Source organism: Streptomyces sp. NPDC020731 (assembly GCF_044334705.1).
Taxonomy (GTDB): domain Bacteria; phylum Actinomycetota; class Actinomycetes; order Streptomycetales; family Streptomycetaceae; genus Streptomyces.
Genome location: NZ_JBIRTN010000005.1, coordinates 1 through 57,671, shown reverse-complemented (window position 1 = coordinate 57,671; position 57,671 = coordinate 1). Strand labels below are relative to the sequence as shown.

At 72.3% G+C, this 57,671-nt stretch carries 45 protein-coding genes and 3 pseudogenes (1 of these 48 running past the window's edge); 21 read left to right on the top strand and 27 right to left on the bottom strand.

Annotation, left to right across the window (positions count from 1 at the left end):
* Positions 1-186, top strand: partial view of a PhzF family phenazine biosynthesis isomerase gene (locus ACH4VX_RS09120; RefSeq protein ID WP_398366719.1) — the end only. It extends 690 nt beyond the left edge of the window; only the last 186 of its 876 coding nucleotides appear in the window; its start codon lies off the left edge, out of view; it ends in the stop codon at positions 184-186.
* 285 nt (positions 187-471) lie between these two features.
* Here the strand turns inward: ACH4VX_RS09120 and ACH4VX_RS09115 are convergent, their stop codons facing one another.
* Positions 472-1,323, bottom strand: coding sequence for a phytanoyl-CoA dioxygenase family protein (locus tag ACH4VX_RS09115; RefSeq protein ID WP_398366718.1), 852 nt, complete (start codon positions 1,321-1,323; stop codon positions 472-474).
* Between the two features lie 116 nt (positions 1,324-1,439).
* Between ACH4VX_RS09115 and ACH4VX_RS09110 the strand changes: the two genes are divergently transcribed.
* A complete protein-coding gene (locus tag ACH4VX_RS09110) occupies positions 1,440-2,474 on the top strand; it encodes a LacI family DNA-binding transcriptional regulator (RefSeq protein ID WP_398366717.1) in 1,035 nt (344 codons plus the stop codon).
* A gap of 18 nt (positions 2,475-2,492) precedes the next feature.
* Here the strand turns inward: ACH4VX_RS09110 and ACH4VX_RS09105 are convergent, their stop codons facing one another.
* The 4 genes and pseudogenes from ACH4VX_RS09105 to ACH4VX_RS09090 form a co-directional block, all read right to left on the bottom strand.
* Positions 2,493-3,977: a M6 family metalloprotease domain-containing protein gene (locus ACH4VX_RS09105; protein WP_398366716.1), complete on the bottom strand. Its 1,485-nt coding sequence runs from the start codon at positions 3,975-3,977 to the stop codon at positions 2,493-2,495.
* A 314-nt stretch (positions 3,978-4,291) separates the two neighbouring features.
* A complete protein-coding gene (locus ACH4VX_RS09100; RefSeq protein WP_398366715.1) occupies positions 4,292-4,459 on the bottom strand; it encodes a hypothetical protein in 168 nt (55 codons plus the stop codon).
* Between the two features lie 976 nt (positions 4,460-5,435).
* Positions 5,436-5,678, bottom strand: coding sequence for a hypothetical protein (locus ACH4VX_RS09095; protein WP_398366714.1), 243 nt, complete (start codon positions 5,676-5,678; stop codon positions 5,436-5,438).
* Between the two features lie 147 nt (positions 5,679-5,825).
* Positions 5,826-6,053: pseudogene (locus tag ACH4VX_RS09090) on the bottom strand (sodium-independent anion transporter); the annotation flags it as partial.
* A gap of 103 nt (positions 6,054-6,156) precedes the next feature.
* Here ACH4VX_RS09090 and ACH4VX_RS09085 point away from each other — a divergent pair.
* On the top strand, positions 6,157-8,049 hold the full coding sequence (locus ACH4VX_RS09085; protein WP_398366713.1) for an SMI1/KNR4 family protein: 1,893 nt from the start codon (positions 6,157-6,159) through the stop codon (positions 8,047-8,049).
* Between the two features lie 171 nt (positions 8,050-8,220).
* Here ACH4VX_RS09085 and ACH4VX_RS09080 read toward each other — a convergent pair whose 3' ends face one another.
* Positions 8,221-8,985, bottom strand: a complete 765-nt coding sequence (locus tag ACH4VX_RS09080) for an SDR family oxidoreductase (RefSeq protein ID WP_398366712.1) — start codon at positions 8,983-8,985, stop codon at positions 8,221-8,223.
* Positions 8,986-9,086: 101 nt separating this feature from the next.
* Here ACH4VX_RS09080 and ACH4VX_RS09075 point away from each other — a divergent pair, with 101 nt between their 5' ends.
* Positions 9,087-9,935, top strand: a complete 849-nt coding sequence (locus ACH4VX_RS09075) for a helix-turn-helix transcriptional regulator (RefSeq protein ID WP_398366711.1) — start codon at positions 9,087-9,089, stop codon at positions 9,933-9,935.
* Positions 9,936-9,946: 11 nt separating this feature from the next.
* On the opposite strand, the gene ACH4VX_RS09070 is transcribed toward ACH4VX_RS09075, so the two are convergent.
* The gene (locus ACH4VX_RS09070) at positions 9,947-10,159 is read right to left on the bottom strand and encodes a hypothetical protein (protein ID WP_398366710.1); all 213 of its coding nucleotides are present in this window, start codon (positions 10,157-10,159) and stop codon (positions 9,947-9,949) included.
* Between the two features lie 1,466 nt (positions 10,160-11,625).
* On the opposite strand from ACH4VX_RS09070, the gene ACH4VX_RS09065 reads away from it, so the two are divergent.
* The 3 genes from ACH4VX_RS09065 (at position 11,626) to ACH4VX_RS09055 (ending at position 14,426) form a co-directional block, all read left to right on the top strand.
* Complete coding sequence (locus tag ACH4VX_RS09065) at positions 11,626-12,834, top strand: DUF2235 domain-containing protein (RefSeq protein WP_398366709.1); 1,209 nt, start codon at positions 11,626-11,628, stop codon at positions 12,832-12,834.
* Positions 12,835-12,896: 62 nt separating this feature from the next.
* Positions 12,897-13,397 (top strand): GNAT family N-acetyltransferase, encoded by a 501-nt coding sequence (locus ACH4VX_RS09060; RefSeq protein WP_398366708.1) that lies wholly within the window; start codon positions 12,897-12,899, stop codon positions 13,395-13,397.
* A 258-nt stretch (positions 13,398-13,655) separates the two neighbouring features.
* Complete coding sequence (locus ACH4VX_RS09055) at positions 13,656-14,426, top strand: GNAT family N-acetyltransferase (RefSeq protein WP_398366987.1); 771 nt, start codon at positions 13,656-13,658, stop codon at positions 14,424-14,426.
* A 23-nt stretch (positions 14,427-14,449) separates the two neighbouring features.
* Here the strand turns inward: ACH4VX_RS09055 and ACH4VX_RS09050 are convergent, their stop codons facing one another.
* The 7 genes from ACH4VX_RS09050 to ACH4VX_RS09020 form a co-directional block, all read right to left on the bottom strand.
* A complete protein-coding gene (locus tag ACH4VX_RS09050) occupies positions 14,450-14,725 on the bottom strand; it encodes a MarR family winged helix-turn-helix transcriptional regulator (RefSeq protein WP_398366707.1) in 276 nt (91 codons plus the stop codon).
* 9 nt (positions 14,726-14,734) lie between these two features.
* Positions 14,735-15,334 (bottom strand): hypothetical protein, encoded by a 600-nt coding sequence (locus ACH4VX_RS09045; RefSeq protein ID WP_398366706.1) that lies wholly within the window; start codon positions 15,332-15,334, stop codon positions 14,735-14,737.
* Positions 15,335-15,344: 10 nt separating this feature from the next.
* On the bottom strand, positions 15,345-15,614 hold the full coding sequence (locus tag ACH4VX_RS09040) for a hypothetical protein (protein ID WP_398366705.1): 270 nt from the start codon (positions 15,612-15,614) through the stop codon (positions 15,345-15,347).
* A 102-nt stretch (positions 15,615-15,716) separates the two neighbouring features.
* A complete protein-coding gene (locus ACH4VX_RS09035) occupies positions 15,717-17,474 on the bottom strand; it encodes a lectin (RefSeq protein WP_398366704.1) in 1,758 nt (585 codons plus the stop codon).
* Positions 17,475-17,491: 17 nt separating this feature from the next.
* The gene (locus ACH4VX_RS09030; RefSeq protein WP_398366703.1) at positions 17,492-20,350 is read right to left on the bottom strand and encodes a lectin; all 2,859 of its coding nucleotides are present in this window, start codon (positions 20,348-20,350) and stop codon (positions 17,492-17,494) included.
* 382 nt (positions 20,351-20,732) lie between these two features.
* On the bottom strand, positions 20,733-21,548 hold the full coding sequence (locus ACH4VX_RS09025) for a class I SAM-dependent methyltransferase (protein ID WP_398366702.1): 816 nt from the start codon (positions 21,546-21,548) through the stop codon (positions 20,733-20,735).
* Between the two features lie 153 nt (positions 21,549-21,701).
* On the bottom strand, positions 21,702-23,405 hold the full coding sequence (locus ACH4VX_RS09020) for a SpoIIE family protein phosphatase (protein WP_398366701.1): 1,704 nt from the start codon (positions 23,403-23,405) through the stop codon (positions 21,702-21,704).
* A 59-nt stretch (positions 23,406-23,464) separates the two neighbouring features.
* Between ACH4VX_RS09020 and ACH4VX_RS09015 the strand changes: the two genes are divergently transcribed.
* The gene (locus ACH4VX_RS09015) at positions 23,465-24,013 is read left to right on the top strand and encodes a VOC family protein (protein WP_398366700.1); all 549 of its coding nucleotides are present in this window, start codon (positions 23,465-23,467) and stop codon (positions 24,011-24,013) included.
* A 57-nt stretch (positions 24,014-24,070) separates the two neighbouring features.
* Here the strand turns inward: ACH4VX_RS09015 and ACH4VX_RS09010 are convergent, their stop codons facing one another.
* From ACH4VX_RS09010 to ACH4VX_RS09000, 3 genes are all read right to left on the bottom strand, one after another.
* Positions 24,071-24,556: a hypothetical protein gene (locus ACH4VX_RS09010; protein ID WP_398366699.1), complete on the bottom strand. Its 486-nt coding sequence runs from the start codon at positions 24,554-24,556 to the stop codon at positions 24,071-24,073.
* A gap of 118 nt (positions 24,557-24,674) precedes the next feature.
* Positions 24,675-25,328, bottom strand: coding sequence for a peptidoglycan-binding protein (locus ACH4VX_RS09005; protein WP_398366698.1), 654 nt, complete (start codon positions 25,326-25,328; stop codon positions 24,675-24,677).
* Positions 25,329-25,664: 336 nt separating this feature from the next.
* A complete protein-coding gene (locus ACH4VX_RS09000; RefSeq protein ID WP_398366697.1) occupies positions 25,665-26,534 on the bottom strand; it encodes a peptidoglycan-binding protein in 870 nt (289 codons plus the stop codon).
* 707 nt (positions 26,535-27,241) lie between these two features.
* Between ACH4VX_RS09000 and ACH4VX_RS08995 the strand changes: the two genes are divergently transcribed.
* Positions 27,242-28,339 (top strand): hypothetical protein, encoded by a 1,098-nt coding sequence (locus ACH4VX_RS08995; RefSeq protein WP_398366696.1) that lies wholly within the window; start codon positions 27,242-27,244, stop codon positions 28,337-28,339.
* A gap of 5 nt (positions 28,340-28,344) precedes the next feature.
* Here ACH4VX_RS08995 and ACH4VX_RS08990 read toward each other — a convergent pair whose 3' ends face one another.
* Positions 28,345-29,565, bottom strand: a complete 1,221-nt coding sequence (locus ACH4VX_RS08990; RefSeq protein WP_398366695.1) for a hypothetical protein — start codon at positions 29,563-29,565, stop codon at positions 28,345-28,347.
* Positions 29,566-30,047: 482 nt separating this feature from the next.
* Here ACH4VX_RS08990 and ACH4VX_RS08985 point away from each other — a divergent pair, with 482 nt between their 5' ends.
* The 4 genes from ACH4VX_RS08985 to ACH4VX_RS08970 all read left to right on the top strand — a co-directional run bounded on the left by ACH4VX_RS08985 (position 30,048) and on the right by ACH4VX_RS08970 (position 34,949).
* Positions 30,048-30,884 (top strand): hypothetical protein, encoded by an 837-nt coding sequence (locus ACH4VX_RS08985; RefSeq protein ID WP_398366694.1) that lies wholly within the window; start codon positions 30,048-30,050, stop codon positions 30,882-30,884.
* On the top strand, positions 30,859-30,993 hold the full coding sequence (locus ACH4VX_RS08980; protein ID WP_398366693.1) for a hypothetical protein: 135 nt from the start codon (positions 30,859-30,861) through the stop codon (positions 30,991-30,993). Before ACH4VX_RS08985 ends, ACH4VX_RS08980 begins: the two co-directional genes overlap by 26 nt.
* 352 nt (positions 30,994-31,345) lie before the next feature.
* Complete coding sequence (locus ACH4VX_RS08975) at positions 31,346-33,382, top strand: DUF4139 domain-containing protein (protein WP_398366692.1); 2,037 nt, start codon at positions 31,346-31,348, stop codon at positions 33,380-33,382.
* Between the two features lie 7 nt (positions 33,383-33,389).
* Positions 33,390-34,949 (top strand): DUF4139 domain-containing protein, encoded by a 1,560-nt coding sequence (locus ACH4VX_RS08970; protein ID WP_398366691.1) that lies wholly within the window; start codon positions 33,390-33,392, stop codon positions 34,947-34,949.
* Here the strand turns inward: ACH4VX_RS08970 and ACH4VX_RS08965 are convergent.
* Together ACH4VX_RS08965 and ACH4VX_RS08960 are read right to left on the bottom strand one after the other, a co-directional pair.
* Positions 34,936-35,250 (bottom strand): annotated as a pseudogene (locus ACH4VX_RS08965) (hypothetical protein); the annotation flags it as partial. The gene ACH4VX_RS08970 and the pseudogene ACH4VX_RS08965 sit on opposite strands and share 14 nt — an antisense overlap.
* A 102-nt stretch (positions 35,251-35,352) precedes the next feature.
* A complete protein-coding gene (locus ACH4VX_RS08960; RefSeq protein WP_398366986.1) occupies positions 35,353-36,789 on the bottom strand; it encodes an MFS transporter in 1,437 nt (478 codons plus the stop codon).
* 318 nt (positions 36,790-37,107) lie between these two features.
* Here ACH4VX_RS08960 and ACH4VX_RS08955 point away from each other — a divergent pair, with 318 nt between their 5' ends.
* From ACH4VX_RS08955 to ACH4VX_RS08940, 4 genes are all read left to right on the top strand, one after another.
* On the top strand, positions 37,108-37,989 hold the full coding sequence (locus ACH4VX_RS08955; RefSeq protein ID WP_398366690.1) for a hypothetical protein: 882 nt from the start codon (positions 37,108-37,110) through the stop codon (positions 37,987-37,989).
* Positions 37,990-38,133: 144 nt separating this feature from the next.
* Positions 38,134-39,105, top strand: coding sequence for a lipase family alpha/beta hydrolase (locus tag ACH4VX_RS08950; RefSeq protein ID WP_398366689.1), 972 nt, complete (start codon positions 38,134-38,136; stop codon positions 39,103-39,105).
* Between the two features lie 138 nt (positions 39,106-39,243).
* Positions 39,244-40,131 (top strand): diiron oxygenase, encoded by an 888-nt coding sequence (locus tag ACH4VX_RS08945; RefSeq protein WP_398366688.1) that lies wholly within the window; start codon positions 39,244-39,246, stop codon positions 40,129-40,131.
* A 46-nt stretch (positions 40,132-40,177) separates the two neighbouring features.
* Complete coding sequence (locus ACH4VX_RS08940; protein WP_398366687.1) at positions 40,178-41,713, top strand: FAD-dependent oxidoreductase; 1,536 nt, start codon at positions 40,178-40,180, stop codon at positions 41,711-41,713.
* 24 nt (positions 41,714-41,737) lie between these two features.
* Here the strand turns inward: ACH4VX_RS08940 and ACH4VX_RS08935 are convergent.
* Positions 41,738-42,195, bottom strand: a pseudogene (locus ACH4VX_RS08935) (GlxA family transcriptional regulator); the annotation flags it as partial.
* Positions 42,196-42,200: 5 nt separating this feature from the next.
* Between ACH4VX_RS08935 and ACH4VX_RS08930 the strand changes: the two are divergent.
* The 3 genes from ACH4VX_RS08930 to ACH4VX_RS08920 all read left to right on the top strand — a co-directional run bounded on the left by ACH4VX_RS08930 (position 42,201) and on the right by ACH4VX_RS08920 (position 44,391).
* A complete protein-coding gene (locus tag ACH4VX_RS08930) occupies positions 42,201-42,389 on the top strand; it encodes a zinc-binding dehydrogenase (protein WP_398366686.1) in 189 nt (62 codons plus the stop codon).
* 172 nt (positions 42,390-42,561) lie between these two features.
* On the top strand, positions 42,562-43,653 hold the full coding sequence (locus ACH4VX_RS08925) for a DUF475 domain-containing protein (protein WP_398366685.1): 1,092 nt from the start codon (positions 42,562-42,564) through the stop codon (positions 43,651-43,653).
* A 228-nt stretch (positions 43,654-43,881) separates the two neighbouring features.
* Positions 43,882-44,391 (top strand): hypothetical protein, encoded by a 510-nt coding sequence (locus ACH4VX_RS08920; RefSeq protein ID WP_398366684.1) that lies wholly within the window; start codon positions 43,882-43,884, stop codon positions 44,389-44,391.
* A gap of 4 nt (positions 44,392-44,395) precedes the next feature.
* Here the strand turns inward: ACH4VX_RS08920 and ACH4VX_RS08915 are convergent, their stop codons facing one another.
* The 6 genes from ACH4VX_RS08915 to ACH4VX_RS08890 are packed head-to-tail and all read right to left on the bottom strand — an operon-like array spanning position 44,396 to position 57,063.
* Positions 44,396-44,674: a hypothetical protein gene (locus ACH4VX_RS08915; protein ID WP_398366683.1), complete on the bottom strand. Its 279-nt coding sequence runs from the start codon at positions 44,672-44,674 to the stop codon at positions 44,396-44,398.
* A 6-nt stretch (positions 44,675-44,680) separates the two neighbouring features.
* On the bottom strand, positions 44,681-46,417 hold the full coding sequence (locus ACH4VX_RS08910; protein WP_398366682.1) for a hypothetical protein: 1,737 nt from the start codon (positions 46,415-46,417) through the stop codon (positions 44,681-44,683).
* On the bottom strand, positions 46,414-49,950 hold the full coding sequence (locus ACH4VX_RS08905) for a DUF5682 family protein (protein WP_398366681.1): 3,537 nt from the start codon (positions 49,948-49,950) through the stop codon (positions 46,414-46,416). The genes ACH4VX_RS08910 and ACH4VX_RS08905 overlap by 4 nt, the downstream gene beginning before the upstream one ends.
* Positions 49,951-49,955: 5 nt before the next feature.
* Positions 49,956-51,125: an AAA family ATPase gene (locus tag ACH4VX_RS08900; RefSeq protein WP_398366680.1), complete on the bottom strand. Its 1,170-nt coding sequence runs from the start codon at positions 51,123-51,125 to the stop codon at positions 49,956-49,958.
* Between the two features lie 35 nt (positions 51,126-51,160).
* Complete coding sequence (locus ACH4VX_RS08895) at positions 51,161-56,212, bottom strand: hypothetical protein (RefSeq protein WP_398366679.1); 5,052 nt, start codon at positions 56,210-56,212, stop codon at positions 51,161-51,163.
* A complete protein-coding gene (locus tag ACH4VX_RS08890) occupies positions 56,209-57,063 on the bottom strand; it encodes a DUF4132 domain-containing protein (protein WP_398366678.1) in 855 nt (284 codons plus the stop codon). Before ACH4VX_RS08890 ends, ACH4VX_RS08895 begins: the two co-directional genes overlap by 4 nt.
* Positions 57,064-57,369: 306 nt before the next feature.
* Here ACH4VX_RS08890 and ACH4VX_RS08885 point away from each other — a divergent pair, with 306 nt between their 5' ends.
* Positions 57,370-57,582: a hypothetical protein gene (locus ACH4VX_RS08885; protein WP_398366677.1), complete on the top strand. Its 213-nt coding sequence runs from the start codon at positions 57,370-57,372 to the stop codon at positions 57,580-57,582.
* Positions 57,583-57,671 lie beyond the last annotated feature (89 nt).

Here is a 57,671-nt window from a genome sequence, read left to right as displayed (position 1 = left end):
CCGGCGACCGGCGCGGCCGCGGCCGCGTTCGGGGCGTACGCCCGTGAGCTCGGCCTTGTGTCCGAGGACGCCGTCCTCACCCTGCACCAGGGCGAGGACCTGGGCCGCCCGGGCCGGCTCACGGTGACGCTGCGCGCGGGCGACCCGCGCGTCCGGGTCGGCGGCGCGGGAGCTCGCATCGGCTGAGAGGCCGTTCTCTCGCGGCGTTGTCGTTGCGATGATGCGTCAGCCGTCAGAAACGGGTGGGACATCCGCGGTCGTCCGGCCTGCGCGCGAGGCGGACGGTGCCGGTGAGGCAGCGTCCGCATTGCACGGGTCGAGCTCCACCGGACGTTGCACACACCTCCTGACCACGTGGATGACCGGGCAGCACTCCCAGGAGGTCGCGCCCCCGGCCCGCACAGAGACTCACGACGGGCAAGGGCCGGGGTGGACGTCGTCCGGCGCCGGCGCGGCGCGCCGTCCGGCCGCTCAGGCCTCGCCCATGACCAGGCCCTCGATGGTGTGCTTCTGTGTCACCGGCTCCAGGACGTCGACGACCGGGCAGTCCAGGTGGCGTCGGACCCGTTCGGGCAGAGCCTCCCGGTAGGCCCGGGTCACGGCGGTGTCGTGCCGGTCGCCGTTCGTGGCCTCGGGCCCGTCCACGCCCAGAACCAGTACGGGGCGGGACCTGGACGAGTGGTTCCTGGTGCCGCGGTGAATGGTCAGCGCGGTGCGCGCGGAGATGTCGCCGCGCTGCGGGTACTTGCGCACGGCTCGCTCCTCGTAGCGCGGACGGTGGGACCGGGGCGGAAACATCCCGTGCTCGAACTCCGGGCTGTCGTCCCACTGGGTACCCGGCGCGATCTCGAAGGGGCCCATGCCCTCCTCCGTGTCGACGGCGGTCACGTTGAACGCCAGCGAGGTCAGCCGCCGCTCGGCGCGGGTCTCCTCCGGCATGGGGAAGTCCCGGTGCCAGGGCTGGTCGACCGCGCCTTCCAACGGCACGTCGAAGCCCAGCTCGACGATGCGGTAGTCGGGCCCGAGGACCGCAGTGCAGACGGAGCGGACCCAGGGGTGGTCGACGAGATCGACGAAGCCGCGCAGCTGTTCGGGGTGTATCTCCACGTAGTAGCGGTGCGGTCCACGGCCGACCGCGCCGCCCGGCCGCTTCCGCGCGTCCTGGAAGGCCGCCTCGATGTCCTCGCGCATCCGGTCGGCCCATTCGGGGGTGAACGCACCCTTGCGGGCGGTGATGCCGTCCGAGTAGAGGGCCTCCACGTCGGCCGTCACATCGACGTCGAGACCGGCCGGCGCGATGCCGGGGTAGGCGTACGGGCTCATGCGTACCTCCTCGCAGCAGAACTGTCCCGGTCATGTTGCATCGTTGATTTCAACGTGGCAATACCTTCCTGGCCGGCTCTTGGATGGCGTGGGGCGCCGCATGCCACGATGTGCGGGTGAGCAGCAGCCTGAAAGACGTGGCCGCCCGCGCGGGAGTCTCCGCGCGCACGGTGTCGAACGTGGTCAACGGTTCCGCCCGGGTGTCGACGCAGACCCGTCGGCGGGTACAGGAGGCGATCGACGAGCTGGGGTACCGCCCCAACCTCGCCGCCCGGAGTCTGCGGGCCGGCCGTACCGGCATCATCGGCCTCGCGATCCCGGAGCTGCGCTCCCCCTACTTCGCCGAGCTCGCGGGTCTGCTCGTGGACGAGGCGCGCCACCGGTCGTGGACCGTGATCATCGATCAGACGCGGGGCGACGCGGAGGCGGAACGGCGTCTGCTGACCGGCGACGGGGGCAGGGTGATGGACGGACTCGTCATCAGCCCCTGGGCCCTGGCGGCACAGGATCTGACCGCGATCGCTCGTCCGCTGCCCGTCGTACTGCTCGGCGAGCGCAGTCCCCAGGGCATGGCCGACCGGGTCGCCGTGGACAATGTGGCCGCCGCGGACGAGGCCACCACTCACCTGCTGTCACGGGGACGCCGCCGCATCGCCGCGATCGGCCTTCAGCCGCATCTGGAGAACGGTACGGCGGAACAGCGCGCCGGAGGCTACCGCAGGGCGCTGCGACGTGCCGGAGTCGCACCCCGAACCGACTGGGAGCGCGCCGTGACCGCGCTGCACCGAAGTGACGGCGCCCGGGCCATGGCGGAACTGCTGGACGGCGACGCCGTCCCCGACGCGGTGTTCGCGTTCAGTGACGAACTGGCCCTGGGTGCCCTCCACACGGCACATGCCCGAGGGCTCCGGGTGCCGGAGGACATGGCGATCGTCGGGTTCGACGACATCGAGGACGGCCGGTTCAGCCGTCCTGCCCTCACCACCGTCTCCCCCGACAAGCGACAGATCGCCGCCCGCGCCCTGCAGTGCCTCGCCGACCGCATCTACAGCCCCCACAACGAGGTGCCCGCCCACGATCTGACGATCCCGCACCGGCTGGTCGTACGCGGGAGCACCGTCCCCGCAGCGGACACACCTGCTGCTCGGTGATGAGCGGGAACGCGTCCCTCAGTCCATCCGGACGTCGATCGCCATCGTCTCGTCGCCCGGGCTCCCCTCGACCTCGACGGTGACCCCGGACCACCGTCCGTCCGGCAGGTTGAGCGGCGGGTTCGTCGTTTCTCCGACGGCCGTGTTCCCGAGGGACGGATACAGGTCGTCGGAGTCTCCGCGGTTGCCCCGGCCGAAGATCGCTCCGAGGTCCCGTTTGCCGTCGGCCTGCAGCAGTTCGATGGCGAGGGCGTCCTCGTCGTTGACGTCCCGGACGGCTTCGTCGACGACGCAGACCGCGATGCCCGAGTCGGGCAGGAACGCGTCCTGTCCGCGGCGGCGCCGGTACTCGACGAGGATGTACTGCCGCTCCGTCATCGTCTCCGCGTTCTGGATGAACACGAGGTCACCGCTTTCCGCGGAGGGCCGCAGCACCAGGTCCTTGGCGCTCGCGGTGACGCGCTGCGGGGCCGTCCAGCCGTGGAACATGCGCAGCATGCCGTTGGGGAACGTCGGTGTGAGCCCGGTGTTGCCCCAGGAACCCGAGGCCATCAGGCAGTAGTTGCCGAGCCCGTTGGACATGGTCGCTTCCAACTGACCGGTATCGTAGTAGTCCGCCCAGCGTGCCGCGAGGTGGCCCCACTCGTGGGCGCACACGCCCATCGCACAGTTCTCGGGCACGGTGAGGAAGGTCTCCACCGTCAGACCGGGCGCGACCTCCACGCCGTTCGGCACACCCCACTTGAGGCTCCACAGATCGTCCCGGTCGAGCGTCTGCTCGGCACCGAGGCCCGCGTGCACGATGAACAGGGCGGTGACCGCGTGTTCGTCCAGTGCGTCGAAGGGTGTGAAGTCGACGCCCTCCTGCAGGGCGATCCGTACCGCGTCCCGGGCCAGGCCCTGGGCGTTACGCGGGAAACCGTCCTCGGTGAGGCCGGAGTTGCCGTCGGCGTAGAACGACAGCGGCTGCGGCATCCGGAACCAGCCCTGGACCTCGCCCTGGACGTCGATGCCGGTGTCGCCGAACGGGTCGAAACCGCTCACCGTGCGGTAGTAGTCGCGCATGCTGCCCGTCGGCAGGGACGCCGTGCTGAACAGCAACTCGCGGAAATGGCCGGGGCGACGGTTCGGGTCGTGCGGCCGGTCGGGGAAGTCGACCAGGAGTACGAGTGTGTTGACCACGCCCTTCAGGCGCCTGGCAGGCCGGGTGATGAGCTGGCGGGCGGCGCTCGGGCCCACACGGGCCGCACCGTCGTCGAGTCCCACACGCCTGGCGCCGCGCCGGGCGGAGCGCCAGGTGTAGTAGTAGTCCTCGAAGGCGGTGGTGCCCGGCAGCCGGCCCGAGGTGGTGAGGTCGAGGTAGCGGGCGTAGAGCTGGGCCAGGGCGTCGGGCGCCAACGGCACCGGGCAGGGCCCCGGGCAGGCCACGGCCGGGCTCATCGGCGGAGTGCGGGAGTTCTTCATCGTGCCCACTCCCTGGGCTAGGACGATCGCGAAGGTCATCGCAAGGCCGTGCGAGACGCAGGGCTTCCTTGCGCGGGGCGTGTCCGAGCGCCCTTCTTCGTACTACACACATCCAGCGTCCCTCCGACTCCGGGCCCCGTCAAATGCAGGCGGCAAGAACGGACTTGGCTGTTGATGCTTCAACCCGTGCGCGGCGGGGGCCCTCCGCTCCCGCTCACGCCGTCAAGGTGCGTCCGACGCGGCCGAGGACTGCGAAGATCATTACGCGACGGCGATCACCGCCCGCGGCAGAGCGGCGGCGGACAGGACAGCGCGGGCCCGGCGACACGTGTGCCGGACCCGCGCGGACCGGGTCAGCGCCGGCGGGACCAGCCGGCCCCGATTCCCGCCACGTGCAGGGCCAGGGCGGTCAGCCCCAGCAGCATGACGTTCACCGAAGAGAACACGTCGTTGGTGCTGATCTCCGCCGCGTTGATCAGAAACGCGATGAAGAAAAGCACCGCCGCGACCATACCGAGCATGAACGAGCTCCTCTCATAAGGATGAAGCCCGTATGCCCGGACATCGCGCTCACAGACACGTGAGGGCCGGGCCGGTACCTCCACCTTCGGACGAGACCCGCGTCATCACGTCATGACGCAGGGAGATCCGCCGGAGTGGCGCATGCTCGTCCCGGCGAGCCGACAGCCCGCCGCTCGCGGCCGAGCGCACAGTCGATCACTGGAGGACGGGAGCCTGCGGACCGGACAGGAGAGCGCGCGTGACCACACCACGGATCGACTACCAGGCATTGTTCACCGTGACCCCCAGCCCTTATCCGGTGCTGGACCCCGACTTGACGGTCGTCGTGGTCAATGAGGCCTGCCTGCGGGTCACGGGCCGGACCGGGGACGAGTCGGCCGGCCGACACCCGGCTCACCCGCCTCGGTGTGGCCGACGGCGGACGCGACGACATCGCCTTGATCATCGTTCGTCTGTGAATCCGCCTCGGACCGATCGGCCTCTCGCGCGTCGGGTCGGCGATCCGGAGCAGGTGATCCGCGGCAACCCGGCGCAGAGGGCGGGGTGTTCGACGGTTTCACGCTGACGCGCCGGGCGGGGAACCGGGCTGGGCTCCGCCTGCGGCACGGCGGCGACGATACGCCCGTACTGCTCCTCCACGGCCGTCCGCGGCGACCGACGGGGCCACGGAGAGTCCTCGAGACCCCGGACCGACCAGGAGCACCGTCCGTACTCCGAGCGCGCCATGGCCGAGGAGACACCCGAGGAACTCGTCACCGCGCTCCGCGAGTTCTGGCGGACCGCGGAAGAAGGGTCGGCCCGAGCCCGTCCTCACCCGAGGGGTTCGGCAGGGCGTGCGGCCGCCCGCTCAGGAGATCCGGTGGCTGGACGCGCACGGCCCGGCACGAATCCGGACGTAGCGGTGGGTCCGGAGCCCAGGACTGCGGGCCGGTTCCCTCCTCGTCCACGGCCCGCCCGGGTCCTGCCGTCGGTCCGCTAGGACTGCTCGAGCCGCGCGTTCGCCGCGTCTGCGGCCCGGTCCGCCGGACGGCGCGCCCCGGCTTCCCAGAGGCACCAGGTCGACCACAGCAGCAGGACGAGGAAGACGGCGAGCAGGCCCAGCAGCACCACCGTCTGCCGCGCCGACCCGTTCTCCTGAATCAGGGTCAGCGCCAGGCAGAGAGCCCAGGCGACCGCACCGCCCGCATACACGGCTCTGAGCTGTCGCAACTGACTCATCGATTCCATCGTCGCCCTCCTGAACCGTCCCGTCACGCGTCACCCTGCCGGTACCCACGTCACGCGGCTTCACCGCACACGATCGTGGTCGATCTCCCGGCCCGCTTCCGTGGGGGTCCGGGTCGGACGCCCTTGCCCGGATGTGAGCGCGTACGGGGTGATCGTCGTCAGAGTGTCCAGGGTGGACGGCACGTCCGGCAGACCGGGAACGGGCGGGGAGGAGGGCAGAGCTCCCTTGTCACCGACGGTCGGCACGACGATCACGGCCGTGACCGTGATGACGGTCAGGATGACGATGGAGACCGACGGCGCCGGGATCACGGTGGTGACCTCGGGGAACAGCACCACCAGCGCCAGGCCGGCGATGATCAGCGGGGCTCAGGAGACACCGCCTTCGGCTGAGAGATCCCGACACCCGCCCTGTCGGACGGCTCCTGACTCCGGCGGCACTGTCAGTGGCGGGTGACAGCATCGGGGCATGACGAAGAACTCACCCTTCGATTGGCGGTCCTTCCTGCTCAAGTGGAGCGGGGAGTGGGCGGATTCCCTGCCGGACGGCGAGGCGCGGGGCGAAGAGGACGAAGCCGCCCGGCAGGCACGGTGGCTGGGGTTCCCGCCCGCGTCCGAGGAGCTGATCGCGGCCCTGGAGGAGCGCCTCGGCCGGCGGATGCCTCCCTCGTACCGGGAGTTCCTCGGGGTCAGCGACGGGTGGCGGCACGCGGGCGGGTTCGTTTCGCTGCTGGCGGGGACCGCGGACGCGCACTGGCACGACGACGAGTCGGGACTCGCGGTCATGTTCGAGGAGTACCTGGACGAGGACGCCGGGCCCGAGGAGCGGCAGGAGGTGGACATCTGGCGGCGCGGGCTGCAGCTCGACGTCGAGTCCGATGCCACCTACGTCCTGATGGATCCCGAGGACGTGGACGAGGACGGCGAGTGGGCCGTGTACACGTGGGCGAGCTGGCGGGCCGATTCGCCCGAGCGCCACGCGAGCTTCCTCGAGTTCATGCGGGACATGCACCGGGAGTTCCACAGCCTGCGGGCTCGGCCGAACGACGGGGAGCCGGAGTTCGTCAACGACACGACGCGGAAGCTGGACGCCCTGGTGGAGGAGGCCCGGCTGGAGGCGCTGCGCGGTGGCTGGGAGCGGGCCGGGAAGGCACTGGACGAGGCCAAGGCGTACGGCAGACCGCGGGCCGCCGGGCTGGGCGACCAGATACGCCGGCTGCTCGGGCAGACCTCCATGGTGTACTTCGACGGCCTGGTGACGGACCCCCGGTACGCGCCCGAGCTGCTGCCACCGCTGGTCGCCGAGCACGCGGCGCACTCGTACCGGGACGACTCCACGCTGAAGTTCCACCTGCGAGGCGCCGACGAGGATCTGGTGTCACTGGCCCACGCGACGCTGGAGCGGGTGCGCGGCGGCACGTACCGGTACACGGCGGCCGGGCCGTTCGGGGAGGCGGTCGGGCGGGCTCGGGAGCTGGCGCGGTGGGGGGACACCGACGGGGCATGGCGGACCCTGATGGACGCCCTGCCCCTGTGGGAACCGCTGGGACCTGACCTCCTGGCGCCGCTGGGGTGGGTGGCCGACCCCCTGCTCGGGCCGCTGCTGACCCCGGAGCGGGGCCGCGAGCTGCTGTCCGCTCCGAGGGGCGGGCAGCAGGGCGAGGCACCGGGGCCGGCGGCCGGGCTCGACCCGGGCGGCCTGGCCTGGCTCGCGGAGCCCGACCCCGGCGACAACCGTACGTCCTACCGGTTCGTCCTGGTGGAGGGGGTGGAGCCGGAGGAGCTGCCGGCGCGTCTGGCGGACGGGGACGACGCGGTGCTGAACGAACCCATGACCCTCCGGGACGCCCGGCGCAGGCTGCTGCACAACCGGAGGGAGTTCTCGTCCTACGACGACAGGGCTCTCATGGCGGTCGGCCGGGCCGGCCCCGGCTGGAGCTTCGCCTTCGACGGCGACCCCGCCGCTTTCGGCCGGCAGCGATTCGTCTCCCCCGCCCCGGCCGCCGGTGCGGGCACCCGCGCGGTGGTGGTGTGGAGCGGCCTCAGAGCATGGCACGGGGAGCCGTTCTTCCACCTTTCGGTGGCGTGCGACGGCGCCGAGCAGTACGCGTTCACCTACGCGGACGGAGAGGTCCGGCGCAGCGGGGACATACCGCGGGCGCTGGACCCGAGCCGGTTCTTCGACGCCCTGGAGGACGCCGCCGAGGTGGAACGGTCGCTGCTGGAAGCGGTGGCCGGGGAGTTCGGTGCGCGTCTGCCGCGCCACGCGATCGTGAGCGGGCGGCTGCACACGTTCACCACCCGCTCCTGGACACGGCCGCCGGGGGACGGTGAGACGTACGCGGTGATCCGCATGCGCTGAGGGGCCACGCCCCCGACGGACGGCGTCCTCCTCCTCGGACTCCAGCGGCGAGGCCAGGGCCGGCCTGGGCACTGTTGCCCCGTCGTTTCCGGGAACGCGTCATGTCCTGGCAGCCCGCGGCGCGGCACCGACAGGCAGGGCGGGTGCGCGGTGGCGAGCGGAGCCTCCGGTTCACTTCCGGTGCGGGTCGGTGCCGTTGAGTGTCTCGACGACCTGGTCGTAGTCGCCGCGGGCCTCGCCGTAGCGCAGGAACTTCACGCGCTCGACCTGGATCTCCTTCGCGTCGGGCCGGGTCTCGAGCAGACCGACCACCTCTGCGATGAACTCGTCGAGCGGCATGGCGTGTTCGTTGTCCTCGTGCCCGGGCAGCAGTGCGGTGCGGACGGACGGCGGTTCGAGTTCCACGACCTTCACCGAGGTGCCGGCGAGCTGCAGCCGGACGGACTCGCTGAGCATGTGGATCGCCGCCTTCGACGCGTTGTAGCTCGGCGTGGCCTTGAGCGGTGCGAAGGCCAGGCCCGAGGAGACGGTCATGATCGTGGCGTCCGGCTGTGCCTGCAGACGCTCGACGAACGCGGCGATCAGACGGATCGGGCCGAGCACGTTCGTCGTCACCGTGGACTCCGCGGAGGCGAGGAACGACGCGGGGTCGCGCCAGTCCTCGACGCGCATCACGCCGGCCATGGTGACGAGGACGTTGAGGTCCGGGTGACGGTCCAGTACCTGCTTCGCGGCGGAGGTGACGCTCACGGCGTCCGTGGTGTCGATCCGCACGGTGTCGATGCCGGGGTGCTCGGCCGCGATCCGCTCCAGCAGCTCGGCGCGCCGGCCGCCGACGATGACGGTGTTCCCCCTGGCCTTCAGCTCGAGGGCGAGAGCGAGACCGATGCCGCTGGTGGAGCCGGGGACGAAGATGGTGTTTCCGGAGATGTTCATGTCCCGATCGTGGCCGGTCCGCCGCCACGGGGGCAGAGACCGGTTGTCGGGGGATCGGCGATCCCTGGCTCACCCACCGGTGCCGGACGATAATCGTCCCCATGGACCGTGCAGCTCTGGCCGACTTCCTGCGCCGCCGCCGCGAGGCGCTGCAGCCGGAGGACCTCGGCCTTCCCGCAGGCGCACGCCGGCGGACCCGGGGTCTGCGGCGTGAGGAGGTCGCGTCTCTGGCCGTGATGTCGACCGACTACTACACACGGCTGGAGCAGCGGCGCGGGCCGCAGCCCAGCGAGCACATGCTGGCCTCGCTCGCCCGGGCGCTCCGGCTGACGGGCGACGAGCGGAACTATCTGTACCGGATAGCCGGGCACAACGCGCCGGCATCGCTGTCGGCCTCGCCGTATGTCGCTCCCGCGCTGCTGCGGGTGCTGGACCGGCTCGACGACACCCCGGCGCTCGTTCTGACCGACCTCGGCGAGACGCTGGTGCAGAACAGGATGGCCGCCGCCCTGTTCGGGGACGCGTCGAGGCACACGGGTCTCGCCCGCAGCGCGATCTACCGCTGGTTCACCGATCCCGCGGAACGGTCGTTGTATCCCGAGGCCGACCGCGACCGGCAGAGCCGCGCCCAGGTCGCGAACCTGCGTGCCGCCCACGGGCTGCGAGGCCCGCGCTCGCGGGCCGGTGAACTCGTGCGCGCCCTCCAGAAGGCGAACGAGGAGTTCGCCGAGCTGTGGGCCCGCCATGAGGTGGCACAGCGGTTCGAGGACCACAAGACGCTCCTCCACCCCGAACTCGGCGCGATCGAGCTGGACTGCCAGGCGCTGTTCACCGAGGACCAGTCCCAGACACTGCTCGTGCTCACGGCTCCGCCACGCACCGAGGGCCACGAGAAGCTGCAACTGCTCGCCGTACTCGGACTGGACCGCTTCACCGAGGTGGAGCGCTAGGCTCGGCGGCGTCAACGGTCGGTTCCGACACGGCTCAACGCCTTCCAGTCCTCGGCCCGTGAGTCGGGCACGAACACCAGCGGTGTGGTGAAGCTGACCTCGCGCCCCTCGTGATCGGTCGCGAGAACGGTGAACTGGTGGTCGCCGCCGCTCTGGAGCTCGACCCAGAACGGCTCCGTGGCCTCCGGCTGGGCGTCCGGTCGGTCCGGGGGCGCGGCGGCCACACGGGCTTGAGCGGCGGGGTGACCCGGTCGGTGATGCGCAGCACCCGGAAGGGCATCTCGCGTCCCTGGTGCGGGAAGCCGGTGCTCTCCCCGTAGCGCACTTCCGGTTCACGGGGGAAGATCCGGTCCTCCCGCTGCAGGTAGGCCACGATGCCGTCGTCCTCGTGGGCGACGAACAGTCGCTTGAACTCGCTCACCAGGAGGGCCCGGTGCCCGAGCGAGAGGCAGCCGCGGGTGACGACCCTGACGAACTGGTCACGTCCGAGACCCGTGATGTGGTCGTACGCCGCCAGGTCCGGGCGGCGCCTCCTGATCGTTTCGAACTGCGCGGGAACGCCCGATGCCAGGTTGTCCCAGGCGCCGTGCACATGCGCGGAGGCGCCCAGAGGCGTCGCGATGAACTGCTCGGCGCGCAGGGGGGCGCTGGGCAGCACTATGGGCGCGCCGTTGCCGTCGATCAGCTCCGCGCGGCCGGTGAGGGTGACCAGGTCCTCCAGGTTCGCCTCGCTCAGCGGGACGTGCGCGGGAACGGGGGGGCCGCCCCTCGACCCTCCTCAGGGCCCGCAGCAGCGCGTCGCCGCCCCGTTCGCTGTTCAGCAGGGCGTGCCACAGTCCGGTGCGGCCGTCGACGTCGTGGGGCTCCGGCCGGCATGTCCAGGTGACGGGTTCGTCGTAGGTGAGGAGCAGTCGGGTGGGGAACTCGAGGACGCTTCCGGGGAGTCCGGTGGGCGTGCTGCCCGGCTGGACGACCGGCACGGTCATCGGCACCAGCCGCTCCCGGTCGAGCAGGGACTCCAGGGACAGGTCCAGGCTCTCCACCTCGGGCGGCACCGAGGAGACCAGCTGGGACGTACCGGAGGTGAAGGCTTTGAGGGAGCCGGGTGGGGTGGTCGTGGAGTCCAGCGGCCCGGGGACCTCCTCCCGGACGTGTTGCGGTGGCAGCCCGACCAGGATCAGCGTCGGCGCGGCCGGCTCCCGACGCACCAGACGGCGGCCGTCGAACCGGAGGTTCACCAGGCCTATGTCGACCACGAGCATGTCCGCGGGACGTACGACCCGGAACGGTCCCACCGCACCGTCGTCACCGGGCCGGTCGGGGCGACCGCCACCGGGATGGTCCGGACGGCCACCACCGGGCCGGTCCGGACGGCCACCGCTGCCGGGGCGCCTGGGGCGACCACCACTGCCGGGGCGGCCGTCCGAGTGGCGTTCCGGCATCCCCTGCCGCAGTGTCGGCACAGCGGGATGACGGCTGTGAGAAGCCATGGGGGAACCCCCTCAGAACGAGGGAAGGGAAGGCGGGCCCCGTCCGGGGCCGCTCGCCTCTCCCTGTCCATGGTGCTCCCTGGGCCGGAACATCACCAGTGAGCATGCGGAGGGGCTGTCGCATGGCGCGCGACGCCGGGCGGTGGGACCCTGGAATCGGTGCTGTGCGCCGCTCCACGCTCTCGCGAGGAGGGATGGTCATGGCCAAGCGTCTGGTCGTCTGCTGTGACGGCACATGGAATTTCGCGGACCAGCCGAGCAAGACCAATGTCGCCAAGGTCGCCCTGTCCGTACGCCCCCGGTCCGCCGCCGGGAAGGAACAGCGCGTCTACTACCACAGCGGGGTAGGCACCCACCGGTGGGAGCGTCTGCGTGGCGGCGCGTTCGGTGTGGGGCTGTCCCGGAACATCGTGGACGCCTACCGGTTCCTCGTCGAGACGTACGAACCCGGCGACGAGTTGTTCCTCTTCGGTTTCAGCCGCGGTGCGTTCACCGCCCGCAGCCTGGCGGGGCTGGTGCACAACAGTGGCGTCCTGCGCCGGGACCACGCCGACCGGATCCCGGAGGCCTGGGCTCTGTACCGTGACCGCGTCGAGCAACCGAACGGCGCGGCCGCCACGTTGTTCCGCCGCTCGTACGCGCACGAGACGGAGATCAGGTTCGTCGGGGTGTGGGACACGGTCGGCGCCCTGGGCGTCCCGGTCCCGGACACCACATGGCTGCAGTCGGCGGCGAACCGGTTCAACCGCCGCTGGGCGTTCCACGACACCGAGCTGAGCGACCGGGTCGAGGCGGCCTTCCACGCGCTGGCCGTCGACGAGCAGCGCTCTGCGTTCCGGCCGGCACTGTGGCACCAGCGTCCCGGATCCGCGGCGCGCGGCCAGGAGTTGAAGCAGGTGTGGTTCGCCGGGGTGCACTGCGACGTCGGTGGCGGCTACGAGGAGACGGGACTGTCCGACATCGCCCTGCTGTGGATGGTCGACCATGCCCGCAGACACGGGCTGGAGTTCGACGCCGGCACGCTCAGCACGGAGGGGCCCCGGGTGATGAAGCCCGAGGAATGCGCCGACTTCCGTGTGCGGCCGGACGGTTCGGGCGCTCTCCACGTCTCTCGGACGGGCATGTACCGGCTGGCCGGGCCGCTGCACCGGCCGCTCGGGAGGGCGGTGAACGACCACGGCGAGCCCGACGGCAACGAGTTCCTGGCGGTGCCCGCCAAGGAGCGCTACGACCGGGACACGGGCTACCGGCCGCCGGAGCTGGAGGGTTACCTGGGCAGGCAGGAGCGGGTCCGGCTGGAGCCCGTCCTGCTGCCGGGTCTCGCCTCGAGCCTGCCGCCCATGCCTCCCGCCGCGGCCGGTCCGGGAGCGGCGGCCGACACGCGGAACGGACTCCACCGTGCCACGTGACACCGGCCGGCCGTGACGATAACGCTTTGCGCGGCGCTTCTCGGCCTGGTTGGCTCACGCCCATGACCTGGCTTCCGCATGACTTCGTCCATCCCCTCCACGTCGACATACCCGACGGCGGAGGCCACCGGCTGCGCCCGATCAGCGGTGCGGACGCGCCGCTGGACTATCCGGCGGTGATGGGTTCGCGGGAGCGGCTGTGGTCGATCTTCGGCCCCGCGTGGGGCTGGCCGTCCACCACGATGTCGTACGAGGCGAACCTCGCCGATCTGGAGCGGCACGCCGCGGAGATCGAGGCGCACGAATCGTTCAACTACACGATCGAGAACACGGACCGCACCGCCCTGCGCGGCTGCGTCTACATCGACCCGCCCGAGAAGCAGGGGGCGGACGCCGAGATTTCCTGGTGGGTGGTGGACGACGAGGTGGGCGGTGCGCTGGAGCGGGCGCTGGACGCGTTCGTGCCGCGCTGGATCGCCGAGGACTGGCCCTTCGAGCGGCCGCGCCTCATCGGCCGGGACGTGACCTGGGAGGAGTGGCTCCGGCTTCCGGACCTTCCGTGAACAGGGCCGTCCGGCAGGCGCGGGGACGTCGTCGTACGCGGGCCTGTCACTGATCGTGGGCCGGGCCGGTGGGGAGGCGGACAGTGCCTGGACGGTTTCGGGGGCCAGGTCGCGCAGCCAGGTGTCCCGCGTCGCCCATGACGCCGGGTCCAGCCGGTTCGGGCGTGCTTCACCGGTGCCGGTGGGCAGACATGTCCCTGCCGGCGATCGAGCAAAGGGGACAAGGTGACGCGGAACTCAGCTGACGCGGTGGAATCGATGGAGCAGCTCGCCACCGTCTGGCGGGTGATGGTGCTCGACCGGAATCCGGGCGCGGACGTACGGGACCTGCCGGGTATCGCGGTGCGCTGGGCGGAGTGCCGGTTCGGTTTCTGGAACTGCGTCACGCTCACCGAGGCCGGGGCGGACGCGGGGCTCATGGAGAAGCGGCTGGGCCAGGCGGCGGACATCATGCGGTCGAAGAGGCACGCCGGCTTCTTGTGGGTCTTCGAGGACCTCCTCGACGCCGAGGCCCGCCCGCGCTTGCCGGAAGCGGTCGAGCGGGCCGGTCTGGTGCACGCCTTCTCTGGCGTCGGTATGGCCGGTGACCTGCTGCCGATCCCCGAACCGGCGCATCCGGACCTGACGTTCGTGCGGGTCGGCACGGACGAGCATCTGCGGGCCTACGCCGATCTCAACTCGCGCGCCTACGACATGCCGCTGGAGGCCGGCCGCGACGGCCTCGTGGGCTCGGGGCTGTGGAGGACAGGGGTGCACGCCTACCTGGGCCTGCGGGACGGCGTCCCGGTGACGTGTGCCGGGGCCGTGGAAGCGGACGGCCGCCTCTTCGTCGTCCTGGTGGCCACGGACCCACGATGGGAACGCAGAGGGTACGGGGAGGCGGTGACCCGCAAGGCCCTGTACGAGGGCGCCCGGGCCACCGGGCTGACCCGCGCCACGCTGCACGCGACCGCCGCCGGGGCTCCCGTGTATCCGCGGATCGGCTTCGAGCCGAACAGCCCACTGCACTTCTTCGCCCCGGGGAGCTGACGGCCCACGCCGGAAGGCCCCTGTCACCGGGTGGACAGCGGACCGCCGGCGGCGCGCCAGTCGACGAGCCCGGCGGCGACGAACACCGCCACCGCGCTGTGCGCGCTCTGCACGGTGATGCGTGAGCGCCGGGCCAGTTCGCTGAACGAGAGACCCGGCGTCCCCCGGATGTGCCCCAGCAGCCCGTACTTGCGCGTGGTCAGACCGAGCGGCTTCAGTCCCTCGGTGAAGGCGGCCTCCCACACCCGGCCCACGGTGAGCAGCGTGACGGTGGGACTGAAGGGAGGCGGTCCGGACATGGGGGCAGACTACCCACCGGAGGAGGAGCGCCGGTGGTCCCGTTCCTCCAGCGGCTCCCGCGCGGCCGGCGCCCCACCACCGGCGTTCGCGCCGCCGACGCCCTTCCGGAGGGTCTCGCGCGCCTCGCGCAGGCGCCGCACCTGCCGGCCGCCCTGCCATGTCAGCAGCGGCAGGACGACCGCGCCGAGCAGACCGCAGACCAGCGCCTGCCGGACATGGCCCAGGAGGAGCGGCGCGGCGACGCACAGCACGTACATCAGGCAGAGGACCACCAGGGCGGGGCGCCGGTGCCGGGTGCGGTGCAGCCGTTGCTCCACCAGGCCCAGCATGGCTTTCCGGTCGGCGGGCGAGGAGGGGATCTCCCCGTGGCGCAGCCGGCGGTCCAGGGTGACCAGGCGGTCGCCCGAGCCGCCGGCCGCGCGCTTCTCCCCCGCCCGCAGCACCAGCAGGACGGTCACCGCGCCCACCGAGGTCACGGCGGCCCGCAACAGCACCACGAGGGCCGGCTCCCCCGGTGACACCAGCATGATCACCGCCCAGCCCAGGAGGACGACGAGCAGCACCTGGGCCCACACGTGGCGGCCGAGGAAGGTATTGAGCCGTTCCACCCGTCGCCCTCTACCGTCCGGACCGGAGACTGCCGTGCCGGAGGCCCACCGTCCGGGCGGTCAGCGCGGCCGCCAGCAGCACGCAGGCGACCACGCTGTACGCCCATTGCGCCGTTCCGCGCACCACGCCCACGATGCTCCACACCGCCCACAGGGCGAGCACCACGCACAGCGCCGTCGAGGCGATGTCGGCGACCCGTGCGCGTAACTGGGCGCGCTGGCGCGTGCCCGGTTCGAGGTCGCCGAGTTCCTGTCCGTCGTGGTCGTGGCGCGCTCCCATGGCCGGCCTCCTCACGTACTTTGCCTCGTTCATCCCTGAAGGCCTATCGGCTACCCCCGGTCGAAAGCGTCAATCGGTGGACGGACAAGGCACGTTGCCGGGTCAGGGAAGGGTCCACTTCTGGTTGGGGCCGGTGTGGCAGGTCCACAGGTGGACCGGCGTACCGTCGTTCCACGTACCGCCCGAGGCGTCCAGGCACCTGCCCGACTGCGGGTTGCGGACCGTACCGTCCGACCGGGCCTCCCACTTCTGCGCCCCCGAGCCGTTGCACGTCCACAACTGGACCCTCGTACCGTCCGCGCTCCCGCCACCGGACACGTCCAGACACTTGCCCAGCGCCCTCAGCGCACCGTCATCGGCCACCGTCCACCGCTGCGCCGCCGTCGTGTTGCACGTCCAGATCTGCACCTGCGTACCGTCCGCCGTGCCCGCGTCGTCCACGTCCAGACACTTGCCGTTGACCCCCCTCACCTCACCGGAGCGCGGATCGGACGGAGATCCGGTCTGTTTGACCCGGATGTCGCGGAAGGCCACGTCGTCGCCGTCACCGTGGTTCTGGAGCCCGATGTGGCCCTGTGCCAGGCTGCGCGCCGGGTCGGTGTTGGTGAAGTCGTTGATCTTCCGGCCGTTGAGGAAGACCTCCAGCCGCTCTCCGGTGACGCGGATCTCGTACGTGTTCCACTCCCCCGGCGGATTCAGCGCCGCGTCGCGCGCGGCGAGGTCGGCGGACCGGAATCCGTACACGGCTCCCGTGGTGCGGTCGGCCGCGTCGGTGGCGTCGATCTGGATCTCGTAGCCGTTGTCCACCGCCGACCAGGGGTCGTCGGACGACGGGAAGCCCACGAAGACACCGGAGTTGTCGTCCCCGTTCGCCCTCCAGTCCAGCTTCAGGGAGTAGTCACCGGTGAACTCCCTGGCGTCGTACCAGAAGAGGCCCAGTCCGCCGTGCGAGGTGAGGGTGCCGTCGGTCAGGGTGAAGCCGCCCGGTCCCGCCTGCTTCCAGCCGGTCGTGCCGGTGCCGTCGAGCAGGGGCGTGTAACCGGTCTCCGGGCGGCAGTCGGCCTTGGTGGTGCCGGCGGCCCAGCGGATGCCTCCGAGCAGGTGCCGGCGGAAGGCGGGGTCGGAGTAGGACTCCTCGGTGTGGCCGCCGCCGGTGTAGAAGGCACGGCCACCGGCGTAGTCCTTGCACCAGGCGATCGGGTGGTCGCCGGACATGGAGCCGCCGGAGTAACTGGATTCGTCCAGCGAGGCCAGGACGTGGGCGGTGGTGCGGGGGTTGGTGCGGTAGTTGTACCACTCGTCGGTGCGCTGCCAGGTGCGGGCGAGGTGCGCGGTGGCGTCGTGCGCCCGGTCCTCGACCTTGACGGTCGCGGGCTGGATGGCGGGGTGGGACTGGAAGAGGGCTCCGGCCAGTCCTTCGTAGAAGGGCCAGTCGTACTCGGTGTCGGCGGCGGCGTGGACGCCGACGTATCCGCCGCCGGTGCCGAGGTACTGCTCGAAGGCGGTCTGCTGGGCGGGGCCCAGGACGTCGCCCGTGGTCGACAGGAAGACCACGGTCCGGTACTGCGCCAGGTTGGCGGTGGTGAAGGCCCCCGGGTCCTCGGTGGCGGTGACGGTGAAGTTGTTCGCCGCTCCGAGGTCGCGCAGGGCCGTGATGCCCTCGTCGATCGAGGAGTGGCGGAAGCCCGCCGTCCGGGAGAAGACGAGGATCTTGTACGCCGGGTCGGCCACCGCGGTGGCCGTGCGGTCCGCGGTGTCGTGGGCCGCCGGTGCGGCGCCGGGCGGGGCGGCGGTCTGAGGTGTCAGGCAGAGCACGGCGCCGGCACACAGGCTGAGCGCTGTCTTGAGCAGGGTGCGCATCGTGGGTCGCCTCCTTTCTACGGCAGGGTCCACTTCTGGTTGGGGCCGGTGTGGCAGGTCCACAGGTGGACCGGCGTACCGTCGTTCCACGTACCGCCCGAGGCGTCCAGGCACCTGCCCGACTGCGGGTTGCGGACCGTACCGTCCGACCGGGCCTCCCACTTCTGCGCCCCCGAGCCGTTGCACGTCCACAACTGGACCCTCGTACCGTCCGCGCTCCCGCCACCGGACACGTCCAGACACTTGCCCAGCGCCCTCAGCGCACCGTCATCGGCCACCGTCCACCGCTGCGCCGCCGTCGTGTTGCACGTCCAGATCTGCACCTGCGTACCGTCCGCCGTGCCCGCGTCGTCCACGTCCAGACACTTGTCGTTGACCCCCCTCACCTCACCGGAGCGGGTGCCGCCGGTGGAGGTGGTGAAGGAGAACTCGTCCACGTCGAACAGGGCGCCGCTGCCCCCCTTGAAGACGAGGTACAGGGTGGTGGTGCCGGCCGGCCGGCCGGTCAGGGACGCCGTGACGTCCTGGAAGGTCTCCCAGCCGCCGGTGACCGGCACGGTGGCCGTGCCGAGCAGGGTGCCGGTCGGGGAGCCCGCGCGGACTTCGAGGGTGCCGCCGCTGCCGCCCGAGGAGACCCGGGCGGTGAAGCCGGTGGCGTTGTCGAGGCCGTAGGGCGTGAAGGAGATCCAGTCGCCGTTGTGGATCTCGCCGACCGTCCTGCCGCCGTGCGCGGGCGCGTGGTTGACGACCTGGACGCCGGCGGAGTCACCGTAGTGCTCGGCCTGGCGGTGGCTGGGCTGGGTGATGTGCTGGTCGTGCGCGGTGAGCGCGGGCTGTCCGTTCGCGCCGGTGTCGGTGTACTCGGCGTCGATGACGCCGAAGATGTTGGCGTTGGGGTCGTGCTCGCCGTCCGCCAGCGTCTGCAGGGTGCCGGTGCAGCCGGTGGCCGAGGTCTGCGGGTGACCGTGGCTGTCGTGACCGATGATGAAGGTGACCTTCACCCTGGCGCAGTCGATCGTGCCGTCCTCCGGGTCGGTGACCGTGACCTTGAACGGGATGGCGGCGCCGAAGTCGTAGATCCGCCCGTCGGTGGGGGTGTCGAGCCGTACGGTCGGGGCGGTGTTGCCGACGGTGATCTGCACGGAGGCAGTGGCGGACTTGCCGGAGGGGTCGGTGACCTTCAGCGTCGCCGTGTACTGCCCGCTGGTGGTGTACGTGTGGGACGGGTCGGCGGCGGTGGAGGTGGCGCCGTCGCCGAAGGTCCAGGCGTGGCCGAGCACGTCGCCGTCCGGGTCGGAGCTGCCGGCCGAGGAGAAGCCGACGGTGAGGGGTGCCTTGCCGGAGGTGGTGTTCGCCTTGGCCTGGGCCACCGGGGCGCGCCCGCCGGTCACGTGCTCGATGCGGTACAGGGCCGAGTTGGCGTCGCCGTTGAAGTAGCCGGTGCCGTAGTCCAGGACGTAGAGGGCGCCGTCCGGACCGAAGGCCATGTCCATCACCTGGGTGCCGCTCCACGGGAAGGAGCCGATGGACTGCACGGTCCCGTCGCCACCGGCCTCGATCCGCTTGATCCAGCGGCGGCCGAACTCGCCGGCGAAGAAGTCTCCGTCGTACTCGGCGGGGAACTTCACCTCGGAGGTGGAGTTCGCGTCGTACCGGTAGACGGGTCCGCCCATGGGCGACTCGGAGCCGTTGCCGAACTCGGGGACGGAGGCTCCGTCGTAGGGGATCCAGGCGGGCTGAACGGGCGGCAGGTCGGTCAGGCCGGTATTGCGTGGTGAAGTGTTCTTCGGCGCCGCGCAGTTGAAGGCCGCACCCGAGGTCCCGGCGGCGAAGTCGTAGTCGACGTAGGCGTCGTTCCTGCCGGTGCAGTAGGGCCAGCCGAAGTTGCCGGCCTTGGTGATCCGGTTGAACTCGACCTGCCCGCCGGGGCCTCGGGAGACGTTGGCGGTGCCCGCGTCGGGCCCGTAGTCACCGACGTAGACGGTGCCGGTGGCCTTGTCGACGCTCATCCGGAAGGGGTTGCGGAAGCCCATCGCGTAGATCTCGGGCCGGGTCCTGGCGGTACCGGGCGCGAAGAGGTTGCCCGCCGGGATGCCGTACGTCGCGTCGGGGTTCACCTTGATGCGCAGGATCTTGCCGCGCAGGTCGTTGGTGTTGCCCGAGGAACGCTGGGCGTCGTAGGCGGGGTTGCGGGAGGCACGCTCGTCGATGGGGGTGTAACCGTCCGAGGCGAAGGGGTTGGTGTCGTCGCCCGTCGACAGGTACAGGTTGCCCGCCGCGTCGAAGTCGATGTCGCCGCCGACGTGACAGCACAGCCCGCGGGAGGCGGGCACGTCGAGGATCTTCTTCTCGCTCCCCGCGTCGAGGGTGCCGTCGGTCCGCAGGACGAACCGGGACAGCCGGTTGACGCCGTCGAACGGGGTGAAGTCGGATGCCGTTCCGTCGGTGGGGGCGTCGCCGGCCGGGGTGCTCAACTCGGGTGCGTAGTAGAGGTAGACGAAGCGGTTGGTGGAGAAGCCGGGGTCGGCCGCGACGCCCTGCAGGCCCTCCTCGTCGTGACTGTAGACGTCCAGCCTGCCCGCCACGGTGGTGGTGCCGGCCGCGTCGGTCCGTCGCAGTGTGCCGTCGCGCGAGGTGTGCAGGACCGAGCGGTCCGGCAGGACGGCCAGTGTCATGGGCTCGCCCGTTTCGGCCACGCCTTTGGCGAGGGTGACCTGCTGGAAGTCCTCGGCCGCCGCGGCTGCGCCGCCGGGTCCGGCCGGGGCGGCGGCGGGGGCCCCGGCGGCCGGGCCCACGGGCAGCGCCAGGCCCATGGCACACGCCACGGCCGTCAGCAGCGTGCGGATACGTCTGTGTCCGAGCGGTTTCGTGCGCACGGAAGTCTCCAGGAATATGGGGGGTGGCGGCAGGCCACGGGGGCCCGCCGTGAAGGAGTACGGGCGCGCGCCGTCGCGCCGTCGAACACCGGCCCGTCACCCCGCACAGGGTTATGACCGGTCCATTTCAAGGAAGTTAGCGGGCCTCGCGGGAACGCGTAACCCCTTTCGCGCACAGTCCCGCATCTTCTTCCTCGGATGAGACAAAGTGCCGGTGCCCCGCCCTGGGCCCGGGGTCACTTCGGCCGAGGAACGCGCCGGCGCCGCGTGGTCCGCGCCATCACCGACGAGAACCTCACCACCCCTACCGCCGAACAGCGGAGGGCGTCGTCCTGCCGTGAGTCGGCATCCCGCGGTTCACCGCGGGCCCGGTCGCAGGCGGTCAGCGGCGGGCCTCCCCGGGTTTTTGCCCCCAGGCGGTCAGCATGCCGGCGGACAACGCGGCGCACTCGTCGGAGTCCAGGTACCGGACCGCGGCGTCGACGGCGTCGTCGTCGACCAGGCCGGTGGCGAGCATCGCCGCTCGGCTCCGCTCCCATGTGTCCGCCCAGAAGCGGCTGATGGGACTGCCGGGCAGCAGCGGCGGCACCTGCATCTCGGCGGCGACACGCACGAGCCCCGCCCCGCGCAGCAGCCGAGGGTACGACGGCACCCGGGAGACATCGGTGCCGATGGCCGCCCGCAGCCCCTGCCACATCGCCCGCATCACCACCGTGTACGGCGTGCCGGGCGTCCGGTCGCTCGTCAGGTCGACCGCGTCACTGAGCACCAGCACACCGCCGGGCGCGACGAGTCCGGCCAGTGCCGTGATCAGACGTTCACGCTCGGGCAGATGCATCAGCACGAAGCGCGCGTGGACGAGCCCGAACCGGCCGGGGGCGAAGTCCGGGGCGGTGATGTCGGCCTCCAGCACATCGAGCCCCGGCACGGGTCGCCCGGCGAGGAAACGTACGTCGCGGTCCACGGCGAGCACGCTCGTCACCCCGGCCTCGTCCAGCAGCCGGCGGGAGACCGTGCCCGTTCCGGCACCCACGTCGAGGCAGCGCCATCCCGGGCCGGCCCCGAGTGCCCGCAGCCGCGCCATGGTGATGTCGTCGTAGGCGAGGGCGCCGAAGTCGATGCGCTCGCCCTCATGTGCCTGTTCGGGGCGGAAGACGGCCTCGCCGTACCGGCCGCGCCCGCGCGGAGCGGCGGTCACCTCGCGGCCCGCGCGACGGCGGGAGTGCCGTCCTCGACGCTTTCCGTCGCCCGGCCGGCGAAGGACTTCGACAACGGGTCGTGGGACGGTTCCATGGCCGGGCCTCCTCATGCGGTGGACGGTGCCGGGCGGCCCTCGGAAGCTCCCACGGGCTCAGCCTTCGGGGACGCGCAGGGCCAGGAGGGCCACGTCGTCGTCGTTGTCGGCGGGGCGGACACGGCGGAGCAGTTGGTCGGTGAACGAGGTGAGGGGGCGGTGGGCGAGGGCGGCGGCGTGCTGGCGCAGCCGGTTCAGACCCGTGTCGAGGCTCTGGCCGGGCGCTTCGATGAGGCCGTCCGTGTACAGCACCAGGATGGACCCGGGCGGGAGCAGCGCTGTGGCGTCGGGGCGCCGGAAGCCTGCCTGGGTGCCCAGCAGGATGCCGTGGCCATCGGTGAGGTAGTTTGCCAGGCCGTCCCGGCTGATCAGCAGCGGCGGAGGGTGGCCCGCGTTGGTCCAGGACAGCTGCCAGTGACCCTCGTGGGCCGCTTCGATCCGGCCGAAGATCATGGTGGCCATGGCGACGTCGGTGATGTGCTGGATCGCCTCGTCGAGCCGTTCGACGATACGGCTGGGGGGTTCGTGCTGGGACCAGGCGTAGGCGCGGAGCATGTTGCGGACCTGTGCCATGCCGGCTGCCGCCTCCAGGTCGTGGCCGACGACGTCACCGATGGCCAGGGCGGTGGACTCGTCGGACAGGGGGAAGGCGTCGTACCAGTCGCCGCCGACATGTGAGGCGTCGGGTGCGGGCATGTAGCGGACGGCCATCTCCAGGCCCGAGACACCCGGCATCTGGGGCAGCAGGTGGTTCTGCATGGTCTCGGCCACCTTGCGCTGACGCTGGTAGAGGCGGGCGTTGTCCAGGGCGAGGCCGGCCCGACGCGCGATGTCCTCGATCAGCGGAAGGTCCACGGGGGCGAAGGCCGCCGGAGTCTCGGTACGGCCCAGGGTCAGCGCACCCAGGACCGAGCGCGGGCCGCGGATGGGTGCGATGGCCGCGGAGTGCATCCCCGTGGCGTGGAACAGGCGGCCCTGCTCGACCGCTATGCCGGAATCCGGTGTCCCCTGGTAGGTCTTCGGGCCGGCCAGGGTGGAGGCGACGCCGCGCAGGGCTCTGGACAGGGGCATCGGGGATTCCTCGGGAATCGGCGGCATCGGTCCCTGCAGGTCCTCGTGCTGCACCAGCGTGCCGCCCTCGGCGTGGACCACGACGGTACGCCACAGCTCGTCATGTTCGGTGATCAGGTCGATGATCACCCAGTCCGCCAGCCGGGGCACGACCAGGGCCACCAGCCGCCGCAGCGCCTCGTCGACGTCGAGGGTGGAGGTCAGCTGCGCGGTGGTCTCGGCCAGCAGAGCCAGCCTTTGCAGCTCCGACAGCCACTGGGCCGCCGGCTCCGGTCGCGGGCCGGTGTCCCGCGGGTACTCGGGGGTGTGGAAGACGACGAGTGTGGCGGCTTGCCGGTCGCCGATGCCGTACGGGGTGACCAGCCAGGAGATCGGCAGCACCGAACCGTCGGCGCGTGCGAAGTAGTCCTCATCGGCCTGGGCGGGGCGTCCGGCGTGGAATGCCTGTCGCATCGCGCATTGGGTCCTCGGCAGCTGCTGCCCCTGCGGACCGCGGTGCAGCAGGTCGTGCGCGTCATGACCGAGGAACTCCGCGGCGGGCCGGCCCAGCAGTTCCTCGGCGCGGGCGTTGACGGCGACGATGCAGCCCTCCTCGTCGACGACGTAGGCGCCCGTGCCGATGGCTTCCAGCATGGCGGAAGCCACCGGCACGGACAGCCCGTGGACCTCCGTGCGCTCCGACCCTGTCATCGTGACCTCCTTGCCGGTCGGGTCGACGCCCCGCCCGCCACCCGTGTGCCCAGCCGCATGTGCCTTCTCCCGCTTCCCTGCCTTCCCCGTATGCCCATGCATATGAAGATCCCACGTCGTCCGACGGCTTCGATGAAATTCACTCCGACAAAACCGGGCAGGAGCACCGCGTGGATTCCCCGCCGCGTTTCACACTGGCCGCCACCACGCTCGACGCACCTGACGCCCGGGAGCTCGCACGGTTCTACCAGGGTCTGCTCGGGTGGCGGGTGCGGAAGGAAGAGCCGGGCCGGGTCGAGACCGCGCCGTCCGACGGCACCGCCGGGCTGTCGTTCCGGACGGAGCCGCCCTCCTCACGCCCGCGGTGGCCCTCCACCCGGACCGGGCAGCAGATGATGGCGCATCCGGACATCGAGGTGGACGACCTGTCGTCGACCGTCGAGCACGCCCTCGCTTCGGGGGGGGGTGGCCCCGGCCGGCTTCCAGCCCCAGGCCGATGTGCGTGTCCCGTACGACCCGGTGGGCCACCCGTTCTGCCTCTTCGTGCGCACCGGCCAGGGCGGCTGACGGACCGGGCCGACAACGCGCACGCGGGAAATGACGGGTGACCGCGGCGGGGGACGGAGGGTGACCGGTGTCCGCCCGGTCGCGAAACCGTGCGGAAATCAGGCGTCCTCGTCGGCACGGCCCTCCCCCGCCATGTACCGCCAGACCAGGGCGTGAGCGAGGATGATCAGGACGATCAGCAGGAGAGCCTCGGTCTGGATGGGACGCAGCCTGACGTGGCGGGCGAGATCGGGGAACGCGCCGACGACGGCGATCAGCGCGTAGAGCAGTGCCGCGGCGGCCTGCTGCCAGGTGATGAAGTGGTCGCCGCGGGCGCGGGCCAGCAGCCGCAGGGTGGACACACAGCCGATCACGGAGAGGACGATGAAGGCCACCCGCCGGACCTGCGGCTTCTCGGTGCCGCCGACCTGGGCGAACAGGCCCATCAAGGCCGGCAGCAGGAAGGACAGGTAGATCCCGCCGACGACGCGGCGCAGGACGGGTTCACTCATCCAGTCGGTATGGCTTTGCACGACGTTCCACCACAGGCCGACCAGGGCGAAGCAGGTGGTGGAGAAGAGCGCGTAGAAGGTACTGACGTCCATGATGAACGAGGGTGGCAGCGTTTCCGGCACCCGCGAGCGTCACACGCCCTGCACCCGCCCGGCGCCGCCGGTACGGACTGCACGCCGGTCCGCGGAAACCGCCGCCGGGCTCTCCCGGTCACCAGCTGGGGGGCACGTCGGAGCCGAACCGGCCGCCGGCCGGGCGCTTCTCGAAATGGAGGTGAGGGCCGGTGGCGTTCCCGGTGGAGCCGACTTCTCCGACTTTCTGGCCCGCCTTGACCGAGCCCCCCTTCACGGTCTGCTCGGAGAGGTGGCAGTAGTAGAAGTCGAACGCGCCGACGCGCAGCACGAGGAAGTCGCCGAAACTGCGGTCGTGTCCGCTGCGGACGATGGAACCGTCACGCACCGCGACACAGGGCCTCCCCTGCGGAGCGGCGTAGTCCGCGCCGGTGTGACGGCCCAGGCTCCAGTGCGGTCCCTTCTTCCCGTAGGGGGTCGTGACCCCGTGCTCCGGTACGGGAGATGCGGCGCGGGCACCACCGGATGCGGGGGCCGGCGTCGCCGTCGGGACGTGGAGCCGGTCCCAGCTCGTCTTGCCCGGGACGCCGTTGGCATCGGCTCCCTCGAACCCGATCTTGCGCTGCCAGGCGGCGTACGACTGCTGGTCGACATCGGTCCACTCGGGACCCGGACCTGTCCGGTACTTCCCGCACCCTTCCGCCACCAGGCGTTTGCCCATCGAGGCGATCACGGGGCTGCGTTGTCCCTTGTGGAAGAATTTCGCTCCTGGGAATGGCGCCGTCGCGGGCATGGCCCTCTCTCCTTTTCCATGAGGTTCGGCAGGGCGCCGGATGACGGTGCGGGATCGTCTGTCGAATGCGTGAGATGTCACCGTACCGGCGCCGGAAGCGGCCGATCGGCGTGAAGGCCGGTAAGGAGTGACCTGCCGGTCGGCACAGCGGCACTCCTGCCGAGGAGCCACGAGTCCTTCCCGGATCGTGCGCCGCTGACTGTCGCAGTCGCTCTTCTTCCACCATGCGCCCGATGGAAGGGGCGCGCAAACCCGGGAAACATACCTGCGCACCGGCTCTCTGACGGCCCGTCCGCCGGTTCCGGCCCCGGAATCCTCCGGCACTACGCCCTCACCTCAGACGTTGGGGACGGCCAGCCTGTCCCAGCTGAACCGGCCGGGAACGCCGTCGGCGGCGCTGCCCTCGAGACCCAGCTTCTGCTGCCAGGCGGTGTACGACCTCACGTCACCCGGTCCCCACACGTCGATGGCGGTGCTGGACGTGTAGCGGTCGCAGTCCTCGTCGACGAGCCGGCCGTGCATTCCCGCGATGACCGGCGATCTGCGTCCCGCGCGGAAGAACGGCACCCCGGGGAACGGCTCGAACCGGGGCTCATCAGAGAGTGGTCCGGGCGGCGGTGACACGAACGCCGGCCAGGAGCCGGGGTCGACATGGTCGTTCTCCGGGACATGGGCATGGGCGTACCACCCGCCCTGCGACCTCCACTTGTCGGCCGGACACGTACGGCGGGTCAGGGAAGTCGGAGGGCCCATGGGCCAGACGTCCGGTACGTCCCAGGAGTTGATCCATGCGTGAAGGTCGTCCCAGCCCCTGCAAGGGGTGTCGACCAGCCTTGCGAACACCTTGCCGTTGACACGGCAGTGGGGGAAGAACAAGGCCTCGATCTGGATGACGACCTTGCCGGCGCGGTTGGTACGCGTCCCACCGGCCTTGTCGGACAAGGCCTTGCTCCGGGAGGTGGCGGGGAAGAACTGGGTGAACGCTCCGGTGAAGGGGTCCCAGAGGAGGTGCGGAGACCGGCCCCTGCCGCCGCCGGTGAAGAAGCCTTCGAGGTTGCCGAAGGGGACCAGATCCAGGGGAGTCCCGGCGTCGGCCTCTCTGTCCGCCGTGATGTGCGCGATCGCCCTCGCCGGGAACTCGGGGTCACACGGAGCATGGTCCCCGACGTCCGCCTTGAGAGCCTGGGGCATCCATGGATGGGGCATGACAAGATCCTTCCCTCTTCGCACCGCACATGACGGTGGAATGCGGCAGGGGTGGGACGGGGGAAGCGGGCGCCGGGGCGGACAAGAGGCCCCGCAGCAGGCCCTCCCCCCACTTCCCACGATGCGTCTGCCGGGGGCCCGCGGCAAACGGGGCAGGACGATCGGCCGCAGCGTCCGAGGCGTGGTGTTCCCGTTGCGGGATGCGCCGGACAGGTGAAGAGTGGATTGATATCCGCTCCCCGTTCTTCCGGCTTCACATTTCCTGGAGCCGCCGTCAGGGGGAAGAATCCGCAACGGACCGGAGCACCACCGCGCACAGCGTGTCTGGAATCCTCATGGCCAGAATTTCCCGACGGTACGTCATCAACATGGTCAGCGCCTCCGTCCTGGCTGCGGCACTCGCGTTGCCGGCCGGCACGACGATCGCCACGGCGGAGCCCCGGAGCCCGAACGGGGGCACCGCCGAAGCACCCGCTCAGACCCCAGAACCTCCGCCGCCCTCTCCTTCCGTGCCGAGCGAGCCGGCCGGAACCACCACACCCCCTTCCTCTCCACCGACCACTGATCCGGGCGGTCCCACGGACCCCTCGACGTCTCCCTCTTCCACGCCGGGCGAGACGCCCGACGAATCTCCGTCGACGGGGCCCGGCGAAACGGACGGACAGACACCCGAGAACCCGTCGGATCTGGAGACGGAATCCGACGAGGTGACGACGGATCTGAACGAGGAGAAGGAAAAGGTCCCCGAGGAACTCGCGTCGGCCGTGGACACCTTGACGGACATCGTCAGCGCCCTCGACGCCCCGGAGACGTTGCCGCAGGACAGGGAGGGGATCATCGAGAGCGTCGAGAACCTGGCCACCGCACTGGAAGTCATCAGCGACCCGAGCACCCCTCCCGAACTGCGGAAACAGTTGACCGCGCTGGTGAAGCAGGTGACCTCCACGCTCGAGACGGTCCATGGCTCCCAGGTGCCGCCCGAAGAGCGGTCCATGCTCATCCTGGTGGTCAACCGGACGACGTCCACCCTGGACGTCATCTGCGACCCCAGGACGCCACAGGAGTTGCGGGGATCGCTGATCGCCATAGTGGAAGAAACGAACTACGCCTTGGAGACAAGCCCGGACGGCACGCAGTCCGGTTCGGCGAACGGGAGCCAGAGCCCGGACCAGGGCGAGGGTTCGGACCAAGGCCAGTCGACCACGATGCTGCTCGGCTCCTCTTCGGAGATAATGCACGACCGGAGGACACCGCCGAGGGAACGGGAACAGCTGGCCACCATCACACAGCAGGTCAGCTCGTTGCTGAAGAAAGTCACCGACCCGAAGACGTCGCAGGAGGAGCGGTCCGAAGCCAAGAAGAAACTGGACGAGCGAACCACCCGTATGAAGGAACAGCAGGAGGAATCCGCGTCCGCCCAGGATCGCCCGGAGGAGTCCCTCGGCAAGGCGGCCGCGTTCTGCGCCAGTGCCATATTCGAGTCCACCTCGGAGTCCAGCCTCATGCGAGGGCTGGAGAAGCTGGTGCCCGCGCAGTGGGAGGACGAGGGAGTCAAGGACTTCTACAAGGCGAAGGAGAAGAGCGAGGACCAGCTCGACATCCTCGCCCAGCTGCGGAACAACGAGGACTCCCAGGCCCCGTTCGACGTCGTACCGCTCGTCACCGCACTCGCCGAGCTCGTACCGCGCGACAGGCTGTTCGGGGATCTGGGCGGCTCGGCTCTCTCCTGCCAGCAGACCGCCTCGTATCTTGACGAGGAGTTCGGCGTCACCGTGGGCACCTGGCTCACGCGGGCCGGCGGATGACCGGGTCACACCCCGGCGGATCCCAGCAGTTCCGCCACGGCGACCTCTGAATCGGCCCGGGCCTTCGCAGCGCCGTACCCTTCCAGTTCTCTCCTTTCTTCCTGGTCGTCGCCCAGCCCGGAGTAATTGAAGCGGAACGACGAGATGGAGGAGATGAAGCGGCCCTGCGGAGACCAGACAGCCGTCACATAGCGCGGCTTGCGTGTCACATTGATGAGGTTATTGTTGTGCCGTACCCTCCCGCGATATATGAGTTGCTCCCCGCATATCACCGGCGGACAGTAGTAGCCACTGTTCTCGTCCCATGAAGGATGAGCGAAACCGAACTCCTCCACATCGATCTTCCCGCGGTCCTTCCTCATGTACGAGATCTCAAATTCAACACTCACAGTGTCATATTCAGCATTCTTGGGAAGCTGGAACACACGTTTCATGGAATATTCCTGCCCCACGTCGAGCGAGCTGCCGGAATCCGAGAACCGTCCACTGCTTATCGTGGTGTACCTGAGTTGGTCGACATAGAGCTCCGCCTCCCCCTCGCGCCTCCCCTGCCGCCCCACGCTCTTCCTCCACTCCGCCGTCAGATCCTCCTCGCCGCGAGAATACAATGCACCTCTTCCACGGACCGTGTAGATATTATTGATGATGTATACGGGGATCCCTCCTGTGTTTTTCACGTACAACGTCAGCGGGACATGCACATACGGGACGGAGCGATCCTCCCACGCCTTTCCGAATTCTGCCTTCAAGGTGAAATGCATGGGAGCCGCCGCAGGCTGATACATAGTGGAATATGCGAGGCTGACGGCCGTCAGGAGTGCCGTGGCGACCACTCCGGCCGCGAACTTCTTGGGGTGCGGCATCCCCTTCCACGATTTTTCGCGCACAAGAAGGGCCAGCGCCCATACGGACCAGCACCACATGGGCATGTAGACCAATACGTGATGCGTGTACTCCCTCTCCTCGAGCCAGAGGAAGAGAAGAAGGCTGTCGGTGGCCAGCACAATGATCACCCCGAGCAGGACAAGCGCCCCGGAGGCCCTGAACTGCCGCCTTCCCCAGTGGTCCCGGGCCGCGATCGCCGCCACTCCCTGCACCACGCCCGACAGGACGAACAGCACACCGGTGATGCGTTGCGCGAAAGTCAGGGCCCCCGAGGCGTCCGGCCACCCGATGACCGCGCTGAAAGCCATGGAAACCAGCAGCCCGGCCATCATGAGCGACATGACCGCGCGCCTTCTCCAGGCTCGGTCGGGCCAGGTCCTGCTGTCACCCCCGCGCCAGGAAATGGAGGACGGATCATCCAGGTCCGCGTTTTCCGGATAACCGAAACGGCCGAGTATTTTTCGCAGTTCGGCCGGTGACCAGGCACTGCCTACCGTCTCGCCGCCGATGGTGACTCGGCGAAGGCCACGGCTGTCGGGCGGCTCCACGATGGCCCATGGACGGATTCGCATGACCCCAGACTCGAACCTGAGCCGGCGTGGTGCACCCGGAACTACCCCGTTCGGAAGGAAGCCGGAGAGGCCTCCGTGTCACTCGCACGGGCGGAGCGACCGGACGGGGAGCACGATGTCCGGACGATGCGACAGGCGCCCCGTCAGGTCACATAGGACAGTAAGACCATGAACCGTCACCGACGCCCACCCCGGCGTGCCCCCTGGATCGCAGGCGGCGCCGCTGTGCTCGTCCTCGGTGGCATCGGTGTGTGGGCGTTGGTGGCGCAGGACGGCGGCACACCCGGCCCCACGCCCTCGGCCTCGAACGACCTGTCCCTTCCGACACTGAATCCACTGCCGTCCTGGACGTTCACGACAGAGCCGTCGGGCACGGCACGGCGGACGCCGCCGCCCACGCTGTCGCCCGGGCCGACGACGTCCCGGCCCCGTCAGCCGACCCCGCCGAGCCGGCGGCCGACGGCCCGGCCGACGCCGCCGGCACAGAGGCCGACCGGCGAGCCGCTACCGCCGGCACGGCGGACGACAACCGAGCCGGCACCGCCGGAGCAGAGGCCCACGACTCGGCCGGCGCCGCCCAGCCGCCGACCGGTGCCCCACCGGACCACGACCGGCACGTCGGCCACGCGCGCTCCGAAGGCGGGACCGACGACGCCACCACCACCGACGCGGTCCGCGACACCCCGGCCCTCACCGGGCTCTCCCACACCCGCACCCTCGCAGCGGTCCGCAACGCCACCGCCACCGCCACCGCCACCGCCACCGCCACCGCCACCGCCACCGCCACCGCCACCGCCACCGCCACCGCCGAAGCGCACCACACCCAAGCCCCCGCCGAGGCCCGCGACGCCCAAACCCCCGCCGAAGTCCGCGACGCCCAAGCCCTCGGCATCACCCGTCCGTCCAGCGCCGACACGGACACCGACGAAGCGACCGGCGCCCTCGAAACACGTACCGACGCCGTCCGCCATGACGCCCGGGCCGACGCCCACGACCGGTGGCGACAAAGGGGCGACCACCACGTGGTACACCTCTCCGGCCGCGACGGCCGCCGCCCACCGCATGGCGAACGCCGACGCGGTCGGTGACCCCGCCTGCTCGATGGCGGCGGTGGGTCGGCCGGACCCCGGCCTGGTCCCGCGGAACAGCCGTATCGGCATCGGGCACCACGGCACGTACTGGTGCCTGGTCTGGTGAGGCAGCAGTCGTCACCCCGCCGCTGCCCGTGCTCCTGAGCCGCGTTCACGCACCGGCCGGTGCTCCGAGCACGTACGGGGACAGGATGTCGGCCACCGCCCGGGTGCGGGACCTTCGCCTCGATGCCGGCACGCTGTCCCTGGCCGGGGTCGAGCCGCCGGTCGCTCACAATCACGTCGCCCGCGGCTCGCCAGGTGCGCATCCGAGGTCCGGCCCGGGAAGCGGAACGGCGGGCGGCGGCTGACACCCCGTCGCGCGTGTTCCGTGCCGGCACCGGGACCTGGCAGGTACGGCGACAGGTCACCGCGTAGGCTGCCCTCGGCACGGACACGGCTGGGTGGGTGGGGGGCGCATGGCAGCTGGGACGACCCCGAGGTGGGCATCGACTCTCGATTCGGTGGTGGTGTACGCGCAGGGTGCGCTCTGCCGCCGCCTGGCCCGGGGCACGGTGCCGGCCGACGGACGCGTGCGGGTGACGGGACTGCCCCGCTCGCTGGACCCGGGCTCGTTGCGGGCCCGCGTGCTCGGAGCGTCCGGGGTACGTGTCACCGAGGCCCGGGTGGAGGTGGAGGCCGAACTCCTCGGCGCGGAGCCGGCCGTCGGGTTGCAACGCGATGTGGAACGGCTGCGCGACGACTGTGCGGCGGCGCGGGGCCGCCGGGACCGGCAGCGGGGTCTGATCGAGGAGGTCGGAGCGCTCCGTCCGGTACCGCCGGCCCGCAAGCGGGACGACCCGCATCGCCGTACCCCGGTCGACGCGTGGCTGGAGCTCTCCGAGTTCGTCGACGAGCGTTTGTCCCTGTTGCACAGCCGGCTCCGCGAGCTGGACGATGAGCTGGGCCGGGTCGAGCACGAGCTCGCGGTCGCCGAGGACAGGCTCACCCGTGCCTCCACCGATGCCCAGTCGGCGACGGTGGCCGGTTCGTCGGGTGCGGTCCTGACGCTCGACGGCGCGGGCGAGGTGGAACTGGAGGTGGAGTACGGGGTGCCGGGCGCCGTCTGGGTGCCGGCCTACCGTCTCACTCACCGTCAGGGAGACAGTGACGGGTCTCTGTTGTTGCGCGCCTCGGTCGCCCAGCGCACCGGTGAGGACTGGACCGGTGTGCGCATCGCCCTGGCCACCGCCGATCTGCGCCGTCGCACCGACCTGCCCCGGCTCCGCTCGGTCCGGATCGGACGCAGTCAGCCCGCCCCCGCGCCTTCGGGCTGGCGTGAGCACCCGGCGGGGCTCACCGGTCTGTTCGCCGGTTACGACGCGGCAGGCCCCCACCCCGACACGAGAACCGGGTACGCGGCCCTGGTCGGTGCCGCTCCGCCACCGCCGCCCGCACCGGCGGGTCACGGCGGGCCGCCCGTCCCGCCGGAGGGCCCTGTCCCTCAGCCCTTCGGGGGCGTCATGTCACCGGCCATGGCCAGGTCGAGCGGCAGGCCGCGTACCGCCGGAAGGCCCGTCGCGCCCGGCGCCGCGCCCGCGGCTCCCGGGGCCGCTCCGCCACCGCCCGCCGTGTCCACGGCCGTTGCCGAGGCGGCGCCGCCGGCGCCCCCGGCCGGTCCGCCGCAGCCGGACGGCGCCGAGCTCGACTACTCCGCGCTCGTCCTGTGCGGCCCGGACGAGCAGGGCGGCCGTCGGGGCAGGCTGTTCCCCGGTGCCGGTTTCGACCCGGTGACCGCCGAGTACCGCCGCCGTGCCGAGACGGTGGGCGCGCTGCCCCTTCCCGGACACGCCGTACGGCCCCGCGAGTCGGCGGGTTCCTTCGACCACCGTTTCGATGCCGCCGCCCCGGCCGACATTCCCTCGGACGGCACCTGGCACACCGTCACCGTCGGCGAGATCCCGGTCGGCCTGCGCACCGAGTACCTCTGTGTTCCGTCCGTGGAGCAGACCGTGTACACGACGCTGGTGCTCTCCAACGCCACCGATCAGGCCCTGCTGGCCGGTCCGGTGGAGGTCACCGTGAACGAGGACTTCCTGCTGACCGCCGCTCTGCCCACGCTCGCCCCGGGCGGTGGGTGCCGGGTGGGGCTCGGACCGGCCGAGGCCATCGGGGTCACCCGCCGGGTGAATCTGCGCGAGTCGACCGCGGGGCTGCGCAACAACGTCACCGTGCTCGACCACCGCGTCCATGTGGAGCTGGCCAACCGGCTTCCGGTGCCCGTCTCCGTGGAGGTGCGCGAGCGCGTGCCCGTCACCTCCGACGCGGACGTCCGGATCGAGGAACGAGCCGACTGGACCGCGCCCGAGGGCGACGCCGGACCGGAGCACCATGCGCCGGGCACCCGCCTGTGGCGGATCGAGCTGCCCGCCGGCGGCACCGCCGCTCTCGACGGCGGCTACGAAATCCGGATCCCGGCCGGCAAGGCCCTCACCGGCGGCAACCGCAGGAGCTGACACAGTCATGTCTACGTCATCGGAGCTCATCCCCCTCCCCGTCACCGCCGTCACCTGCACGGAGGACCGCGCTCACGTCGAGCGTGCGATCGTGCTCGATCTGCGGGGCGGCACGCAGCGACTGCGTCTCGGACCGGTCAGCGCGCTGGCCGTCGACCGTACCCTCCATGCCGAGCTGACCGCCGACCACCCGGCGACCGTGCTCGACGCCCGGATCGTCCGTAGCTGGACGCCCCGCGGACCGGGGCCCACCGACGGCGACTCCGCGCTGCGCCGGCATGTGACAGTCCTGGAAGAGAAGCGGACGGCCCTGGAGCAGCGGCGTGACCGGCTGCGTACCCGCCTCGATCTGCTCGGCCGCCTCGCCACCGATCTGCTGCGGGAGATCGGCGAGGGCGCCGGCTCCGGAGAGACGGAACGGGACCGCTGGGCCCGGGAACTGGACCGGGTGGACGGCGAACGCGACTCCCACGGCGAACGACTGCGCTCCGTGGAAGCCGAGTTGGCCACCATTGCCACCGAACTGTCCGAGACCCAGCGGACCCTGGACGCCTCCGAGACGGAACCCGCCGAACTGGTCGGTCACATCGAGCTGACCGTGCACGCCTCGGCCGCCGGGCAGGCCGGGCTGCGGCTGAGCCATCTCACGCCGTGCGCGGTGTGGCGGCCCGCCTATCGGGCCGTGCTCGACGGGGATCGCCTCACCCTGGACACGGACGCGATCGTCTGGCAGCGCACCGGCGAGGACTGGTCGGACGTACGGCTGACCCTGTCGACGGCCCGCTCCGCGCGGGCCGCGGAACCGCCCCGGCTCAGCGAGGACCGGCTGACGCTCAAGGACCGCTCCACCGCGGAGCGCCGCACCGTCCACGTCGACCTGCGCGAGGAGGAGGTCGCGGACCTCGGTCCCGCCCCGGTGCTCGGGCTGCCGGGCGTGGACGACGGCGGCGAGGTGCGCGTACTCCACTCCCCCGCACCGGTCTCCGTGCCGGCGGACGGCCGTGCCCACCGTGTTCCGCTGTCCTCCTTCACCTCGCCCGCAAGGAGTGAGTACGCCAGTTCGCCCGAGCTGTCGCCCCTGGTCAGCCAGGTGGTGCGGTGCGACAACCTGTCCGGCCACGCCCTGCTCGCCGGGCCTGTCGACCTCGTCCGCGGCAGTGGGTTCAGCGGACGCGGCACCCTGGACTTCACCGCCCCCGGCGCCCCCGTCGAGCTCGCCTTCGGCAGCCGGGACGACCACCGGGTGCTGCGGCACACCGAGGAGACCCGCGAGACCACCGGAATCACCCAACGGACCGTCCTCACCCGAACCGTCCGCCTGCACCTTTCCAGGTTCTCCGCCCCCGGCGAGCACGACGACAGGACGGTCGTCGTCCGGGAGCGCGTCCCGGTCTCCGAGGTCTCGGCGGTGGAGGTACGCCTGCGCCAGGACGACTGCTCTCCCGCGCCCGACGCGATCGACGCGGACGGCATCGTCCGCTGGAACATCCCGCTGGCCCCGGGCGGCCGACGCACTGTCACCCTCGTATACGAAGTCTCGGCGAGCGGCAAGGTCACCGGCCTGTGACCCCGGGGAGGGCACCACTGCCGCGTCCTCGGCCCGCCGCCCTCCGGTAGGGGCGGAAGGACGCGCGCGGTTCCTCCGCGTACGCCTCGGGCTCCTCGAACGGTGCGAAGTGCCCGCCGCGCGGGGGTTCACCCATGTGTACGACGTTCGCCGTGCGTTTCAGCCACGCCCTCGGCGGGCGGACGATGTCGCCACCGCAGTCGCTCCGGGCCCGGAGCTTCTCGACGATCCACGCGGCCGGCCCGGCCGGTGAGCCGCCGAGTCCGACGGCGGTGGTCCGGGACCTCGTGCGGTGGACGGCCACGATCCGGTCGGGGCCGTCGAGCACCACGGGCCCGGTCCGCGGAGTGAACGGTTCCGGGCGGGGCCGTGCGCCCGGCGGTTCCGCCGTGCGGGCGCGCCGTCAGAACTTCGGCGCCGGTGCCTGTGACCGCACCAGTTCCGCCGCCTCCTGCTCCGTCTGCACCGAGGGCGGCGAGCCCTCGAGCGGCTGCTGGGCCGTCTCCTTCATGCAGGCCACCGCGACGACACCGACCAGGGCCGCGGCCATCGCGTAGTACGCCGGCATCATGTCCGAGCCGGTCACGCCGATCAGGGCCGTGATGACCAGCGGTGTCGTGCCGCCGAACAACGACGCCGACAGGTTGTAGCCGACCGACAGGGAGCCGTAGCGCACCGACGTCGGGAACATGGCCGGCAGCGCCGCCGACATGGTGCCGAGCAGGCAGACCAGTGACAGGCCGAGCATCAGCATGCCGGACGAGACGGCGAGCAGGCTGCCCTGCCGCACCAGCAGGAACGCCGGGGCGGACAGGACGAAGAAGCCCAGCATGCCGGTCATCAGCAACGGCTTGCGGCCGAACCGGTCGTTCAGCCGGCCCACCTGGCTGATGATCAGCATCAGCACCACCATGGTGGCCACCAGGATCAGCAGACCGTGGGTCTCGCTGTAGTGCAGCTCGTCCGAGAGATACGTCGGCATGTACGACAGCAGCATGTAGTCGGTGATGTTGTAGGCGCCGACCAGGGCGATGCACAGCACCAGCATCCGCCAGTGCTGCCGGAAGATCTTGGCGAGGTCGCCCCGGGCGGTGGTCTCCACCGCGTTCGCGGCCTCGGAGACGTGGACGTTGCCCTCCTGCAGCTTCAGATAGGCCGGTGTGTCGTCCAGCTTCAGCCGCAGGTAGATGCCGACGATGCCCAGCGGACCGGCGACCAGGAACGGGATGCGCCAGCCCCAGGCGTCCATCGTGTCGGTGCCGAGCCAGGCGGTGAGCGCCGTCACCAGGCCCGCCGCGCCGGTGTACCCGGCCAGCGTGCCCAGTTCCAGGAAGCTGCCGAAGTAGCCGCGCCGCTTGTCCGGGGCGTACTCCGCGATGAAGGTGGAGGCACCGCCGTACTCGCCGCCGGTGGAGAATCCCTGCAGCAACCGGAAGAGGATCAGCAGCAGCGGCGACCAGAAGCCGACGGCCGCGTACGTGGGGAGCATGCCGATCGCGGCGGTGCCGATCGCCATCAGGATCATCGTCAGCGCGAGCACCTTCTTGCGGCCGACCTTGTCACCCATCGGCCCGAAGACCATGCCGCCGAGCGGGCGCACCAGGAAGGCGACGGCGAAGGTGGCGAAGGACGACAGCAACTGCGTGGTGTCGCTCCCGGAAGGGAAGAAGACCCGGCCGATGGTGCCGGCCAGATACGCGTAGATACCGAAGTCGAACCACTCCATGGCGTTGCCGAGCGAGGCGGCCTTCACCGCTCGCCTGACCGCCCGCTCGTCCGTCACCGTGATGTCCGACCGGCGCAGTGGCGGGTTCCGCCGGCGCCGGACGGCACGGAACAGGGTGGGGTGGCGCTTGACCGCTGCGGAAGGGGGCGGGGGCCCGCTGTCGGTGGGGGACGTGACTGGGTTCCTTTCAGGACATGCCGTAGCAAACGGAACGTACCAGCGCCCTCGGGGGGACGCCGGGAAGCGCGCTCGGAACCGCTTCTTCCCGGTGACTCCCCGGATACTCGGGCGCGATGCCGGGCCGGTTCTCACCCATGTGCCTCCGCTGCGCTGGTCGCCCGGGCGGACCGGTGATGCGGTGAGAGGACAAGGGCAGAAAGCGCCCGGGGCAGGTCGGCGCCGGGGCGCTCGTCCCATCCTCAGGAGGCACTCGTGACCACCCCTCGCCCGATCGTCTGCTCGTCCCGTGTCCTGGCCGCCGTACTGGCCACCGGGACACTGCTCACCACGGCGGCCTGTTCCGACCCGGACAACAGCGCGTCGGCCGGGTCGAAGACCGCCACCGCGGCCGTCGAGCGGGCCCTCGCAGCGCAGACCGAGTCGCCCACGCCGACGTCCACGCAGTCGTCCCCGGCCTCTTCCCCGACCTCGTCGCCGGCCTCGGAGCTCAGCGAGACCGGCGCGCGGAACGCGCTGATCACCGAGGCGGACCTCGAGGACGACTGGACGCAGGTCGAGAACCCCCAGGAGTGGCGGGACTCACTGCTCGTCGGACAGGTCGACGCGGCCGCGTTCCTCGAGGGGAAGAGCGACACCTCGGAGTGCCAGAGGCTGATCGACTCGCTGTACGACGAGACCCTGCTGGGCCGCCCGTCCGGGGCATCGGCGCTCAATGGGTTCCAGGAGGGTGACTCCCGGCTGCTCTACCAGGTCGCCGCCTATCAGAAGGCCGACCTCGACGCATCGATGAAGTGGCTGCGGTCACTTCCCGACGCCTGCGACCAGTTCACTCTGACCGGCGGTGACAGCGGCAACCGCACCGTCCAGGTCACCGGGATGTCCTTGCCCGAAGAAGGTGACGCACGGCAGGGGCTGACCGTGACGGCGAGCGGCATGAGCGGGAACGAGCCCGTGACCCTCACCCTGGACGTGGCCGCCGTTCAGATCGGCGCGAACGCGATCACGGTCACCAACGGCGGAACCGGCGGCGCCGACCACGACGCCACCTCGGCGGCCGTCGAGCAGGGCACGCAGCGACTGCAGGAGGTCCTCGCCGGCCGTACACCGCAGCCCACTCCCAGCGGAGTCGAGTGAATGCGGGACCGGAGGTGAGACCGGGCATGCGGGGGTGACCGTGGGGACGGACCGTTCACCCGCCCGGACCATCTGACGGTGCTGGGCCAGTCGGCCGCATGCAGTGTCGTGACAGCGGGCCTTCCCCTCGAAGAGAGAGCGGCCATGAAGCTCATACGGCACGTCTCCGCCCGGCGGTCACTCTCCCTGGCCGTCCTCGTCCCCGCCGCGGCCCTGATGGCCGCCGACCCGTCCCTGGCGTCCGGCAACGGCGGGAGTTCCGGCTCCGGCGAGGGCGCCAGGCCGACCGTCGTGCTGGTGCACGGGGCCTGGGCGGACGACTCGGGCTGGAACGAGGTCATCCGGAGCCTGCAGTCGGAGGGGTATCCGGTGGTCGCCACCGCGAACCCACTGCGCGGCCTCACCGGCGATTCCGCCCACCTCGCCGCCCGGCTGAAGACGGTCAAGGGCCCGGTCGTCCTGGTCGGCCACTCCTACGGCGGAGCCGTCATCACCAACGCGGCGGCCGGCAACCCGAACGTCAAGTCCCTCGTCCACATCGCGGCGTTCGCGCCGGACCGGGGCGAGACGGCCCTGCAGCTGGCCGCCAAGTACCCCGGCAGCCATCTGACGGACGACCCCGACGCTCCCCTCCCCACCGCCCTGGCGGCGATTCCGCTCAGCAGCGACCCGACCGACGTCGACACGTACATCAAGCCGGACAAGTTCGGTGACGTCTTCCTGAGCGACCGGACGGCGGCGGACCGGGCCGCCGCGCTGGCCGCCGCGCAGCGCCCCGCACACGTGGCGACCAGCGCCGAAACGACCCGGGCCGTCGCGTGGAGGACGATCCCTTCCTGGTATCTCGTCGCCACCGACGACCGCACCATCGGCACCGACAACCTGCGCTTCATGGCCGAACGGGCCGGCTCGACCACCGTCGAGGTCGACGCCCCGCACGCGGTGCTGGAGACCGACTCGGACGACGTGACCGACCTGATCCTGCGGGCGGCGCGCGACTCCCGTCCCGCTCTCGCCGCGACCGGTGCGAGCGACCGGGCCGCGGTCCTCGGCGGCGCGGCGGTCCTGGCCGTCGCCGGCGGCACGGCCCTCGTGGTCCGCTCCCGCCGCGCCTGACCGGGAGACCGGTGTTCCAGCGACAGCCCTTTGCTACTTGGGGGTAGGAACGCGACTCCTCTTGCTATACAGTTCGTCAGCAAGCGGGATGGTTACCCGTGGTAATACTGACCGGACTCGATGCGAGGAGCCCTCAGCATGGGGAACAGGACCTCCGACGACGGCGCAGCCCGGCGGCTGCTGGACTCGTCCGCGCAGCTCTCCTACGACCCGCTCACCGAGGTCGACTGGGACACGCCGCTCGACACGGGCTTCCACGGCGCCAGCCCGGAGTGGAGCACGCTCTACGGGACGGCGTACTGGAACGAGCTGTCCGACGCGCAGCGCAAGGAGCTGACGCGCCAGGAGGCGGCGTCCGTCGCCAGCACCGGCATCTGGTTCGAGATGATCCTGCAGCAGATGGTGCTGCGGGACATCTACGCCAAGGACCCGACGGACGACACCGTCCAGTGGGCGCTCACCGAGATCGCCGACGAGTGCCGGCACTCGATCATGTTCGCCCGCGGGGCCCAGAAGCTCCGGGCGCCGGCCTATCGACCGCACCGGGTCGCGCTCGAACTCGGCCGGCTCTTCAAGACCGTCGCCTTCGGTGAGGCCGCGTACGCGGCGATCCTGGTCGCCGAGGAGGTCCTCGACGTCATGCAGCGCGACTGGATGCGCGACGAGCGGGTCGTGCCCTTCGTCCGCACCATCAACAACATCCATGTCGTCGAGGAGTCCCGGCACATGAAGTTCGCCCGCGACGAGACTCGCAGGCACCTCGCGCGGGCCGGACGGCTGCGCCGCCGGATCCACGCCCTGCTGATCGCCGTCGCGGCCTACGTCATCGTCACCAGCATGGTGAACCGGAAGGTCTACGCGAACGCCGGCCTGGACGAGGCACGCGCGCTGCGCGAGGCGAAGGCCAACGAGCACCACAAGTCGATGATGCGGGCGAGCTGTTCGGGCCTGATGGAGTTCCTGTCCTCGGTGGGACTGCTCACCGGGCCCGCGCTCCACTTCTACAAGCGCGCCCACCTCGTCTGACGACCCGCACCTGTACCTGCCCCGGCCTTCAGCGGAGTGGACGACCATGGCCTTCGCGATCACCCAGACCTGCTGCAACGACGCCACCTGTGTGTCCGTCTGCCCGGTCAACTGCATTCACCCCACGCCCGGGGAACGGGCCTTCGGCAGCACGGAGATGCTGTACATCGACCCGAAGAGCTGCATCGACTGCGGCGCCTGCGCCGACGCCTGCCCGGTGGACGCCGTCCTCCCGCTCGACCGGCTGACCGGCGGACAGCGGGAGTACGCGCGGATCAACGCGGCCTACTTCGAGCGGGACGAGACGACGCCCTCCGAGGAAGAGGGGACACCGGCACGTTCGGGCCCGAACCTCCACGCCTGGGGCGAGCCGCCCTTCGACCGGGTGCTGCCCTCGGACTTCGGGCCGTTGCGGGTCGCGATCGTCGGCACCGGCCCGGCCGGCATGTACGCCGCCAAGGACCTGCTGCTGCACACCCGGGCCGAGGTGACGCTCGTCGACCGGCTTCCGGTCGCCGGCGGGCTCGTCCGGTACGGCGTGGCACCGGACCACCCGGCCACCAAGAAGATGGGCGAGACCTTCGCCCGCTTCCTCACTCATCCGCGCGCGCGGACCTACCTGGACCTCGACGTGGGCACCCACGTCACCGCGGAGGAGCTCGCCGCCCACCACGACGCGGTGATCTACGCGGTGGGCGCCGCCACGGACCGGCGGCTCGGCATTCCGGGCGAGGACCGGCCGGGCAGCGTCTCCGCGACCACCTTCGTCGCCTGGTACAACGCGCATCCGGAGGTCGCCGCGGACGCCGTCGACCTGTCGTCCGAGCGTGTCGTCGTGGTCGGCAACGGCAACGTCGCCCTCGACGTCGCGCGGATCCTGGTCTCCGACCCGAAGACGCTGGCCGGCACCGGGATCGCCGGCCACGCGCTGGCGGAACTGCGCCGCAGCAAGGTGCGTGAGGTCGTGCTGCTCGGGCGCCGCGGACCGGAGCACGCGGCGTGCACCGGACCCGAGTTGCTCGCCCTGAAGCACCTTCCCGGGGTGGATCTGCTCATCGACGGCCACGATCCGCGCATCGGTGCGGCGATCGATGCCGCCGGTCCGCGGGACAAGGCGGCGGTGCTGCGGGACGTGACGCGGGAGGCCGTCGACTGGTCCCTGTCGCCGGGTGCGGCGGGACGGCAGCGGCGCATCGTGTTCCGCTTTCGCTCCTCCCCTGTGGCGGTGTGCGGGGGCGAGGACACACGCGCCGTGCGGGTCACCGGCGGCACCGCCGAGCAGGAGATCCCGGCCGGCCTGGTCCTGCGGGCGGTCGGCTACCGCGGGGTGGCCCAGGCGGGACTGCCGTTCGACGAGGCCTCCGGGACCGTGCCGCACGAGCGCGGCCGGGTGACCGGCAGGCCCGGGACGTACGTCGTCGGCTGGATCAAACGCGGGCCGTCGGGAGGCATCGGCGCCAACCGCGCCTGTGCGGCCGAGACCGTCGGCTCCCTGCTGGCCGACGCGGTGGCGGGCACGCTGCCCGCACCGGCCGGCGGGCCGAGGGCGTTCCGCCGCCTGGTACGGCGCCGACGCCGCTGACTCGCCGGCGGGATCTCCGGGTGTTCACCCCGTCGCTGTCAGGTCCGGGGCGTTGTGGGCACGGCGGTAGGCCAGCGGGGAGAGGCCGAGGTGGGCGGCGAAGTGCCTGCGCAGGGCGACGGCGTCGCCGAAGCCGCTCGCCGTGGCCACGCGAGCGACGGTCGGATCGGTGGACTCCAGCAGCCGGCGCGCCTGGTTCAGCCGGCACTGCAGCAGCCGCTGAAGGGGGCTGGTGCCCACCTCGTTGCGGAAGCGCCGGGTGAAGGTGCGTACGCTCATGTGCGCGTGCCGGGCCATGTCCTCCCACGTGAGAGGTTCGCCCAGCCGGTTCAGGGCCCACTGCCGGGTGGCCGAGGTGGAACGGTCGGCGTCCTTCGGTACCGGGTGCTCGATGAACTGCGCCTGCCCGCCCTCGCGCCACGGCACGACCACGCACCGGCCACCGCCGCCCCGTGGTCCCGGCGGATCAGGTGCAGGCACACCCGGAGTGCGCACCAGCCCGCTTCTGGTCGAGCCGGACGGCACCGCCCCGACCACCATCGCCGGCCTGGTCGACTCCGGGACGGTCCGGGTGGAGGTCGAGCGCGTGTTCGCACTGGAGCAGGCCGCCGAGGCGCACCGCCAGGGCGAGACCAACCGCACCCGCGGCAAGCTCGTACTGGACGTCGCACGGTGAGCGTCACGACGGCGCACCCCCGCGGCCGGGCGACGAGCGGTCACTGAAGGACGCCCGGAGCGGTGTCGGCCGTGCCTTCCGGGACACCGGCGTAGTAGACATCCCTGAGAGGGGCACTGGAAGGAGACCCCTCGTCCGGCGACGAGCGCGACGAGAGAGAAGGGAGCGCCGTGTGCTGCTGAAGACGTTCCGCTGGGCCTTCGCCGTCACGGGCCTCGGCCTGGTTGCCGGAGTGCTGTACGACGGCTGGACGGCGCTGGGGCTGGTCGCCGTCCTCGCCGTTCTGGAAGTGTCGCTGTCCTTCGACAACGCGGTGATCAACGCCGGCATCCTCAAGAAGCTCAACGCCTTCTGGCAGAAGATCTTCCTCACCATCGGCATCCTGATCGCCGTCTTCGGCATGCGGCTGCTCTTCCCCGTCGTCATCGTCGCCGTCACTGCCCGGCTCACACCGCCCCAGGCCGTCCACCTCGCACTCACCGACAAGGACCGTTACCAGGAGCTCGTCACCGACGCGCACCCGTCGATCGCCGCGTTTGGCGGGATGTTCCTGTTGATGATCTTCCTCGACTTCGTCCTGGAGGACCGCGAGATCAAGTGGCTCGGGCCGGTCGAGCGGCCGTTGGCCAGGCTCGGCAGGATCGACATGCTGTCGGTCTGCGTCGCCCTCGGGGTCCTCCTCGTCACCTCCATGACGTTCGCCGCCCATGCCCACCAGCACGGCGGCGGTCATGCCGACAAGGCCCAGACGGTCCTCGTCTCGGGCGTCGCGGGTCTGATCACCTACCTGATCGTGGGCGGGCTCTCCGACTTCTTCGAGAGCAGGCTGGCCGACGAGGAGGCCGGGGAGCGCGCCGGGCAACGGTCCGAGGACGCCGGGGCGGGGCGGCCGGCGGTCGCCCTGGCGGGCAGAGCCGCCTTCTTCACCTTTCTCTACCTGGAGGTCCTGGACGCCTCCTTCTCCTTCGACGGCGTCATCGGCGCCTTCGCCATCACCAACGACATCGTGCTGATGGCCCTGGGACTGGGCATCGGCGCCATGTATGTCCGGTCCCTCACGGTCTACCTGGTCCGCCAGGGCACCCTCGACGACTACGTCTACCTCGAACACGGCGCCCACTACGCGATCGGCGCACTCGCCCTCATCCTTCTCGTCAGCATCCAGTACGAGATCAACGACATCGTCACCGGCCTCATCGGCGTCACGCTCATCAGCGCGTCGTTCCACTCCTCCGTACGCCGCAACCGCGCCGCACGCCGGTGAACCCGGTCCGTGCCGCCCGGTGCCGGGACGACCCTCATGACTGCCCCACGGTCCTCACGCGCCCGTACGTGGGGCCGAGGCCTTCCGTCGGCGCCGCGCGTCGCTGTCCGCGCCGGGAAAGACAGCACGGTCACCCGGCGCGTGACGGAAACGACGTGACGGTCGGCCGATTCGGCCGCCTGCGACGGAGGTCACATCAAACCGTCCGGGAACGGGCAGATTCGAACCATGTCCACCGACGCGACGGATCCGCCCGGAGTGCAGGTGTGTTCCCTGAAGCGGGACACTCCGCAGTCGATCCCGGCCAACAGCCCCTACACGGTCGTACGGTTCCCGTTCGGGGCCGCCGAGTCCACCGACCGGTTCTCCATGCATCAGGTCGACCAGCCGGACGGGTACGTGGTCACGAACTGGGACTCGGACGACCGGTCCGGGCTGATATGGCCCAGCACGGCCGGCTGGGGTGTCCTGTACGCGATGATCCAGTGGGAGGCCGGAGGCTACGACGAACTGCGGGACCAGTTCGTCCGGGACCCGCTCGGACTCACTCCGGCTCCCCACGACACCACGGCGACGGAGCACCGGCCGCCGAGCCCCGGCATGCAGTGCTGGACGAAGCAGTGGGGCATCTTCGTCGACCCGGCCGTCCCGCTCGCCGTGCGCGTCACCCATGACGACAGCGTGGCGCGGAACGTCGTCCTTGCGGAGTTCAAGCTCGTCGTCCACCAGGCCGCCTGACGGCTCACTCGGTGGTCCACGGTCCTGAGCGGGAAACCCGGGGTTTCCCGCTCAGGACCGTGGTGAAGCAGTGGCCGTCCTCGAGGCCGGCGATCAGGCCGGGGTGGGCAGGCTCCCGGTCCGGCGACCGCCGGGTCTCCGCGTCGGGCACCGTGAAGTCCGGCATGAACCCGCACCTGCGCGCCTGGTAGCCGCCGGCGTCGCGGGCGCCGCGCCCTTCGGGCGGCACGCCGACACCGGAGGCACGCACCGGCTCGCCCGGGTCGTGCTCGGCGAGGAACACGCCGGCTCACGGGGTTCGGACCGGAGCGGCGGCTCCCCAGGCGGCCGCGCACAGGGCCCGTTCGACCGTGTCGGTGTAGACGGCTGCGGCGAGCCAGGCCCGGGCGAAGTGGTCCGTGTCGGCCGGGAGCAGACGGCCGAAGGTGTCGCGGGAACGGTCCGCGGCGGCGGCGTGGAGGTCGTCGAGGAGGTCACCCGCCGTGGCGAGGCCGAGACGGCGCAGCCGGGTGCCGTCGCCCGACCGGTTCCCGGCGAGGGCGAGGACACGGCGGCCTCCCGGCACCGCCTGATGGACGCGGCGGCGCAGCAGGTGCAGCGGGGCCTCGTCCCCGGCGGACATGACCTGCGCGGGTGGCGCGACCGCGCCGGTGGGCAGGTCCGCGTACTGGAGGCGGTCCAGGCCGAGGTCCACCCGGGCGCCCGGATCGGTCGGGTGCTCGGTGGCGAGCAGCAGGGCGCGCGGGTACGGCCCCGGCGCCAGACGCGCGACGATCCGCAGCCGGCTGTCCCCGGCGGCGGCGAGCAGGCGGAGGTTGTCGCGGTAAGGGAGTGCGGGATCGTCGTGGGCGGTGGCCAGCCGCAGGGGCAGGCCACCGCAGTCGGCCAGCAGACAGTCGCCCGTCGTCTCCCGCACCGTGCCCGCGAGGGTCACCTCCAGGAACAGCAGGTCCTGCCCGCCGTTCAGCGCCCGGGCCACTTGCTCGGCGGCGGACACCGTCCACAACCGGTCCAGCGGCTCGGCACTCCAGGCGGCGCCGGACGCGCGGACCGCCCGCACCCCCGCCCCCGCCCCGAGACGGCCCGTCGGGGAGACGGTGGCCCCGGAAACGGCGAGCCCCGCGCGCGACAGTTCCCGGTGGGTCAGGGCGGTGTCACCGACCCGTACGGCCCGGTCGGCGGCGCCGGTCGCCCGGGCGGGCCCGCCCGGTGCCACGTCCGACACCGTGTACAGACGTCCGTCGGCGTCGGCGGTCCAGGTGACCGCGCCCGCGTATCCGGTCGCGGTGAGTACGGGCTCGGAGAAGAGCCCGTACAGCCGCAGGGAGCCGTCCGGGCGGTACGGCTGCCGGACCGTGCCGCGCAGTTCGGTCAGGTCCGGGCCGGTGGCGTGCGGGAGGCGGTGGGCGACGCCCAGGACACCTGCCAGCGCGCCGGCGAGGTCGGTGAGGCGGTGTCCGGGGTCGGCGGAGCGGGCCGCGCGCACCCCGGTCACCACGGCGACCGCCGCGGCACAGGCCCGTGGGAGGCCGGCGAGGCGGGCGGTGTGCGCGGCCTGCAGGAGCTCCGCCTGGAGCACGGCGCCGGCACCGTCCGTGCCGGCCTCCAGGACGGCTGCGGCCGCGTCGAACACGGCTCGGGCGGCGGCGCGTTGTCCGGGGGTGGCGGCGTCGGGCTCCGTCGGTGCCGTCTGCGTCTCGTCCCGCGTTTCCGTGGCCTCGGCGAGGGCCGGGGCCTCCTCGGCGACCGGTGCGGCCGAGGCCGCCGCCGCGCGGTGCAGGCAGTCGGGGGCCAGCAGGCATCCGCAGTGGATCGCGTCCGCGCCGGTCACCGTCCCGCCGGGCGCCCGCAGGACGACATCGGTCTCGTCGTCGACGGCGATCCGCACGGTGTCGCCCTCCCGGACGGCCGGACGCGCCAGGAGCTTGGTCACGCCCGCGTCCAGCCGCTTGCGCAGCCGGGGCGGGAGCGCCGCGACGAGTTCGGCGGTGACGGACGGGACGACCGGAGGCAGGTCCGGGCTCATGCGATCTTCTCCCCTACCCAGCGGGCGAGTTCGAGCGGGCTGAGGGCGGCGACGGGCATGCCGGCCGCGACGAGTTGGCCGGCGACCCCCGTGGAGTAGCGGGGCCGGCCCGTGTCGTCGAGGCTCGCGCAGCCCAGGACGTGGCAGCCGGCTCCGACCAGTGCGCGGACCTCGGCGAGCAGACCGCCGAGCGGGTAACCCTCCTCGAAGTCGCTGACGACCACGACGAGGGTGCGCGACGGCACGGTGACGAGCTCGCGCGCGTGCCGCAGTCCCGCGGCGATGTGGGTGCCGCCGCCCACGCTGACCTCCAGCAGCAGCGACAGCGGGTCGTCCACGTGCCCGGTGAGGTCGATGACCTCCGTGGAGAACGCCAGGAAGTGGGTGGAGAGGGTCGGCACGCCCGCCAGGACGGAGGCGGTCAGCGCGGCCCACACCGTGGACGCCTCCATGGACCCCGACACGTCCGTGACCAGGATCAGCCGCCAGTCGGCGGCCCGGCGTCCCCGGGTGCGGAACACCGGGTGCTCGGGGATCACCTGGACCGTGCCGTCCGGGGCGCGGCGCGCGGTCGCCAGGTTGGCCCGCAGGGTGCGGGGCAGGTCCAGGCCGCCGCCGGGCCGTCTGCTGGGGCGGGGCAGGGCGGTGCCGTGCAGGGCGGGGCGCAGACGGGTGGCCAGTTGCCGGGCCAGGGCGTCGACCAGCCGCCGTACGAGCGGGCGCAGTGCGGCCAGCCGGGCCTCGGGCAGTCCGCCCGCGTGCCGCAGGACGGTGCGCAGCAGGTCCACCGAGGGCCGCACGCTGTCCGCGTCCAGCTCGGCGAGGACGTCCTTACGGCCCGACGCGGCGGCGGTTGCCAGCACTTCCTCCCGGATGCCCGGCCCGAACAGCACGGCCAGTTCCTCGGACCACTCCCGCACCCCGGGATACGGCGCCTGACGTCCCCCGCCGGTTCCCGGGCCCGTGAGGTCTCCCCGGCTGCCTTCGCCGCGTCCACTGCCGTACAGCTCGTCCAGTGCGGTGGCGAGCGGTGACGCGGACGGCGGCAGCCGGTCGGCGCGGCGGCCGAGGAGGAGGCGCCAGCGGTCGGCGGGGGCGAGGACATGCTCCTCGGCGGCCTGCGGAGCGCCGCTCCTCGGGCACTCCGGCGCGCTCTTCGACGAACCGCCGCCCGGTGTGGGCAGCAGGTCCAGCGACCGCAGGGTCCCGCGGGCCGCGAGGTCCGCTTCGGTCCAGGCGGCGAGCGCGGCCGGGGCTACGTCGTCCGTGTCGGCGACGTGTGTGGTGCCGAGGCGTTCCTCGACGGCCGCGAGAAGGCGGTCGCGGGCCGCGGGGCTCAGGGTGTCGAAGCCGCCGCGCAGTGCGGGAAGCCGGTCGAGGAACGCCCGGTCGGGCAGCTCGGTCACCCGGGTGAGCAGGGGCTCCAGCGTCGGGGCCGCCGCCTCCAGCAGGGGGCCGGCGGCGGTCAGCAGTCCGCCGAGCCGGGCGGTGAGGGCGGCGCGGGAGTCGGGGGCAGTGGCCCCGTCGACCCAGGAGGCCACGCGGTCGCCGAAGGCGCGGGCGTCCTCGTGCCCGAGCAGGACGCGTACGGCCCCGGCGGCGCCGCGCATCAGCGGGGAGCCGCCGGCGGACAGGCGCTCCAGGGCGTCGGCGAGCCGGATGCCGCCCAGCAGGTCGGCCCGATGGGAGAGTTCGAGCAGGGCGTGGGCGTCGGCCGGGTCCTCGGACCCGGTCAGTCCGTCGACCTGCCGCACCGCCGCCGCCGTGAGCAGCTCCGCGACGGCGGCCGCCCGGGCCTCACGGTCCTGCTCGGCGGGGAGCCCCGGGACATGGCCGGCCCGCAGCCGGTCGAGCAGGGCCAGCCCGGCGAGGAGTTCCGGCAGGGTGCCGGCCCGGGGCAGGACGTCGGCGACGTCGCCGAGCCGTTCGTCCGCGAGCCCGGTCAGGCCGCACTCCGCCGCCTGTTCGAGCCCTTCGAGGGCCTGTGCGGCGGTCGGCCCGCCCTCGTCGCGCTGCCGGCGCCGCCATTCGCGCAGGACTCCCTCGGCGGCCTGCGCGGGGGTGACTCCGCGTACTCCGGCGGTGGTCAGCACGGCCGCCGTGGCGGGGGTCCAGCGCATCTCCCAGCGGGAGGTGAGGGCCTCGGCGCCGCCCGCGCCGACGACCTCCTTGGCCTCCGCGTAGGGCACGCCGCAGACCGTCAGCCGGCGCAGCAGCAGTTCACGGCGCCGGTCCAGGCCGGACCGCAGCGGGTCAAGACGCAGGTCCCGTGCGGGGCCGGGGCCGCCCGTCCCGGGGCCGGGCAGGCCGAGCCGGGCCAGCTCGGCCTCGACCGCGGGGACGAGTCCGCTGCGCGGTGCCCGCGGGGCGGGACGCCCGGTACGCGTGCCGACGAGCACGCGCTCCATCGCCCGTGCCACGGCCCGGCCGCGCCCGTACGGCTCGCCCTGCGCGAGCACCGTCTGGACCGCTTCGACCAGTTCGCCGCGGCCTGCCGCGGGCAGGCCGCGCAGCCGGGCGAGGTCCGAGGCGAGCCGGCTGATCTCCCGGGCGTCGGCCGGTCCCGAGGGGTGGCCGAGGCCCCGCAGTTCCGCGCAGACGCGTACGGCCGCCCGGGTCAGCGCCTCCTCCAGCGCGGCCGGGTCACCCGCCGCGCGCAGGACCATGTCCTGCCACTCCGGGTCCCGGATGCCCGCCGGGTAGCCGGACCGCTCGTCGAGGAGGGCATAGGTGTACGGGATCAACGAGGTGTTCCAGACGGGCCGTCCGGCGTCCGTGACCGTCGCGTCCTCCTTCCCCGCGTCCTGCCCTGCGAGCGCCGGGGCGTGGAAGGCGCCGACCACCACGGCGGCCCGCTCGCCCCGTGCGGTGGCCTCGGCCAGCCGGGCCCGCATCCAGCGTTCACGCCGCAGGTCCAGCTCCGGTACGCCGCCCGAGGCGACCGCGTCCTCGCGCAGGGCCCACCCGGTGAGCAGGGCGGCCCGGCGCAGGGCCTCGGGCGGGGAGCCGGGGGCGGCCGCCTCGACGAGCCGGTCCCAGAGGTCGTCCCCTGGGCGGCCCGTCAGCCGGGTCCGCAGCGCGGTGGCGAGACCGGGGCCGCCGGCCCGTGGCCCCGCCTCCCGGCGTCCCCCGGACCAGGCGCGGTCGGCGAGCGGCAGGTCGCAGGCGACCACGGGCACGTCGTGCCGGGCGGCCCAGCGCACGGCGGCCAGTTCGGGCGAGAAGTCGGCGAACGGATAGAACGCCGGTCCGCCGTCGCCGCCCTCGCCGGGGGCGGCGGCGAGCGCCACCGGAGCCCGCGTCTCCTCGTGCCCCAGCCAGGGCAGCCACTGCTGCATCTCCGCGGGCAGTTCGACGAGCAGCACCTCCGGCTTCGCCTCGTCCAGCAGTGCGGGCACGGCGGCGGCCAGGGAGGGCGCGTGGTGCCGTACGCCGACGAGGTAGGGCGCGGACGGGCCGGTGAGGGCGGCGAGCGCCTCGTCGGGCGGGACGGGCGAGCCGTCCGGGGCGGCGGCCCCGTGGGAGAGGGACACGGTCGTCAGCCCTCCAGGACCGTACGCAGGTCCCACAGGGTGCGCCAGGTGGCGGAGCCCTGCTCGGCACGGCGCCGGACGGGGCCGTCCCAGTAGCCGCGGAGCCGGGCGGCGTCGGCGGGGTCGTCCTTGCGGACCACGCCGAGCAGATGGCCGGGCAGCAGTCCGAGGACATCGCGGTCGCCCGGGAAGTACGCCGACGCGAGAGCGAGCGCGCCGGCGACGGACACGGCCTCGGCGGTGCTCATCACCGTCGACGGCCGTTCCACCTCCCAGCCCTCCGCCGACCGGCCCTCGCGCAGGTCCCGGAACGCGGTGACCAGGGCCTCCAGCACGGCGTCGTCGACCTGGAACGGCGCTCCGGCGCGCTCCACGGACGCCCGCGCCTGGCCGCGCACCAGCGCGGTCTCCGCGTCGAGGTCGCCGATGGGGCCGACGGTCTCGAAGTTGAAGCGGCGCTTGAGGGCCGCGGACATCTCGGAGACGCCCTTGTCGCGGAGGTTGGCGGTGGCGATGAGGTTGAAGCCGGGTGCCGCGTGCGCCAGCGCGTCCTCGGTGCCGGCCAGTTCGGGTACGGCGATCCGCCGCTCGGAGAGCAACGACACCAGCGAGTCCTGCACTTCGGGCAGGCAGCGGGTGACCTCCTCGACACGGGCGATCGCGCCCCGGGACATGGCGGTCAGGACGGGGGACGGCACGAGCGCCTGCCGGGTGGGACCCTGTGCCAGCAGCAGCGCGTAGTTCCAGCCGTACTTGAGCTGGTCCTCGGTGGTGCCGGCCGTGCCCTGCACGACCAGGCCGCTGGTCCCGCACACGGCGGCGGAGAGCAGCTCCGACAGCATCGACTTGGCGGTGCCGGGTTCGCCGACGAGCAGCAGACCGCGCTCGCCGGCGAGGGTCACCACGCATCGCTCGACCAGTGCCCGGTCGCCGACGAACTTGCTCTCGATCACCAGGCGCCGCGGGACTCCGTCGGGTGCCTCGGCTGCGTCGGGGAGCTTCAGGGCCCGGCCCTCGCTGCCCATGACGAACGTGACGGCCGCGCGCGGGCTGAGCCGCCAGGCGGGCGGGCGCGGCCCGTCGTCGTACGCGGTGAGGAAGGCGAGTTCGGTGGCGTACCGGTCCTCGGGCGGGACGATCTGGCGGGCCGGGGAAGGGGACAGGGTGGTGGTCATCGATGCGGGTTCTTCCGGGTGCGGGTGGACGGTGGTCATCGGCGGCGGCCCTTGCGGGTGGCGCGGGTGGTGAGTTCCTCGTAGGCGGGTGCGTCACCGGCGCGGACGCGGTCCCAGGCGCGCGTGAACAGCTCGGGTACCGGCAGCAGCGGCACGGCGCGGGAGCGGTCGTGGACCGGGTAGAGGCCCCGCTTCCAGATCTCCACCGGCTGGGCGGGGGACTTCAGGTCGAGCCAGCCGCACGGCAGGAAGAGGGTGCGGCCGGCGCGGGCCCGCTTCGCCTCGACGACCAGGCCGGTGGCGGCCAGTTCGGTGCGGGCCTTCTTCGTGCGGGCGGGCTTCCAGCCCGTCCAGCGGGCGCGGTTGCGGTCCGTCGGGTCGGGCAGGGCCAGCAGTTGCAGGTAGAGCGCCGCGGCGTCCTCGCCCAGACCGTGGGCCCCGGCGACCTCGGCGACCAGGCCGGGCACGCTGAGGGCCGGGTCCTGGGCGTAGCCGGTGGGCCCCCCGGGATCCGTTCCGGCCGCGAGGGCGCGGGCGAGTTCGTCGCCCAGGATCGTCCGCAGCGCCTGCATGCCGTCGCGCCGCCCGGGTCCGACGATCCCCTCGATCAGCCCGAACAGGGGGTCGTCCACCGTGCTGAGCGCGCTCGTGCGGACCAGGACGGCCTCCTGGTCCCCGTACCAGGGGCGCAGCACCAGCGCCTCGCCGACGGGTGTCAGTCCGTGCGCGTCGGCGCCTCCGGTGGCGGGCAGTCCGTACGCCTTGCGCAGTTCGGCGGCGGTCGACGTGCCCTTCTCGGTCCACTCCAGGTCGAGGTCGAGCAGCAGCCCGGGGTCCGCGACGCGGCGGCGCAGCGCGGTGAGCCCTCCGGGCAGGGCGGCGCGCAGGGGGTGTCCGTACGGCAGGGAGTAGGCGAGCCCGGCGAGGGCGGCCACGGCGCGCGTCAGGTTGTACCGGCCGGGCAGTGCCCGGGGGTCCTCCGGTACGAGGGTGCCGTCCTTGTCGGGCCGCTGCACGGTGGTGCGGCCGATCCAGGGGGTGCGGTGCGGGTTGAGCACTTCCTCGGCGGAACCGGTGGTCAGTCCTGCCAGGGAGAGCTCTCCGGCGAGGTCCTCGGGCAGGCGGACGACGCCGTCGAGGCGCTCGGCCCACACCCGGCCCGCCGCGGCCGTGTCCGGTCCGGCGGTCCACAGGTCACCGGGGTTCTCGGGGAGGAGCGCACCGATGAGCGCCAGGCGGTCGCCGGGCTCCAGCGAGCCCAGCAGCGTGTCCCCGAGCTCTTTCTGCCGCGGCTTCAGGCCGGTGGCGGCGATCACCTCGTCGGTGAGCTGCGGCGGCCGCCCGGCGAGCAGCAGGGCCGCCTGCACCGGGCCCAGCCCGTCCCGCGTCGCGGCGGCCAGGGCGGAGGGCGCCTCCGGCTGCCAGGGCGCGGCGCCCTTGTCCCGGATCAGGCCGGTGACGGCGGTCAGCGCGTCGGCCGGGAACACCGGTGGGTGCGCGGTCTCCCGCTCCAGCGTGAAGTGTGCGACCGCACCGAAGACGCCGGCCGGATCGTGGTCCAGTGCCAGCCAGTTGACCAGCCCGGTGCGGTGGTCGACGTTCCGGCAGCCGAGGACGACGACGGTACGGCCCTCCCGGCGCAGCACCTGGCCGACGCGCTCCTGCTTGTCGTGCGGCTCGCTCAGCGTCACCTCGCGCAGCGCGCCCCCGGGCGCGGCCAGCGGGCCTTCCGTGATCGCCTCGAACAGCAGGAGCAGCGCCCGGCGGTGCGTCTCCGTCAGGGTGGGTGAGGCGGCGCGGTAGGCGAGCGGGCGCAGCGCGTCGAGCACGGAGGGCCACACCGCACCGATACCGGGGACGGTGAACTCGTCGCTGCGCCACCCCTCGGCGGCCCCGGCGGGCCGGGAGGACGCGGACAGGGGCCTGCCGTCGGCGGGCTTGCCGGACAGGACGTGGTTCACGGCGCGGATCTGGCGCAGCGTGCTCCAGCTCTGCCCACCGCCCCACCAGCCGTGCAGCTCGGCGAGACCGGAGGTCGCCTCCCTCAGTGTCTGTTCGTCGCCGTCCTCGGGGCTGTAGTCGGTGAACATGCCCTCGGTACGGCTGCGTTCCGTCCTGGGCCGCTCGACCGGAGGCGTCACGAAGGTGGTGACGGACGCCGCCAGACGCAGCACCGCGTGCACGAGGGCGGCGACACCGGTGAGCAGACGCGGCTCGGTGAGGGCGGGCAGGGTGCGGGACACGGCCGTCCGCACCACCTCGTCGGTGGTCGGGACGGCGGGCTTGCCCGTGGTGGTCCCCGCGGGGTTCCGCGGCCCGGCGGTCCGCGGGGAGCCGGCCGGTGCCGCCGCCGCGATCTTCGCCTGCCGGTCGGCCAGCGCCTGCGCCCCGGCGCGCAGCAGCTCCTCCGCCTGTTCGTCGCTCAGCGCCCGCAGGAGCGCCGACGCGTTCTCGTCGCGCGGCCGCAGCGCGTGCCAGAAGTCGACCGGCGGTACGAGTCGCGTGCCGGCGGCGAACTCGCCGCCGCGCTCCAGCGGTGCCAGCCGGCCCAGTTCCCGCACGCCGGTGGTGTCGTCCGTCGTGTACAGGGTGACCTGACGGTGGTGGGCGACGACGACGGGCTCGACGCCGCCGGGCAGCCGCAGCGCGCCGATCGCGACGCCCGGTATCCCCGTGTGTGCCGGCAGGGTGACGGTCCGGCCGTCCGGGGTGCCGACGGTGGTGCGGGCCTCGTCGCCGTCGCCCTCGGTGCGCACCCAGCGGCCGAGGACCGTGCCGTCCGTGCCGAACGGGCTGTGCTCCAGGCCGGGTTGCAGGGGCAGCACCGCGCAGTGCTGCTGGAGCAGGGTGGCGTCGTCGCGGATGCCGGACCGCAGGAAGGCGGGCAGCGAGGCACGTCCGTGCGTGCCGGTGGCCGGGTCGTACTCGAGCCACACCTGTTGCAGCCCCTGCCGTCCCTGGCGCCAGTACGAGGTGCCGTCCCCGAGGATGCGGCGCGCGGGCGGCAGGACGGTGTCACCGGCGTGCAGGGCGCGTCCGCCGGTGGCGCGGCCACCGTCCGGCAGCGGGATCGAGGTCTCTCCGGCGTCGCCGCTGCCGTACCAGTGCGGGAGCTTCTCGCCGCCGAGCGGGAACACCTCGGCCGGGCGGGCCGACCAGTAGCCGTACTGCTTGTTGTCCTGCCGCCACATCACCAGCAGTTCACCGTCGGTGTAGCGGAACGAGGGCCGCTGCCAGCGGTCCAGTTCGACCGGCAGCCGCAGGTCGTGTTCCAGCAGCACGTCCTGCGGTCCCACGACGATCGCCTTGTGCCTGCGGGAGAGGATCAGGGCGGGCCAGGCCTCGTGGACGGCGAGGGTGTCCTCGCCGTCGCGCCGGGTCTCGGCGTCGAGCCGGCGCAGCGCCTCGTCGAGGGCGGGCCAGCCCAGTTCGTCCGGGATGCCGGCGCGCAGGGCGTTGCCGAGCAGCGGTGCGACGTCGAGTGCGGCGGCCCGGGCGACGGCCCCCGGGCTGATCCGTGCGGCGATCCCGCGGAACGGGCTCAGCCGCTCGAGCGCCGCGCGGGCGGCCGCCAGACCGGCCGCGCCCTCCAGTTCGCCCGCGGCGTCGTCCAGCCACTCGCGGAGCACGTCGGCGAGCACGGGGTGGCCGGTGATTCCCTCCAGCCGTCCTTGGCCGGTGTGCCGGCGGTGCTGGTTGCCGACGGCGTTGTACAGCATGCGCCGGCCGTGCCGGTCCGCCGCGACGGCCGTCAGGTCGCGTCGCCCGGGCCGGGTGTCCTCCAGCCACTGGCCGAGGGGAAGGTGGACGTCCGTGCCGGCCCCGGGCGGGGCCAGCGGCACGTCCTGCGCCACGCACAGGTCCAGCAGGTCGAGGTCGGCGCCGGCGTGCCAGCGGCCCGTGAAGAGGTCGACGGGACGGCCCCGGTCGCGCAGGCGCGGGGCCATGCGCTCCACGAGCGCGAGGGTGGCGGGCGAGCGGTCGCTGACCGTGCCGCCGTGCTTGCGGTGCAGCGCCCAACGGGTGAGCCAGTCCGCCGCGTCGGCCACGTCCGTCGCCCCGTCCTCGCCCGTGAGCAGCCGGTCGGCGCCGGTCTCGGCGAGCAGTGCCAGCCAGAACTCGTCGTCCTCGGTGGAGCGGCCGAGACCGGCCGGCATGATCTCCAGCAGCCGGTCCCGTACGGCGGGCCGCTGTTCGGCGAGGACGACGAGCGTGGCCCGGTAGGTGTTCCAGAAGGACGCGGGGGCCCGGACCGCCGCGGGCGACGCGATCAGGTCCGCGACCAGTGAGCACTCCTCGGTGACCCGGTCCAGGCCGGCGGCCTTGATCAGGGCGCGTGCGTCCTGGGGCAGCGACGCGTACGGCGGCATGCCGGCCGCGCAGCGCTCCACGGTCAGCTGCCGGAACTGCGCCCAGGCCTCGGCCGGGGTGAGCCGCGCCGCGAGGGCCTTCACATGCTCCTTGAGCGCCTTGACCGTCAGGGCCCCGGCGAAGGCGAACTCCAGGAACACGGCCCGCTGCCGCTCCTCGTCCACGGTCAGCGCGTGCACCCGCTCCGCCTCGCGGGCCTTGCCGAAGAACGCCGCCGCGTAGGTGGTGTTCTCGTGCTGGAGGAAGACGCGGGCGGCCTGCTCGTAGAAGGTGGGCAGGAAGTGCGGCACGGCCCGGCCGAGCCGCTCACCGAGCGCCTCGAAACCCTCCTTCGCGGTACCGGGGCGGGACTTGGCCTGCCGGGCGAGCCGCTCGACGTCCTTGACCAGCGCCAGCGCGTGGTGCCCGTTCGCCGGGTCGTTGACCAGTGCCCACGCGGGGAAGCCGAGGGTCTCCCGGCGCACCTGCCCGACCTCACGGGTCTCCGGCTCGCGGACCAGTCCGAGGAAGTCCAGGGCGAGGTCCTCCGCCTCGCCCAGCGTGCCCGGCACCAGCCGCACGACCTTCCGCTCGTCCAGCGCGGTGTGCGTGTACGTGCGGACGGTGAGGACATCGGCGTCCTCCCGGTCCGTGGTGCCCGGGGGGAGTACGGCGCCGGCCTCGAGCAGCGCGGCGGAGGTGGTCTCGTCGTACGTGAATCCGTCGTACGTCGTCATGCCGCACGCTCCTCGTCCTCGATGTCGCGTCCGGCGTACAGCGCGGCCGCCATGCGCATGCCCTCCGACCAGGCCACCGGCCCGATCCGGCCCAGTTTCAGCGCCCGGCCCGCCGGGTCGGTGAAGACCAGGGGGCCGGTCTCCGTCTCCTCGTAGCCGTCGTAGTCGCCGACCCACACCCGGGCCTCGACGGCACGGCCGTCCTCCACGACGGAGCACACGGCGTGGCCGCCGCGCACGCGGTAGCCCAGCTGGGTCGCGCGGCCGTGCAGGAACCTCAGTTCCTTGAAGGCGCCGCCCGCGTAGTCCTCGACGGAGGCGGCCTCGGCGTCGAGTGCCGCGGGCCGGTGCCACACCTCGCGGAACAGCTGCTGGGCGCGCTGCTCGACGCCGAGTTCGACGGCGAACTCCCGCAGCTCCTCCAGGTCGTCGAGGAGCACGGGGTGCGGCAGGCGGACCAGGCCGGGGGTGAGCCGGACGGTGTCGCCGTCGAGGTCGACCAGGCCGAGGCCGCGATCGGCGTCGGCGTCCCGCAGGAATCCGGCCACCGCGCCGTCCGTGCCGGTGACCACCACGTCACGGAGGGCGGCCCGCCAGGCCGGGTCCGGCCACACCCGCGCCAGGACCGCGAACGGCACCGGCAGCGAGCGCACCATCCACCGCTCCACATCGGCCAGGCACTGCCGTTCGTGCCGTTCCAGCCACTCGGTGAGCTGACGCAGCCCCACCACCGCCGGATCGTCGGCGATCTTGGACGGCACGGACTTCAACCGCCGTCCGGCCGCGTTGCGGCACACCACCTTGCCGTCATCGAGGGCGACTTCGTAGCCGCCTGCCGACACCCACCCCATGCGTGCCTCCCGCACCCGCAGTGATCAAGTGACGGGAACTGTAGAGCAGGGCTCTGACAACGGGTTCCGGGGTCCTCGTCCCGGGACGGGCGCCGTGGCGCGGGGCAGCGACTCCACCCCTGCCCACCGGTGACCCGGGATCCGGGGAACCGGAGGCTGTCGTCATCCGGACCGCTTCCCGCGCGGGCCGCCGTCGGCGGAGCGGGGCCATCAGGGTGGTCGCAGGCCGTGTCGGGCGGCCGTCCCAGGGCCGGCTGGCCATCCTGGGTCGGTAGCGCGGCCCTCCCGAGCGACAAGGAGCACGGCATGCCCACGGACCCGGTCGGACGATTCCTCACGGTCTTGGACCCTCACCACCGGGAGGCCGTCAGCGGCAGACCGCGCGAGGAACAGGAGCGGCTGGCGGCGGCCTGGGAGCGGGAGCTGGAGGCCGACACCGAGCTCGACTCCCTCGACGAGTTGTCCCCGCCGGCGGCGGAGGCAGAGGCGGCCCGCCGCGTCCTGGACCGCGAGCGCTAGGGGGTGTCGTTTGGATCAGGCCGGCTTCGGGCGACGGCGCCTCACAGCCGAGCCGGGCGGGGTCCGGTGCGTGCGGCCGCGAGGCGGAG

What these genes read in the sequence shown, in the direction of transcription:
- ACH4VX_RS09115 (WP_398366718.1), bottom strand. Translation starts at nt 1,323, where the DNA reads ATGAGCCCGTACGCCTACCCCGGCATCGCGCCGGCCGGTCTCGACGTC.
- ACH4VX_RS09105 (WP_398366716.1), bottom strand. Translation starts at nt 3,977, where the DNA reads ATGACCTTCGCGATCGTCCTAGCCCAGGGAGTGGGCACGATGAAGAAC.
- ACH4VX_RS09100 (WP_398366715.1), bottom strand. Translation starts at nt 4,459, where the DNA reads ATGCTCGGTATGGTCGCGGCGGTGCTTTTCTTCATCGCGTTTCTGATC.
- ACH4VX_RS09095 (WP_398366714.1), bottom strand. Translation starts at nt 5,678, where the DNA reads ATGAGTCAGTTGCGACAGCTCAGAGCCGTGTATGCGGGCGGTGCGGTC.
- ACH4VX_RS09085 (WP_398366713.1), top strand. Translation starts at nt 6,157, where the DNA reads ATGACGAAGAACTCACCCTTCGATTGGCGGTCCTTCCTGCTCAAGTGG.
- ACH4VX_RS09080 (WP_398366712.1), bottom strand. Translation starts at nt 8,985, where the DNA reads ATGAACATCTCCGGAAACACCATCTTCGTCCCCGGCTCCACCAGCGGC.
- ACH4VX_RS09075 (WP_398366711.1), top strand. Translation starts at nt 9,087, where the DNA reads ATGGACCGTGCAGCTCTGGCCGACTTCCTGCGCCGCCGCCGCGAGGCG.
- ACH4VX_RS09065 (WP_398366709.1), top strand. Translation starts at nt 11,626, where the DNA reads ATGGCCAAGCGTCTGGTCGTCTGCTGTGACGGCACATGGAATTTCGCG.
- ACH4VX_RS09060 (WP_398366708.1), top strand. Translation starts at nt 12,897, where the DNA reads ATGACCTGGCTTCCGCATGACTTCGTCCATCCCCTCCACGTCGACATA.
- ACH4VX_RS09055 (WP_398366987.1), top strand. Translation starts at nt 13,656, where the DNA reads ATGGAGCAGCTCGCCACCGTCTGGCGGGTGATGGTGCTCGACCGGAAT.
- ACH4VX_RS09050 (WP_398366707.1), bottom strand. Translation starts at nt 14,725, where the DNA reads ATGTCCGGACCGCCTCCCTTCAGTCCCACCGTCACGCTGCTCACCGTG.
- ACH4VX_RS09040 (WP_398366705.1), bottom strand. Translation starts at nt 15,614, where the DNA reads ATGGGAGCGCGCCACGACCACGACGGACAGGAACTCGGCGACCTCGAA.
- ACH4VX_RS09035 (WP_398366704.1), bottom strand. Translation starts at nt 17,474, where the DNA reads ATGCGCACCCTGCTCAAGACAGCGCTCAGCCTGTGTGCCGGCGCCGTG.
- ACH4VX_RS09020 (WP_398366701.1), bottom strand. Translation starts at nt 23,405, where the DNA reads ATGACAGGGTCGGAGCGCACGGAGGTCCACGGGCTGTCCGTGCCGGTG.
- ACH4VX_RS09010 (WP_398366699.1), bottom strand. Translation starts at nt 24,556, where the DNA reads ATGGACGTCAGTACCTTCTACGCGCTCTTCTCCACCACCTGCTTCGCC.
- ACH4VX_RS09005 (WP_398366698.1), bottom strand. Translation starts at nt 25,328, where the DNA reads ATGCCCGCGACGGCGCCATTCCCAGGAGCGAAATTCTTCCACAAGGGA.
- ACH4VX_RS09000 (WP_398366697.1), bottom strand. Translation starts at nt 26,534, where the DNA reads ATGCCCCATCCATGGATGCCCCAGGCTCTCAAGGCGGACGTCGGGGAC.
- ACH4VX_RS08990 (WP_398366695.1), bottom strand. Translation starts at nt 29,565, where the DNA reads ATGTCGCTCATGATGGCCGGGCTGCTGGTTTCCATGGCTTTCAGCGCG.
- ACH4VX_RS08980 (WP_398366693.1), top strand. Translation starts at nt 30,859, where the DNA reads ATGGCGAACGCCGACGCGGTCGGTGACCCCGCCTGCTCGATGGCGGCG.
- ACH4VX_RS08975 (WP_398366692.1), top strand. Translation starts at nt 31,346, where the DNA reads ATGGCAGCTGGGACGACCCCGAGGTGGGCATCGACTCTCGATTCGGTG.
- ACH4VX_RS08970 (WP_398366691.1), top strand. Translation starts at nt 33,390, where the DNA reads ATGTCTACGTCATCGGAGCTCATCCCCCTCCCCGTCACCGCCGTCACC.
- ACH4VX_RS08950 (WP_398366689.1), top strand. Translation starts at nt 38,134, where the DNA reads ATGAAGCTCATACGGCACGTCTCCGCCCGGCGGTCACTCTCCCTGGCC.
- ACH4VX_RS08945 (WP_398366688.1), top strand. Translation starts at nt 39,244, where the DNA reads ATGGGGAACAGGACCTCCGACGACGGCGCAGCCCGGCGGCTGCTGGAC.
- ACH4VX_RS08940 (WP_398366687.1), top strand. Translation starts at nt 40,178, where the DNA reads ATGGCCTTCGCGATCACCCAGACCTGCTGCAACGACGCCACCTGTGTG.
- ACH4VX_RS08920 (WP_398366684.1), top strand. Translation starts at nt 43,882, where the DNA reads ATGTCCACCGACGCGACGGATCCGCCCGGAGTGCAGGTGTGTTCCCTG.
- ACH4VX_RS08910 (WP_398366682.1), bottom strand. Translation starts at nt 46,417, where the DNA reads ATGAGCCCGGACCTGCCTCCGGTCGTCCCGTCCGTCACCGCCGAACTC.
- ACH4VX_RS08900 (WP_398366680.1), bottom strand. Translation starts at nt 51,125, where the DNA reads ATGACCACCACCCTGTCCCCTTCCCCGGCCCGCCAGATCGTCCCGCCC.
- ACH4VX_RS08895 (WP_398366679.1), bottom strand. Translation starts at nt 56,212, where the DNA reads ATGACGACGTACGACGGATTCACGTACGACGAGACCACCTCCGCCGCG.
- ACH4VX_RS08890 (WP_398366678.1), bottom strand. Translation starts at nt 57,063, where the DNA reads ATGGGGTGGGTGTCGGCAGGCGGCTACGAAGTCGCCCTCGATGACGGC.
- ACH4VX_RS08885 (WP_398366677.1), top strand. Translation starts at nt 57,370, where the DNA reads ATGCCCACGGACCCGGTCGGACGATTCCTCACGGTCTTGGACCCTCAC.